Origin of the sequence: Bacillus sp. NTK071 (assembly GCF_017303315.1) — a bacterium.
Classification (GTDB): domain Bacteria; phylum Bacillota; class Bacilli; order Bacillales; family Guptibacillaceae; genus Guptibacillus.
In genome coordinates, this window is sequence record NZ_JAFKOI010000004.1 from 1 (window position 1) to 57,671 (window position 57,671).

A 57,671-nucleotide genomic window follows, 5' to 3' on the forward strand; every position below is an offset into this window, starting at 1 on the left:
TAATACCCACATTATCTTCCTTCCTTAGAATATTCTTCTAGGAAGGATAACGTTTAAAGGCGGAGTATCAAAAACAATTAGCTTAGCTTGACGGCTATGAAACCTGTCCCTCTGTCCCTCTAATTAGTCCTCCTTTTAATATTTAGGTATAACTCCTATATCCTCCAAAACCTCACCACTTAGCGGTGTTACTATTTGTTCAGCTCCACCATCCATTAATTTCTCACCTGTAGAGCTAGTTCTCCATGGGGACACAGGGACAGGTACTTAGTCCCAACAATGATCTAATAAACTAAAGGGCATAAAGCGAATCGTAGTAATTTTTCTTGCAAACAGAAGTAAAGTAGCTGGCAAGTTAGTAACACTTACAAACGTCATCGCTTTTTGACTTATGGGTGGGACAAGAAACCTGTCCCTCTGTCCCCAGTCAAATTGAAGCATAAAAACTTTATAACTCCCTTAATATTTTATCAGCTCTTAATCTATCAATAAAATCATCTAATGCTTCTTCCTCACCCGCATAAGTATCTTGTGAATTTGTAACCTTGCTAGCTCTTTCATCTGTTACATAAACAATCCATTTATTATTCTCATGCCTTAACACAACTTCGTTTTCTCTATTATCCCTTTCTTCATTCATATTATAACCTTGTAAATTCTCCTCATGTATAATTCTTATTGCCTCTTTTATATTCATGGTTTATCCTCCTATTTAATCTCCTTAAGCAAACCTAATCCTTCTAATTGTTGAACCGTAAGACCAAATTCATATTGAACGGCTCCTCCTTTTCCCCAACCTTCAACGGCTGCCGCATTTCCTTTATAAAATACAAGCCTGCTATAGTCACCTTTATAATATTTTCTTACAGTAGTTTCAATCTCAGTTTTTAACTTCATGTCTGTACATTTATCGACATACTCTTTGATTTTAGAAAAATCCCCTCTAACTTCATATTGATGATAATTTGATAAGTCTTCTACATATGGTAATGAACGTTCTGTATATGAATAAGATTCTCCATTAATTACAGGAGATGTATATCTTCCGTTAGCATTACCATATCTATCAATTACTTCTCGCATCTCTGGAGTAAACTGTTCTTTTATTGCAGTTCCATCAACATTTAGTGTATAACCTCCTTCAGCAGCTTTACTCCAGTTAATTGAGGCATCAGGATCTAATACTGATGAATTCTTTGGTATTTGAATACCTTCTGGCCATTTACCTTCTTTTAAAAATTTATTTGCTACATCTATGTTTACATTTTTCAATAAATAATTATATAACTCATCAGTATTGCATTTAGACTTTCTCCAAAGGTTAATAGCTTCTCCATCATCCTTACTACCCTTCCCAGCATCTACACGATCTACATCAGTCTTAATCCGCACGATTGAATCATCAACCACATGATTCCGACCACCACTCCTAGAAACCGATGCAACGCCACTCTCCGCTACATCCCCAACTTTCCCAACCACATTCCCCGCAACACCATTCGCCCCAACAGCCACCCTATTCGGATTCCCCGCAACCTGCATGCCGCCTCTAACGTCTTGAACAAATTCACCCATGCCGCGCTTCATTCCTTCAAAAGCGTTATGCTTTTTCACGATGGCCGCAACGTCTACTTTGCTACCTCCAGCGACCTTGCTTAGGTTAGAGTTCGGTATCTTTCCAGCAAGTTTGGCGAGGCTGGCTGATTTACCTGCCATGCCGACATACGGGATAAAGGCTGTGGAAGCATTCCCTGTAATATAGGCAATGCCTTCGTCTTCATAGGTATCGGAGAAGGATTGTGAGATCGATTCAACGACGCCCATCGGATCTTTAATCGCCTGCATGGCGGCGGCTCTATAGCCTTCGACTCGCTTATCCGCTGCTTCCTTTAGAAAATCGGGTTCAATAGAATCAGGAAGTTGATGGGAGGTGTAGACGATCCCGGCGTCACCGGCAACTGTAACGAGACCTTTTCCGATTTCATATAAACCGAGAACGAGTCCTTTTCCAAAGCCATAAATGTCAGAGGAAAGGTCTTCAACACCGTCCCAAACGCCTTCGAACACACCCGTGTAGGACATTTTCAGCTTTTGAGCTTTTCCATAATAGTCGTCATCTGTATTCTCAAAGGGCTTCACTTTTGTATTGTAAATGCCCCACAGGTCGTCCATTTTTTGTTGAAGGACGTTTTCAGACCGATTGATTTCGCGACGAATATGATTCAGGTTCGCTTCATTGCTTCGGCTTTTTTCGATTTCACTTTCGGTTGGTTCATCAAATAACGAGAAGGTATTGTAAGGGACTCGGCTTGCGACGCGTGCTGATTTTCCAACATTCCCTGAAATCCCACGTTCGATTTGCTGCAGGTTGAACCAGATGTCATTTCGATCGACTTGCATCATCGCTTGTCGCGCTAATGGCGTGATGTAGGCATTCGTGTCAGACACATAGGATTCGAATAAGGTTAGGAGATCCTGGATTTGTTCATGATAAGCTCGGATATAATCCTCTGATTCTTCGATCGTGAATACCCAGGCATCAATGCTTTCCCCCTGGTTTGGCTTCACGTATTCATTGATTTTAGCTAGGGACGACTCCATTGTATCGAGGGCATGTTTGTACTTATGTAGCTGTTCTATGATGCCATCCAGTATACCATAATTGATCTTGAGATCCCGCTTCATTCCGTGTTGCTCCTGATGGTCGTGCCGATCTTTTCATCCGTTTCTTTCATCTTTTCTACCAGCATGTCCCCTGCTTGATAAATCGCATCCAGATTGTTCAACAACTGCGTTTGGCTATCATTATGCATGTTATCTAGTAGCGCATCGACCTCTTCGATAAAATCAGAATTAAAGCTTTTTAATTCGTCTCTCGTAGAGTTATGGAAATTCTTTGTGTAACTTTTAAATTCTGAGATGTTGGAATCCAACGAATTTAATGCGGATCGCAGCTCAGCAAGGTTTAATTCAATCTTTTGACTCGCCAACGATGTAACCTCCTTTTATTTAAATTGAACGGATTGAATCATAGACAAAAGCTGATCGATTTCAGCGACCATGCCTTCGACGATTTCCCTCATCTCCTCGTGGGCAGAAGCATTTTCAAAATCCATTTGATTAAAGTTCTGTAGAATCTCGTGCCGGGCATCATTTAGATTATTGATAATGCCCCCATCCCAACCTGCGTACAACAAGTTGTGGCAGAAGTCATAATCATACAATGGCATGATCGCTCACCTGCCCTTGACTACTTTGATTCTGAATCTTCTTCATGTCCTCGTCCGAAAACTCGATAGACGTAATCCCTTTATCCACAATCAATTCTTCTTTCATGAGATATTCAAATGACGCTTCCATCTCATCTTGATAGCCCATATAGACAACCTTCTGAATCAATGGAGAGGTGAAATGAATCGTGTTCCCTTTGTTCAATTCGCCAAACGGATACACAACCCCGGCGTAAGGAAAGTAAGAACGATAGCTTTTCGCAAAAATAAATCGACTCGTAATCACCACTTTAATTGGTTCTGAAGCAGACTCACCCGGTTTAAAATAACGTGGATCCAATTCAACCACAGTACCTAGCGGCAATACCTCACGCATGAGATCAATAGCATAAGTCAGAAAGGAAACATAAGAAGCGTCGTCTAACGAAAAACTCTTATCCAAGTAAGAAATCGTGTGAAGGCCTTCTTCCTTACGATAAAAAAGATCGATATCCTGACTCGTTAACTCTAAGGAATCCAGTTGATGCCTATAGGCATCATGCAGATGGGTGAAAACAGACTCATCTTCCATAAACAATTTCGCAAATTCATGAATCTCTGATGCAAACACCGTTTCTCCAAAAAGCTGTTGTATTTTCTTCATCCCTAACTCTTTTAACTTCTTCTTCAACTCGTTATTCATTATTGGTTTTCCTCACTTTCAAGGCTACTCTGAATTCATATACCTATATGTCATCAGCATAAACCCCTTGCTACAATAGCTCTCCACTATCGTTTGTAAATCAACTAATCTACTATTACTTGAATATACTTTTCAAAATATAGGTAAAAACAGGCTGATAAGCACAGAAACGATTGTGCTTTTCTGAGTACTTCCTTCTATTAAACTTCATTATTTTCCAAACTTAGAATACCCTCTCCTTCACTCTTTTTCTATGTCTTTCGACGCATTCAACAAAGATAGTTCTTTTCTCATGAGAGAAAAGAACTATCCCGAAATCTTTATTGCTATTTTGAATCGCTGGGACGGTTCGAGACTGCTGAAAAAGCTCATATTTTTTCAGGAACACTTTTACACTGGTCTCGGAGAGTTCTGGTGATTCACTTCACTTCTCCCTACATCTAACGACAAGAAACAGACCAATTAAACGCTAGAAAGTCATGTTTAACAATTGGTGTCTTGTTGTAATTTATACAAGCGTTCTTAGCGTTTTTCATAGAATGAACGTTTAAGATAACCATCATGATTAGGAATAAAGCAACAATCATTGTGGCTATGTAAGTTCTTCTCTTTATTTTCACTTCGATCAACTCCACGCGTTCCTGTCATAGAATCAGGTCTTCCCTTTCTTCATAACTCCACCCAACTCATTTATGACTATCGCAACAAGTATCAATACCACGCCACACCACTGCAGTAGTGAAACCGATTCAGAGAGAACGATCATCGCTGACACAATCGCGACAGGTAACTCGATCGAGCTCAATACATTCGCAAGTCTGCCTGAAATAAGTGGTGCCCCTTTTGCAAAGAACAACGTTGGCATAACCCCACCAACAAGTGCGAGTCCAATCCCTAGTAACCATAAACGTCCGTCAGACGGATTTAGTGAAGGGATATCTCGGAAGAACACACTGGACACGAGAACAGTTGCCCCGGTCACCATCAATAAGCTTCGTATAAATGGATGTGAGCTAGTAGCAACTCTCCCACTGAAAAAGATGAACCCAGCATAGGAAACACCAGATAAAAATCCAAGAAGTAGTCCAATGGGATGTAAGTTAGTAACACCATCAACAATAATGTTAGAAGCAAGCACCACTCCTGTCAGGGTAACGAGCAATGCGAGAACGTTCACTAAAGTCGGTCGTGCCTTACTGAAAATCCACTCGTAGATCATGCCGATCCATACGAATTGGAAGAGTAGAATAATTGCGAGCGAAGCAGACAAATACTGCATCGCTCCGTAATAGAATATACTCGTTAACCCCATTGCAGCACCGGTGATCATGACTTTAATGAAATCAGGTTTTGAGAGGTTCTCTATCTTCAATCCTTTGAAGAAGCACATGGCCCCCAACAAAATAAGCGCAAGCACCATTTGCACAATGTTGATCTGGCCAAGGCTATAATCATAGCCAAATCCAGTTTTCACGAAGATCGGCGTCAGTCCAAAGCTCCCTGCACCAATCAATATGTATATGATTCCTTTTAGTTTCATTACAGTCCTCCTTGCCTACAAGCTTTCCCCATCATGTTACCATTCTTACACTTTCCCATGTATAGGATATTAAAAGAACGATTTAATAAAAGATGCCATTCCAACCGATTGAAGTACTTCTTTCTCTCGTTCTGTGTTAGGCAATCGACGGGACGGTTCTACTTATTCTATCTTACACACAAAAAAGGAGTGCTAATGAATTGAGTCATTAGCACTCCTTTTCCTTTATGAGATAGAGGGGGTCAGGTCCATACCTGACCCCCTTAGTTTTCTTCACGCGATGCCCAACCGGCAAAACGCTTATGAAGTGGTTTAAGCAGAAGATAATCCATCAGTAAAGCTAGGAAGCCAATCAGTAGAATTCCTAATATAACAGAAGACGTATTTCCGATCTGTCCGTTAAAGGCAATGAAATAACCGATACCGGAGTTGCCACCGATCATTTCCGCTGCGACGAGGGAGCGCCACGAAATAGCGAACCCAACATAGATCCCGCTAATGGCTGCTGGCGTAATTTCTGGTAGAAATACATAATAGCCAAGTCGCCAACTCTTCGCTCCTAGCGTTCGAGCCGCTCGAATATGCGATTCAGGTATTTGGTTCATCCCCTGGATGACGTTAATTAGAATCGGGAAAAACGATGCAATGATGATCACCGCGATCATCGGTGCATCCCCAAGCCCTAACAAAATGATCAGCAAGGGTGCCCATGCCATCGGAGGAGTAGCCTGGAAGAATGTAACGAGGGGAGTGAGAAACTCACGGAATCTTCGAGAAGCACCAGCTAGAATACCAATCAGAAACGCCATTGTTGCAGAAAGAACAAAGCCAATAACTAAGCGTTTTAAACTGACAAGTATATGGTTTGTCAGTTCTCCCTTTTCCCATTGATTGACGCCCTCATTCAACACATCGATTGGACCTGGAAAAACATAAGCTGGAAAGTTGACCGCAATAGCTGACCAAACGATCAATACAAATGGTACCGCTAGCCAGCTCATTTTCCATCTATTCACTTTTCGTAACTCCATCTACAAATGAAAGATCCATCAACTTCTTCACATCTACTTCTTTCTCTACATATCCCAGGTCATATGCAGCGTCCGCTAATTGTTGATAGTACTCAAAATCATTTCCATCGAATTGCCAATCATACGTCATTTTATCCTTCGCTTTAGCGATCACTTGTTCAGCTGGGACATCTTCCACGTCCGCAATGTTGAAAACATCCACTAATACTTGATTTGCCTTTTCTGGGTTATCGTTTAGGTCGGCTATTGTTGATTGATGCACATCCATAAAGGCCTGTACAGCTTCCGGTTTATTTTTCAGTGCCTCTTCTGACACGACAATCACAAGTGCTGGATCATTTTCTTCAGCGATTTGTTTCTTGCCTCTTAATAACGAATAAGTTAAGAAAGGTTCATTCAATACACCAGCTTGCGCTTGCCCTGAATCGACCGCTGGCTCTATATTTGTTTGTTTAAATTCCTGAATCGTCACGTCTTCAGGAGTGAGCCCCGCATCTGGCAAGATAAGCCCACGCGTAATGATATCTACGCCACTTCCGCTCTTCACGCCAGCTAGTACCTGACCCTTTAACTCTTCAACAGACGTAATACCTGAATCTTGGCTCGTCACAACGCCTACTTTTCCTTCACTTACTTTAGAGATCACTTTGACGGGAAGCCCTCGCGATGACCAGTTCACAAGCGCAGGGATACCAGCATACGCCACATCTAGATCACCTGAAGCAAGGGCTTGATATAATTCAGGGCCTGAGTTAAATCCATATGTTTCAGCTGTTAATTTCTCATTAAAAGCCCCATTCTTGTCTGCTACGATTCCAGGCGCATTGGCCAGAATCGATACATAGCCAATGTTTAATTGAGGCTTATCACCATCCTCACTAGATGGACTAGAGGAGTTTTCCGCATTACCACAAGCAGTTAAGACGAGCACAGCAACCATAAACAACCATACTTTTTTCATTCGTTTTCTCCTTTTCTAGGTGAGAGTCTTTCATCTTTCAAGAAATCATAAAGCTTTCTTTGATAGAAATTATAATCAGTGGAAGTTCGATCTCTCAGACGCTCTAATTCAATGCTCACAATGTCCTTCACTCTTCCATTCTTATCTAACAAAACAACCGTATCTGAAAGATAGATCGCCTCATCAATACTATGTGTCACCAATAAAGTGGTCGTATTCAATTTCGTGTGTAAGCTAAGAAGTTCATCTTGAAGAACATCCCGAGTTTGAGCATCTAATGCACTAAAGGGTTCATCCAACAGAAGCAGGTTCGGCTCCGTTACTAATGTTCGCGCGAGCGCCACTCGCTGCTTCATCCCTCCTGATAGAGAGGAAATCGGAAAAGAATGATAGTCTGATAGCCCTACCATTTCAATCATTTTCTTCACTTTCAAATCCCTTGTTTGTTTAGGTATTTTCTGCATTTTCAAACCAAACTCTACATTCTTGTACACCGACAGCCAGGGAAAGAGAGCTAGATCTTGAAACACAAATCCCTGATCCTTGGATGGTTTCCTCACCGGTTTTCCTTCAAATTCAATACGTCCTTCGTATGTAGAATGAAAACCCGCAATTAAATTTAATAGTGTTGATTTCCCGCACCCACTCGGTCCTAATAAGGATACAAATGAATTCTTCTTAATTGAGAAATCAATATCGTTAAGAATCGTTGCATTCTTCCCATAGTTGAACGATACCTTTTCAAGTTCAACGAGTGCCGACATCTTCTAACCTCCTCTCCTATAATGCTAAATACGCCCAGCCTTCCGTTTGTCTTCTCACAAGATGGGCAACACCAGAACCTGCTGAACCTACAGGACAGCTCAGTTCTTCCTGCGTCACATTGCGCTTCGACAACGTATTGCTACAAGCGATGAATTTAATTCCACTCTCTACTAACGCATCAAGTTGTTCTATTATCAATTCATCTTGTGTTAATAAAAGGTTCATTCCTTCACCAAAGACAACTACCTCACACTGAATCAAATCGTCATCAAGTTGATTCTTGAGATTCATGATATTTCGTATCACTCGTCTATTATCATCGGCGCCGCTCTTATTGATTTGAATAACAACATTTGCCATGTTCCTTGCCCCCTTAATACCACATTAATCTTAGTAGAATACTAGGATTATAATCCAAAATGACTTTTTATGAAAGTCATCTGAATTATTTGTACAAAATCGGAGGGGGGTCAGGTACGCACCTGACCCCCTCTATCCTTTTATTTGCCTTCCTATTGAAAGAATTGCTTGTTCTTCAATCAGATTCTCATCATCAGCTGCTTGAACATGACCAAATGATTGACCTCCAGAAAGCACGATCGCGATAGACAAAGCCGTAACAATCATAAATGAAGAAAAGTAGCTTGGAGGCATACACCTCTCCCAGCTACTTTTCTCCAATTCATTCTATGACATGTCCTATGTTTTATCCTATCTTGGTAATGTAAAGAATTCCTTACTTTCACTATAGTTTCCTGCCAGTCTTCCAAGAGGTGAAAGCTTCTCAAGATTCACTTTATAATCGCCTAAATAAACATCATCATTCATATGATAGTGCGTCATTTCTCCAAGTACAAGGGCATTGAAACCAAGCGGAATAATTTGATGAAGCTTACATTCCATATGAATCGACGCTTCCTTCACCCGCTTCGGTTGAACGGTCAGACTATCCACTGGAGTTAAGCCAGCATGTTCAAATTCATCCACATCAGAAGGAACGTCCTCCGCACTTTTTTGCATTTCGTTTCCAAGCGAACTGGACACCACATTAATCACAAACTCGTTTTGCGAGCGAATATTTACGAGTGTATCCTTCTCCGTACCAAGACGCTCTCCCGTTCCTGGTCCAATGGAGATCGCAAGAATGGCTGGTTTAATGGAGGCAACAGTAAAGAAACTAAAGGGAGCTAAGTTAAGTCCCCCGTCTTCTGCCATTGTAGATACCCAAGCAATCGGTCTTGGAACAACAGAACCGGTAAGTAGCTTGTAGATGTCTTTTGGGTGTAGATCGGAAGGGGTTAAATCCATTCGGCTCACTCCTTAGATTAATAATAGTCATCTACCTCTATCTGATTTGCGAGATTCTATCATGTAAACAATATGAGCTATACAACTAATCATGTCACTTTCCTGTTATACCATCCTACTGTTACGCAACAAACCGACACTTCGGAAAACTAGAGCACCCCATAAATTCTCCCCTTTTCCCCGTTCGCTTCACAAGACGCTCGCCACACTTCGGGCAAATGTTCGCATTCACCTTCATTTGATTGATCTCTCTCTTCCTCTGGATCCCTTCAATATGTGCCTGCTGCACTTCCTTGATGTTTTCTTGATCACGTCTCTCAAGAACCTTTAGCCTTACGCGAATTTCCTGCTGTGAAAACAACGGGAGAACATCACTCGGATACTGATCGACAACCCTCTTCAAGTCCGCTGGGTGAATCACATCACTATTCCGGAATGCTTCCTGGAACTTAAGCTCAGAACGATTTGTGAAAACAACGACCGAATAATACGGAATATCAGCAAATTTCTCTCCCAGAAACGATTTCAGTGACTCAATATGACCATAATTCTGATGAAGGGGATTTCTAAATTTCTGCTTATGGTTCTGAAAAGTTTGCGTCCAGTAAGGCGCCTTCTCACTACCATAGATCCATCCACCATAATTCTTCGTCTCCATCACAAAAATTCCTTTATTCGTAACCATCACATGATCAATCTGACTCCTTGATCCATCACTCTTCGGTATGTACAAATCATGAAGTGCTGAGATTTGATACTCTTCGTACTGCGCTAACTTCTCAATAGACCTTCGAACAATATCTTCCCCAACTTGCCCCTTAGAGGTAGTGAAATTCCAATTGCCCTTAAGGAGTAACTTGATGAAAAGATATGCAAAACCACCTATTACGAAAAGAGAAAATAATGATGCCATGATGCTTGCTCCTATCTCACCGATTGATAATTTACATATATTACTATCGGATTGATTGGGAGGGATGTTTAGGGATTAGAAGATATTTTCCTTTTTTTTCAATAAAAAAACAAGCTGTAATTGGTTTGCATTACAACTTGGGAAATGTGTAAAAAGAACGTGAATCGGCGGGACGGTTCTGTTGATTCCATCTCATAAATAAGAGGAGCATTAATTATCGTAATAATTAATGCTCCTCTTTGGAATATTGCATTATGAGACCCGTATACATAAGCACACCTTCTTCAAATTCGGTTTATACCCGAGCGATCGGTCTTGGAACAATGAAACCAGTCAGTAGCTTTATACCAATAATAGGACAAGCTAATAATCTCTTTAAAAGGCTGAGCCAGACTGAGTGTACGTAATCGTTACATTCTGTTCCTTCATTTTTTCTACTTGTTGGTCGAATGTAATAACGCCGTGCTTAATTTGATCTTTTAGGTCAGAAGTCATATGCATAGCGCGTTTTGTAAGTTTATCGGTAGTTTCTTCTACCGATTCTGCCCATTCCCCGTCCTGCTGTTCACCTACGATCACGTTTCGAATCAATGATTTAAACTTTTGATCTTGGTCTTCGATTTGTTCCACAATGCTCTGTAAGACATTCGTTTTATAAAGATGATCTTCATGCGGACGTATAGTTGTATTAAAATTAATTGATTTTCTATCGTCACTTGAAACCATTAGTACATCTCCTTTACACCAAACTATCGAGCAACGGTTTTAAACATTGTTGCAATCTTTTCGTCCTTATCGAAGAAGTCTTCTATTGATTTTCTAAAGCGATGGAGAAAGTCATGAGTGTCCTGTATATGCTGATGCAAATAGAAATAAGTCTCTGTAAAATCAACCTTCTGTAAAGGAGGGGTAGATTCATGTACCTCAATGCTAATGATTTTTGCGGAGTTTCGTGGGGCATATACCTTTTCATGCAACATCGTCATTTCACCCTGTGGATTGGTTTCGATTTGGCTGATTCGTTGTAATGTTCGTAGCCTTTCTATTCGATAGGCCTCAAATATTTCTTCTTCAATAGCTTCGTCCAGACGATTTAGCAAATGTGTTTTTTCTTCTACTAAGCTTTGTCCCTGCTCGTAAATCTTCAGAGCAGCAGATATGTTTACTTTGATAGCCTGACCATTACTATTCCCTGCAAGCACGAGTTCAATCGAATGTCCATTTGTGACATAAGAACGATTGTCACTTGATAGAGCTTTTAACATTTCCGCAATGCCATGACTTTCAACAATTGTATCACCTAGATCTCCAAACTCTTCACCTAGCTTGTTTGCACTATCGATAATTGCATTTACTTCGGTAACAAGGTTAAAGACATCATCTAAAGTCTCTCCAATATAAAATCCAGCGGCACCATAAGCAGGTACAATGGCATTATATTCTGGGCTCTTATGCATCAGATCAGTATAGATTCCCCTCACATTTTCTAATGAGGACTGTAGATTATCCAGCTCAGAAATAAGTAAGTCTCTTTTAGCAGGTGTAATGTAATTTGCTTTCAAAAGAGAGTCTCCAATACTTTTAGAATGAGTAGTTACAATTTTGACTCGTTCTAGAAGAGGGTCTATTTTTCTATCGACATCTTTAAGCATATCGAAAAAGGTACCAATCTCTGTTATATCCAATAGTGCTTTCTTATCGATTTTTCCGTTATTCAAGTATTTTGCATGAATACCTGTTAATTCTTCAATCGCTTTATCTCTTCCACTCTTATTAAATGTCTCCGCATAAACTATTGCTAGTTCTTGAAAACTCTCAAAAACATCGTCAGGAACATCTTTCAATAACTCACGAATGCCACCATATTCAGGATTTGTATCAATAAAATCTGTAGTTCCTACTTGTATAAATCCTCTGATACCACTTGCGCCAAACAGAGGATCATCAAAAGAAATATCGGAATGAATGTTTTCTCCTTTTTCTATATAGTAGTCTTTGGCAAACTCTTTTACTTTATCGGGAGGAAGGGAGTAAACTCCATTAGGGTTGCTCAACCCAATTTCAAACTCAATATCCACTGCTGTTTTAAATTTACTATCCCCAAAATATAGTTGATAAAAGCTGGGAGGCGCACCATTCACACTATACACCTCATCAAAGCCACCGTAGATTAATTGAGCAAGAGAATTATTGTTGTGTGCCAATGAGTGTGATAGACCAACAACAGTTGGTGGGTTTTCAAGAGAAAATTTCTTTTTTACTTCTTCTAAAAAATAAGCTGTAGTTGTAGCCTGAGTTATTGATTTACCAGCAAATATACCTGTAAAATTATATTCCCAATCAATATCATCGGTAGTACCTTGAGAAATTAGATATATTTCATTTAAGCCCTTATCGTTTGTAAGTGAAATAGCAGTTCCATTATATCCAGATTCATCATTAGCCAAAGTTTTAGAATCCCTAGAATTAAATACTTTTAATACACCTGGTAGAGGCTGACCCGTTTCTTCAACAAAGATACGTTCAATTTCATTAATTAACTCACTATTAGATAAATTTTCATATTCAATGTTAATTAACCTAAGTCGGAGAGTTTTTAATAAAAAAGTAATATCACTCACGATTCATCACCATCATCAGAATCTTTTTCTTTGAATTTAATACTCTTCAACCATTCAATAAATTCATCTTCCTTATCCTGGTCGTTGCATTCTTTTGTTGATTCTCGACATTGTATAGAATAGTTAATAAATATCCCGCCGGCTTCATTAGTATTTTGTATATACGCACTATATCCAAAAATACTATTATTAGTAAATCTAGCATAAAAGCTATCTCTACCATCTTGAGTTACTTTTTCAAAATCTAGTTTTTCATCCATCTTTCCTTCTAAAATGGATAAGCTTGTTTCTATATCTTCTTCTCTAGGATGACTAACATACTCAATGGTAATTCCGACTTCATAATCGTCACCTTCAATACCAATGATAAATTGTTCAGATCCATTTTTTCCATAGTAACCTTTTTCACCTATAAGACCTGACTTAGGAATGTACATTTCATAACGATCTATACCAGACACAAATGAGTAATAACCATCCTCTATCTCATCAGTAGATTTCAAAAAACTTCTTGTAAATTCATCCTGCATCGCTCTTGTATCAGGTAAATCTTCAGCAGAAACTTCTTCAGGATCCGTGATTGGTTTTTCACTCCCCATTTGACAACCTCCTATAAAGAGAATCGTGCATAAAAAAACAAGTTGGAATATAGATTTCACAAGGAAACCTCCGATTCTGTAAAGTCTTTTCTGACATCCCACGCATCAATAGAAAGGTAATAGCTTAAACTTACAAATCTATTCCTCATATTTCATCTTCTGTATTCTCTTCTTTAAGTTTGAAACTCTTTAACCATTTAAGGAATTCATCTTCTTTGCTTTTATCCTCACAGCTAACATCTGATTCTATACATTCGATATAATATGAAATAAGAATGCCACCAGTATCTTTTGTGTTTTGCACATATGCAATAAAACCAAAGTCTTCTTCTCTAATAAAATTACCGTAATAAAGATCGTTGATGCCCTGATTCACTTTTTTGAAGTCTATATTTTCAGTAATACTACCTAAGAGAGATAAATTAGTTTCTAAATTATCTTTTTTGAGATGGCTGATATATTCAATTGTGATCCCAATGTTATAAGATGAATGTTCTATGCCTATTGCTAACTGTTCAAATCCCTTATTTGTCGAGTAACCTCTTTCATCTATTATACTGGTAATTGGAAGATACATCTCATATCGATCAATACCGGACACAAATAAATAATAACCTTCCTCTACCTCTTCCGTAGACTTCAAAAAACTTCTAGTAAATTCATCCTGCATCGCTCTCGTATCAGGTAAATCTTCAGCAGACACTTTTTCGGGATCCGTGATTGGTTTTTCATTTCCCATTTGGCAACCTCCTATAAAGAGAATCGTGCATAAAAAAACAAGTTGGAATATAGATTTCACAAGGAAACCTCCGATTCTTTAAAGTCATTTTAAAATATGCATAATTTGTATCTACTTATATGATAGCTAAACAAAGTATACTAGTAAACGGCCGTAAAAGTGGTTTTCAATTTAAAAGTGATATCACTTATGATTCACCACCCATTGCACCTTTGCCTGAAAATTTAAAGCTCTTTAACCATCTGAGGAACTCATCCTTTTTTCCTTTATCCTCACAGGCATCATTTATATCTAGACATTGGATATAATATGAAATAAGAATTCCACCAGTATCTTTGGTGTTTTGCACATATGCTATATAACCATAATTACCTTCTCTATTAAACTTTCCGTAATAAAGATCGGTAGTTTATTCGTTTATTTTTTGAAAATCTATATTTTCAGCAATACTACCCAATAGAGCTACATTGGTCTCTAGTTTATCTTTTTTGAGATGGCCAATATATTCAGTAGTAACCCCCACATTATAAGTTGAATTCTCAACGCCTATCGAGAGTTGTTCATACCCCTTTTCTTTTGAGTAACCTTTTTCACCTATGAGACTTGACTTAGGAAGATACATTTCATAACGATCTATACCAGACACAAATGAGTAATAACCATCCTCTACCTATTCCGTAGATTTCAAGAAATTTCTAGTAAATTCATCCTACATCGCTCTTGTATCAGGTAAATATTCAGCAGATACTTCCTCAGGATTCGTGATTAATTTTTCATTCTCCATTTGACAACCTCCTATAAAGAGAATCAACATAATAAAACAAGTTGGATGATAGATTTCACATGGAAACCTCCAATTCTGTAAAGTCAATTTAATTATTCACTTTATGAATCTACTTATAAGATAGCTAAACTAAAAAGGCCAATAAATTGCTAATTGAATACGAATGAAAATAAATAGCTCTCGGGTTAACCGACCATTAGATTAAGAATGATTTTACAGAAAGAAATATAGAACGCACACAAATAATAGTAAAAGATGAGTGGCATTACCTATACCTACCCTTGCAATAGCAATATATTGGAAAGTTTTATAGTTCTCCCCTCCCTTTTTAACTATAATAGGAATGACAATATAATCCATCTAGATTGGAGAAAACCATGACTTATTCCTTAGAATCAATTGCACATCTTGACCACTCTAAAGCATATGCACAACTAAACAGTAAATTCAACAGCTTCAATCCGTTTAAGGTACTACGAATTGAACAATTTGAAATCCGCCACTCAAATGTTCTAGCTTGGTTATTAGATCCATCCGAAAATCATAACCTCGGAGACTTTTTTGTAAAAAAAGTCCTCTCTCGTATTTTTATTCGTGCTGAGAACGAAGAACGTCTTCAGGACCAAACAATAAACAATTTAAACTTTCATTTCGCTTCTTATGCTGACCTGGAAGTGTTTCGCGAGGTACGTACAACGACTGGTCGTTATATTGATTTAGTCGCTAAGTCAGATGATCAGAAAACAGTTTTAATTATCGAAAATAAGTTTCATGCTGGAGAATCTGCCGGACAGCTGGAAGATTATTTTCAATTCATTCGAAGTAAAGAAGAATATGAAGGCTACACAATTATCCCTATTTTCCTAACATTAAATAACGTAGCACCATCTCATGACGAATACTGGATTCTCGATTACAGTGATTTATTAGATATTCTGCAAATTTATCTTTCTCTAAACCAGGAGTCTATCGCTGACAGAGTCTATGATTTTATAACTTTTTACATATCAATCATCAAAGAAGAGCTTGTTGAAGATGAGAAAGATATTGCGTTAGCACTCAATGTTTATCAATCGAATCAGGAAGCCATCGATCTGCTATACGCTCCTCATCATGAAGAGCTTAGAAAACATCACCGATATAATGATTTATTCAAACAAGTTGATTCATTTGATGACAGTACGAAATCGTCACTACACCGTATCTATCAAAAACAAAAGCAAGCAATCGATTATGTCTATCGTATTGGCAGCAATGTTCTCCGTCAGGCTTTCTTATCCTTTGCGATTAAAGAAGAATTTCCAGAAGAAGTGTATCAAGCTGATTCTCGTTTACCTTATTTCATTCTTCCAGATTGGGTAGAGTTTACCGAAACAATCGGTGAGCCAACGATCCCATACTGGCTTGGTCATGGATTAGTTATCTGGTATGAGCGAACATGGGATGAGCGCTTGAAGCTAACAATTGAAGTTGGTCCAACTCTATATGAGAAGAGACTACCTTTCTTAAATGCCTTAGAACAGCAAGGGATTCGAATTAGACCTACTGCAAAAATAGAAGGAAAGAAGTTTACGAGGATTCATTCACAAACGGTGGAAATTGCAGATTGGGCTAGTAAAGAACAAGTGTTGCAAGGAATTGATGAGCTTTATCATAGTGATGAAACGAGGAAAATATTAAAATCAATTGCTTTAGCGGTTGAATCATTGCAGTTAGATATTCAAGAAACCACTGAAATAGGAAGAGAACCTAGCAATAAATCATCTTTCATCCCTAGCAAAGCGTTTGATCAATTTGTCGAACACCATAACGATCAAATCCTTAAGTATCGTTATACGAGGCGGCATTGTACATTTGTCCTTCACTCTTTCGAAAAGTTAGAAGACACGTATGGAAAACCACTTGAAAATTGGTGGCTCAATCATATGCTGATGTTCTGGTTTGAACGTTTGAACGATGACCGATTAAAACTCACGCTTGAGCTGGGGCCGCTAGAATCTGAAAAGAGGATTGCGTTCTTGGAACAACTTGAAGCAAAGGGCATTAATGTGGCCAGTCGTTCTAAGCTTCCTTCGGCAAAATATACAAGGTTATATTCGATTGCTAAGGTAGTTAATAATTGGAATGATATTAACGAAATATATAATCTAATGGACCATTTATATAACCATGAAAAGAATCAATTGGTAATGAGAATCCTCGATGAATTAGTAATCTAATGGAAAAAGGAACTCCATAGTATAAAGGAGTTCCTTTTTCCGCAATTCCATAAACAGTATTATATTAAAAAACTAATCTCTTCCCATATGTATATCTACTAAATGACTAACGTGCTTTTCTATTAACTTTATCTTTTCTTTAGTTTCTTTCTTCATATTTTTAAAACTTATTCTCTCTAATAAACTCCAAGTGTTTAATAACAAATTAAAGTCATGATTAAGTGCATCTTCTGGTTCAATAGACATAAAGTATTCTTAATCAAAGACCTTACCAGAATTTAAATTCGTTGACCTTAGAATTTCTCCATCAAATTCAACTCTATAATTCCCCGTGTCTAACATCGCATTCATTTTTCATCCTCCAAAACATGATTGAATCCTATCTCATCTGACTCAACATACTTCTTGTAATATTTCAAAGCATTACTATACATTCTGTTTCCTCTTAAGTCTTTATCTTGGAATTGAGGGATCGATAAATACATCTTACTTTTCTTATCGATAGTCACACAATTATTTATTTGATACAAACTACCAGATAATTCTCCCTGCTCCATTAATTCACGAGAAATTGTATTTATCGCTCCTGAATATTTATCAACAGTACTCTGAGCTAAATTAGTATGTTCAGCTAGCCATTTAGAAAAAGCTTCTTTTTTATTCATTTAGTCCCTCCGACATATTCATACTATATAGGTCATGCAATAGATCCTAAGAATATAAAAACCGCTCCGGCCCCTTAAAAACTTCTCTCACATGCCAGTTCAAAAAACGATCCTCTGGCAAATAATCCGGATGAATCGGACGGCGAATATCCCTTCCATGAAATTGCAGTAACCACTCCTGAAAACCGCTTGTCCCATGTGCCTGCTCAGCTACGAGAAACGTATTTTCCTCAGACAATGTAAAGACTCCTCGATCAAATAACTTATGATGCATCGAACAAAGCGCAATCCCGTTATTCTCAACATCTGGTCCACCCGCCTGATGCCATTTAATATGTGCCGCTTCCACGCCAACGAGTCTATCTCCTAATCTCACATTAAACCCGCAAACTGCACAACTATATTCATAGGCTTTCAGTATTCTGTCCCGGAAGTAAGGATCTCTTGAACGTTTGCCTTTGTACTCAAGATCAAGTCCGACATGAGCTAGAATATCCTCATGCAACGTTTCAGGAAAATGGTTCCGAAGCAGAATGTCTGCCACTTCACATAGAAGTTGATGGTTATCTTTTAATAAACCATAGACTTCATCCGTAAATCCGCCACTCACATGATGATCTAATAACAATCGATTGTTTGGATTCCTAGTGTCCAGCTCCAATGTTGACCGTAACTCCCATATCCCATCATGCTTCAACCGAACAAACGGCTCTTCCGGATGATAAGACTTTCGCTTTGGCCCAAACTCGATTAATAGACTCGTCAACTTCTCTTTCACTTCTTTATATGGTATGAATTGTGACTGATCGCTTTGCAGCCTTGCAAGTGTATAAAGCAATAGTAGTGGTTTATGAGGGGCACGCTGATTCCCTTTTTTCCAGGTGCTTAGTGTCTTCATCGTTTCTTTCAGAGTATGTTCATTCATTGGAAAACTCCTAGTTATGCAAGATAATTATGGATGAATCTACCATTATTTAATTATACCATTTTCTAGAACTCATTTTAGATGAATAGAAAATTATGGGAAGTTTTGGATAAGTTGCAATGCTATAATGAAGGTGGGGGGGTGAACAAGTTGGGAGATATTAAGTTATTCAAGTTAGGACCCGAATCGGTTACTGAATTGGAAGGTCAATCTGTGTCTGTGGAAAAATCACTACAAGAAATTATGGAACAACACTTAGAGACTTTTTTAGGCGTACGTTTTCTTGCTTCAGAGTACACGACAGGAAAGAAACATGCTGGAAGAATCGACACGCTAGGCATTGATGAAAACAATGCTCCCGTTATTATTGAATACAAACGCTCGATTAATGAGAACGTCATTAATCAGGGACTCTTTTACTTGGACTGGCTTCTCGATCACAAGGCGGAGTTTGAATTAATGGTAATGCGGAGATATGGAAACGCTTTAGCTGATACGATTGATTGGACCAGTCCACGTCTACTATGTATTGCAGGTGGCTTCACAAAATACGATGAACATGCCGTTCAACAAATTAATCGTAATATTGAACTATATCAATACAAACATTATAAAGATGGTTTTATCTTGTTAGACCTTGTCAATGCGACAACCGCTCAAACCACTGAGCTATCAACCTCAACAAACGGTACCAAACAAATTGCATATAAAACCGTCAGTAATTATCTTGAACAATCCAACACTGAACTACAAGATCGGTTCGAAGCGATTAAGTCTTATTTGATGGCTTTAGGCGATGACGTTCAAATGAAGACATTGAAATATTACATAGCATTTAAGCGAATAAAAAATTTCGTTTGTGTTGAAGTACATCCTCAAAACGGTAAGATCGTGCTCTTTCTGAAAATTGATCCGGATACAATTACATTAGAAGATCAATTTAGTAGAGATGTTCGCAACATCGGTCACTACGGCACCGGTGACCTGGAACTAACCATTTATACCGACGAAGATTTTGAGAAAGCAAAGCGATACATTCATATGAGCTATGATGTAAGCTAAACAAAACGCGCACTCTTCAGAAGAGTGCGCGTTTTGTTTAATCCACTTAATCCTCTACCTCAATCAAATAAACCCGTTCATCAAATCCTCCGCGCACTTCCCTTTTCTCCCTACGTACTTCCTCCAGTTCATCAAAAGAAGAATGATGAACCTCAACTAATGAATAGATCAGCTCCAGCATATCAGCTAGCTCTTCAACCGCATGACTATCTTCCATTGCTTCAAGATACTCCTGGAGTTCTTCTTTTAGCTTCAGCTGTAACTCTTCTTTGTACTCAGCTTCATCGAGAACCCTCGTATTAAACTTGTTGCCATTAGCACGAATTATTTCTGGGATGCGATCTCTTACTAGTTTGTTGTAGGTAGGCATTTCCCTTCTCTCCTTCGTATATCTACGTATGTACTACTTTCAGTGTCTTCTTACTTTTTCCTTCTCTGCTAGAATTTTTCCGAAATACTCTGTATACTCTGACTCTGCACTATATGAAATCATCAAATATTCAATTGCACGAGTCATCCCTATATACATAAGTGCCGCCTCTGGAATCATCGGGGACATTTCTAGTGATTCATCATCTAATTAATAAATGACCAGTCGGCTAAATACTGATGTATTTAGCCGACTGGTCTTTCTTATGCTCATATAAACGGACTGAAAGAATCATGAGAAACGTCCCCACGATTTAGATTCTCAGGCCAGGTGAATGGTTCCATGGGTACACAAGGACAGGTAGACTGCCCCCACCTATGAACCATTTAACCTGGAAGTATACAACAAACCGACTCTAAACGCAAATTCACCTTCCCATCATGTCAACCTATCCAGTAACCCCCCCACCATCACTTCTAACAACCCTTCCTGATACCCCGCCATTTTCTGTAACTCCATCTCTTCTATTACTTCTACCAACCCACAATCTACTATTCCCTTCAATTTTAACAGCCGCTCTCCTGTCAATTTAACAGAAGGCTTTGAATCTAAATAGGACTCTCTATCCATCCTCCATAACACCACTTTTCCTGGATACCGCTCCCTCAACCTCGCTGCAATGGCTACTCCTTCTGGATCAAAGTCTCCACCATAATGTAGTATACATCCATACTCTACTAAGATATCCATCAGCTTAAGTGCTGCTAGTTTGAACTGACCATGCGTACATAGTAGCGGTGCTTCTGGGACAGCATCTAGTAAACTTGAATAAACGCCAGAGTTCTCGACGATCCATACGTCTTTGCTGTTCGTGTTCTTCGGATAAGCGTTCTTGATTGCAAGTAACTCCCGTAGGGGCACGTTCATGACACTAGAGGTATCTGCAGCTGCCTGCCACATTGGATGGATCTGGTGTTTTGTCTCTGCGAGAATATTAGCTACCGTGACGTAGTTTGTAATATCATCGCGTAGGAGTTTGTATTCCTGAAGCAGTTCATTGACGCTTTCGGTATCATTGGGTGGTGAAGTGTGTCCGCCTTCTCTTTTTACATGAAGGATATAAATCCATAGTTTTCCTAGTTCAGTTGAAAGATCGAACGAGTGAGGGTTTCCTGTCACTCGCTGACTGAACATTGGCAGACGTTCGTAGTCATGTGGTAATCGTTCTATGGCTCTTGCTAATGTCGCTACAGTGCTTTTGAAAGATGGTTGCTCCAACAAGCGATAGATCCAGTGTGTATTCGCTGATCGTTCTTTAGTATGAGTAAACCAGAATTGAAGAGATGGAAATGTCACCTCTAAGTAATGAAGAAGATTTTCCTGTTGTTTCAGCTTTTGATCCTTCGCTTCTTTCTTTGATAGGAGCTCTTCTCCAAAGTAAGCTTCTAATAATGCGTGTAAGGTGACGCCTTCAAACTTTGTTTCTTGTAACTTCTTTTGAAAGGAAAGGAGGGTTACAGAATTCTTTTGCTTCACCTTATGGAGATCAGTGCCATAAAACTGAGCGATCGACTCGATCTCGCTGTCAGAAAAAGTTGTAAGCTTTATTGATCCTCCTACTCTTCCATATGATTCATATTTTGCTTTAAATAAAGAAAAGAGGCGGCGAAAGCCTGCATCGCCGCCAAAGTAGGCAAGAGCCTCTTTCATAAGTGTGCTTACCATTGTTGTTCATCCTTTATGTGAGTGTTACCTGTTTCTCATCTTCTTCCTCTAACACGATTTCCGGTTCTTTTAGGTTCAAACGGTTGCCGTCCCATTTGTAGCGAAGCACGGACACATAGTCAGCATTTTTCGGCCGAACGAGCTCGCAGACAGAAAGGCTTGAGATGGTGTCATAGTCTCCCCATAGTACTTGCGAGTTCATAATGTAATCAAAACCGAGCTGCTCGACGATTTCAAACATCTCACGAATATTGTTTTCGTCCACTCCTGCGAAGGCTTCATCAAGAGAGATGATGTATGGCGCGGTATCCTCCGCTTCACGGTAGCGCGAGTAGCACGCTGTAAAGAGTGGAATATACATCGCCATCGCCTTTTCACCACCGCTGAACGTAAAGAACTTGTTGTTTGTGAGCTCACGTTTCGGTTCGTTCGTTCGCTGATATGAAAGCACAAAGGAAAACCACTTTCGATAATCGAGCACTTCTTTTAGAACTTGTAGTAACGTATGTCCTTCTCCTTTTTCTTCAATCCATTGTTTCGCTTTTGCGATTTTAGAACGAAAGTGCGCCGTGATGCGTTCAAGATCCTGCTCTTTCAATAGCTTTGCGTCTTGCTTTAGGATATGAACAAGATCTTTTGTATCGAGCTCTTCTTCTGTTTCAGCCGTGCGTGGACGCCACTTGATCGAGAAGGTAAGCCCTGAAGAAGAATCACTGCTTTCCATAAGCTCGTCCATCTTCTCCGTCCAATTTTCAGCGCGGCGAATGCGGCTCCGCAGCTTATTTCCTACCGATTTGAAAAGAATTTCTTCATAAAGCTCTTTGTCCTGATCATCAAGGAATTTCTCCTGGTTAGCGAAATTCTCTTCAAGGTTACGTTCCACAAAATACGGACTAACCTGTTGTCCTAGTAGATCGAGCTCTATCACACGTCGTGTCGTTTTCTGCTTCCATTGCTCAATCATTGGACGCAACGCATCATCCGATACGTCTTCCATCCATGATGGGATTGGATGCTGCTCTTGATACTCACGCATACGGTATTCGGTCAGGTTTGTTTGCTGGTTATAGAATACATTTGAAAGACTTGATTCTACCTGGCTCTTCTCTTTATCTGTTAGCAAGGCTCCGTATTTCTTTTCAATTTCTTGGGCAATACTTTCAAACGCATCTTCAGTAAAATCACCGACAAATTTCCGCTCCAGCTCATCTTGAAAAGCTTCTCTCCACGCATGCTTGAGCTGCTCCCAGAATAGGAGTTTTTCTTTCTTTTCGGAAAGCTGCGTTTCCTGATTATCACGTGTCGTTTCTAGCCGAGGTAGTTTAGTATTGTTTTCATGTAATTCTCTTTGAATGTGCTCGAGCTGCTGCTGGACGTCACGAATTTGCTTTCGAATATCCTCAGCGCCAGCTTGTGCCAGCTGTTGCTCGATAACAGCAATATTTTTAGTACCTCTCTCAATACGATCTTTGAGAACATTCAGTTCACCATCAAGTGTGATGATATCTTCTTCAATCTCCTCTAACCGCTCGCTCATTTCATGATAGCGCCGATGACTGTTGCGATATTGTATATGAAGGCTCTTCAATGCCCAGAGATCCTTAACATAGCGCTTCATCAAATCTTTTGCTGTACGATAAGCCGCTCGATTGTTTTCAAGATTTAAGTCTCTCGTTTGCTCGGCAAGCGTGTGTTTAAGTGCTTGATACTCTTTGTCGATTTCTTTTACTTGATCTGAGAGCTTTTGAAGCTGTTTCTCGATCTGCTTAATCGAAAACCTGACTTTCTTTATATTCTGATAGCTCTCATCAAGATCCTTATCGTTCGGAAATTCATTTAATGCAGAGCTCGCTTCAGCAATATCTCCTTCCACATTCTCCTTCTCATTGTGAATGTGTTGTTTTTTTTCATTAAGAAGCATGAGTTCGCCGTTGAGCTCTTCAATGAGTGCCTCCCGGTAACGCCGGCGAGCATTTCGTCCGATGTACCTTACGCGTTCAACAGGAAGTGCGTGTCCAGAAAGTGTACCGATCTTGTAGCGACCATCTTCCTGAATCGAGATCACTTCACCCTCACCTTGATCTCCAATCACAATACTTCTCAATACATCGTCAATTTTTTCAGCCGAAATTGCACACTCATCATGCAAGTCAGGCTTTAAAAAATCTGCGAGCGTATGTGCCATCATAGTAGGATTTGCTTCAAGTATACGGTCATGTTTCGCAGCGACCCTTTGATTTACAATGAGTGCATCCAGGATACCCGTATCAAGTAAGGCAGCCTCAATGCGATTTTGAACGGTTTCGCTAACGTGCTCTTGAAATTCTACGACTGTATAAAAAGGTGCGAATCCTACATTCGCCCCAAGAAGCTGCTGTCGCGCTTCTTTTGTCTCTTCCTTCGTATCCGGTTCAGGATCTTTTTGGTTTTTCCATTCGTCCAGCGCTTGTTCCGCTTCTTCAATCTTAAGATCGACCGCTTTCTCCCTTGCATGTAACTCAGACAAATCATTTCTTAGCTTATTTTGATAAGCAACTACAAAGGGTGAAACCGTGTCTGTAACGGCGCTATAGGATATAGGTTCATAAAGAGAGTAAAGGTTCCTTGAAACAGTGCTCAACGCATCATTTGTCACCTGAAACTCAGGGTGTGCTTCCGTCCATTGATAGATACGCTTCAAGTGATTCTCCTTATCACCTTCAAAAATACCCAACCAGTCGGACTCCTGATGACGATGTTGTTCTAACTGAAATTGTTCATCAGCAATCTCTTTATTCTTCAATTGCATCTTTTCTCTAAGATCTTCAAACAATCGGAGCTTCTCTTCTAAATCGCTAAGCTTCTTCTCATGCTGCTCGGCTTCTTTACTCCATACGGTAAAATCAAAGTCATCCAACTGTTTTCTCTTATAATCTTGCTGATTCATAGCATCTTGAGAAAAAGAAGCTTCGTCAGCATCGTTTTCCATATTCATCAGCTGTTCATCGATTTCTTTTAATAAACGATTGGTATCCAACTCAACATCTTGCTTCTGTCGCAGTAACGTACGGCTTCTTTCTTCTTCGCGAGATCGCTTTGTTTCGTTCGCATGATAATCGTCATTCAGTACGTTTACTTTTGATTTCTCTTCCTTTAACTCCGCTTCAAGATTCCATACTTTATGAGAAGAGAGACGTTGTTTCTGCATCTCATATGTATTTTTATCCTGCGTTTGTACACGAATATTCTCTGTGACCTCTTCAATCGTTTTATGAAGCTCTTCTTGCTCATGAAGAAGGTTCTCATATTCCTTCGTCTCTTTATTCAACCGCCTGGAGCTTTTTCTATACTCTACTGCCTGATCTACAAGATAGCGTTGATTGTATGTATCGTACACACCGTTTAACTTTTTAAGAGAAACCATTTCTCTCTCTAGCTGCTCGATCTGTTGCTTCGTTTGATCCATTTGCTCGATCGTATCTGAAAGATGGCGTAAATCATCATCAGATAGAGGCGGAAGCGCTGCTTCAAGGATTTCGTAGATAACAGTCGGCCTGAATTCTTTTGAGAGCTTTGGACTCCTAAGCTGAATGAGTAGTTTGATTAACTCTTCATACGCTTCGATCGTTTCAAACCCAAAGATATGCTTGTTCACGAGTTTCATATAATCGCCCTGCGTTTGAACAACCTGTCCTCCTTCGCCTATGAGGTTTACAAGTTCGACGCGGGATAGAGGTACCTTACTCTTCTCTCCTGCTTGACGCTCATTTTTGTAAAGTGCGATGTCTACTCCTACACGGCGATTGTCCGTAATAGCAAATCCCCAGAACTTTAACGGCTTATGACGTTTTGCTTGAAGTCCGATCCCAGTAGTGACGTATTGATTCGTATCTTTTCGCTTGTATTCTATATAAAGGTACCCTGTCCGTTCGTCACGGTTCACAATTTCCTTTTCACCAAGCAAGTAGTCTTCCATTTTACGCGCTTTCGACCCGAATGGATCAAGGCGATCAGGTGATTTCTTCCCATCTAATAAAACGGGCAAGAAACTCTGCATCGTAACTGATTTCCCAGAACCGTTGCTTCCTCGTAAAAGAAGCTTGCCATCTGAGAAATCAAACACTTCATCATCGTAATACCAGAAATTCAGCAAACCAGCCCGGTTCATCTTCCATTGATTCACACCACTCATTGTTGTGCCTCCTTCACATATTCTGCAGGGTAATATCCAACCATTCGACCGAACCCAGATTGCAAGACGAGCATGCTAGATTCATGTTCGATGTAAGCAAGTTCCCACTCTACTAGAAGCTGCAGCAGTTCTTCTGTTAGTTGTTTTGCAGAACTGTCACGGTACTTCTTACTCCACCCATGACCGTCTTTATTTTTAATATCTGCCATAAGCAGCTCAAATTCAGAAAGGGTGAACCGTATCTCACCCATTTCATTTACAGGAAGCTCCTCCATCATGCTTCTGATGTGTGAAGCCACGTGAAGCGCAATATCCATAATCGTTTTCTGATCAGGAAAAAGCGTATACAGCTGCTTTCGCTCATCTAATACGAGCATGGCCGCATTCTTAAATACTTCAAGTCGAAAAGGTGTATGTTCCTCAAGATCATCACGTAATCGATTTCGATAGTTTCGAATATAAGCAAAATCTTGATCCTCTTCGCTCTCACGGTAGACGACCGGTGAGAACATCAGCTTTCGATATACGCGCTTTCTTCGTTCATCATTTTTATGCCGACGCCATTCACTCTCTAGAATCTCTTGCATCGTATCGTATTGAAACAAGTCATCCGGATACGAACGCATAAAGTAGCGTGCATATACGGTAACTTCATACAGCACTTCTTCCTCTTCATTCGATGTGAATTGTTCCAAATCACCATCTACGGTTTTCACAAGTCGTAGGGCAACAAGCTTTTTTAACGCACGCACCAGTGATTTCCGGTGCTGAAAGTTCGTCCAATCAAGCGGAAATTCTCCTGGATACAATTCCTGAATGTCTTCTGTTATGTCTGATAGAAGAAACTGATCATCGACAGAGCGACGTTCCGTAAATGCAAGAGCACAGCAGAAGATCGCATAATCCATAGGCTCCGTGAACTCCTGGATCCCCATCCAGCTTTTCGGATCAACCGGAATCTTCTCAAGCTTAATAAAGTGCTGGTGAACGATTAAATCAAATCCAAACTTATCTGATAAATACCGTTTCAACTGGTGTTCACGCTCACGGATAAGATGATAGGAGGACGGCTCTTCAGTCCGAAGCACCCAGAATTGTTCAAAAAGGATTCCAAGTGCCTGTTCAGTTTTTTCATCAAATTGAGTCTTTTCCATTATGATGTCACCTCTTCTTCAACGAACCGAAACGTCACATCAGGCATTTCAAGAACGCCATCATTCGAATGCAACGCTACGCATTCTCCCTCATGAACCGTTACTGCGACTTTGCGGCCGAACTCTGTTTTCACCGTTCGATCTTCACGTGCCAGCGCTTTCCCCAGCCATGACAGAAGAAGCTTTCGAACATGAGGCTCAACAATAGGAAGTTCTTTAATCCGAATCTCACTTTCTGAAATGTAATTTTCTATTACTTTCTTTTCTCGCTGTCTTTGTTCAAGATGAAGTCGCTTCATTCGTTCGATTTTTTCCTTGTTGTCTTCAATCGCCCCTGCACGTGTTTTCTCTCGATACTGTCGTATTCTGGGGTTAGTCCTATGTTCCATAGGCTTCTCATCCCAAATATCGAAGTAGATATCTTCGGTAGGCACGTGATCGATTTGCAGGTGTCGCGTATGAAACACACCGAATGCAACAGAGGATAGCTGATGAGCTTCTTCGATATCTTGCAGCCCATCAAACCATTTTGCAAGATGAAGATAGTCGTTTTTTCTACTCTTAAATTGCTGGTTACGCTCACCAAGCCTCTGAACTACTCGCGTTATCCGTCGAATCGCTTCATTCGTTCTACTTTGAAGCCGCTCAAACTCACTCTCACCATGCTTATTTCCAAGAAACCATGTTTTGAGGTTGATCCATTTTGCTTCTAGATCTTCGATAGGATCATAGCTTTGTTCCGTTTCAAAACGAAACGTCTGATCTTGGTGCTGAGTAACCTGCCGAAAGAAAGGACGCAAAAGCTGTGTATCCACATTCCGTAAGAGATCTTGAATCTGCAGTGCCGTCCGCTGTAACGCTATAATAAAATCTCGCAAATACGTCGTGAACTGGTCTTTATATGCCAAAAACGCATCAGTCTTCATCCGCTCCGCTACTTCTTCACTATGTATGTAAGCCATATAATCTGAGGTATTCTGCGTAATTTGTTTAAAATAGAAGATCGCATCATTCCATAACTGCGCGCATTCTTCGTTCGATTCCTTCTTATCCCCTGATATCGTTGCGTTAATGTTTGAAAGAACATGATAAAGACGCTCAAACTGACTGCGCTCAAGCGAACCACCAAAGCTTTCTCCCATATTCTCAAGGTTCATCAACATCCGTTCAAACTCTACCGTATATGGTGTGCATTGATAACGAAAACTCTTTTTCTTATACTCATCGATTGTCTTCGCTTTCCTTTGCTCCTGACTAGCAAGCAAGTTCCCCCACTTCACCAGTGAATCCAGATCCTGTTGCAGCGCTTCCATCGAGTAGCCCTCGAATTCTTCAAACCCCTGTAAATACTCTAGCACTTCTTCAGGAAACAAGAACTCTCGCATGCGCTCGTGTTGAATATAAAAGTATCGTAGAATAGGACGATAACTCCAGGCTTTATCAGCAGTTAAGTAAGTTGCCTCTTTTATCTTCTTTTGTAGACCTTGTTGCATGTTTACACCTCTTTTTGTTTACTCTTTCTTTATTTTAGAGTTTTGATCAGTAAGTAGATTAGCCCTACTTTATTACCAATTTATCCCTAATAAATATTATACTAGATTACAAGGACTAATTGCTGTTTAGTTTTAGGATAACAAAGAAGTTAAAGGAAAATAACAGTCCTTTTATTACCAGACAAGCGTTTCTACGCTCTCTATGAATGAATGTATGTATTTATTTATTTATCAAACAATTTAGTTGAATTTAGATTATAATAGGTTAAAAAAGGAAGTTGACGCCATGCTAAATAAGCTCCCTATAGATTTAAAATATGACATTGGATTTAAGCATCTGTTAGGGATTGATGAGAACAAAAAATTCTTAATTCGCTTTTTGAATGACGTTTTGCAACCTGACCGCGAAATTAAATCTATTTGAATAGGCATCGGTGAAAAACCCCGGAGATGTGATACCTAATCACACCGCTCTCCGAATCCATCACCGCTACAAAAGACCCAAAGAAGACCAAAGGGACAGGTACCTCGTCCCTACAATTATCTAATAACTCAAAAAGCATAGAACGAATCAAAGAACTTATACAATTAGAAGTAAAATAGTATTAAGGATAGTACAAATCTTAATAAATCAATATATCGGGATGGGACAAGACACCTGTCCCTCTGCCTCCTCAGAAATTAGCTTTTCCTCTCTTTGCTTATTCAACACTCCAAAACCAAGTTGAGCGTGTTAAATGACAATAAGCTATCAGCTCTCCATTCAATTGCACCTATAGAAGTTTGTCTCCTTACAACCTATCTTTTCACTGTGTGTACCCTACACCTCTTACTCTACTAACCTACAAAATTCAAAAATAATAGGACCTCCCGATTCCGAGACGCCCCTCACCTTACCTTTATACTGTCATGCAACATTTCATACATCATCTTCATCTTAATTAACTTCAACTCGTTTTCTTCAAACCGCTGCACTAACGCCTTATTTGCCTGACCATCAAAATTATGTTCAATCTGATTGAGAATCGCTTTGTGTCGCTCACTAAGTGAACCGACTGCGTAGCAATGTTTTAAATGAGTGTTTAATAGATTTGCTTCCGCTTCTAGATCATTTTTGATCTGCATTCTTAAGGCATCCTTTTGGCGCTGCCTTTCCCAGTAATCGTTCCACCAGTCAAAATTAAAGTCCACTTCTTCACCTTCCTCTCATTATGATTCGTATCGTAGCCACTGCGCGAGATATTGATCGGCTCGCATCAAATCTTGACTCATTCGTTCCATGTTATAAGCGATATCCGCTGTATCCTGATGCGTATCACCAAGTGAAGCCATTAAACTATCGAACATCTGGATATCAAATAACATCGGCACACCGTCTACTGGTGCTTTCGTAAACTCATGGAAGTAGCTCTCCACATCTGAAACATCTAATTTATCGAATTGCCCGCTTTTTACCGAATTGATGTATTTGCTTTTCATATCGCGCATCGTGTTCATGTACACATCAAGGAATTCGAGCAATGCCTGTTTCGTTGCTTCAATCTGCTCCTCGCTCTGCTTCATTTCTTGCACATAGCTTTCCATTAAGGCTTCTTGAATTTGAATATGGAAGTCTGAGACACCGCTGTTTTTAAGGGCAAGTGGGGATAGGTTTAGTTTGCTTTGTAATTTTTCGTCGAAGAGCACCTGTGGTACAAAGTAACCTTCATCGTTATACAAACTTGAATCTAAGTAATTTTTAATCCCGTGCATGGCTACACCAGGCATACCCGCTTGGTCTGGATCATTCATATAATAAACGGATCCAACCGATTTCTCATAATAGGTGCCTACCACGTCATCAGGATAGGTATAGCTGATGACATTATCTTTGTACTCCCCATTAATGGCATTTTGCTGTTGCTCAGGGGTTAATAGTGAATAAATATCTGCAGCAGCAAATGTGACGGCATTCGAATCATGATTGACCGCAAAATACTGCGCTAATCCCCCACCAAGTGAATGGCCGACAAAGGTGATGTTTTTGGCTCCATACTTTTTAACATAGTGATCCACTTTTTCTTCCGCTTCAGTAAATTGATTCTTATGTATATATGAAATGGTGCCAGCTTTTGAATCTAGTTCAGCTCGACCACTTGCTAGACTCGCATCCTGAGAAGGGGTTCCTAAATAGGCTGTTGTCCCATACCTCTTTTTGGTATAATTGGAATTGCCTAAAACGATGCCTTCTAGGTCTTCTTTGATATCTTTATTTGATTCAGAAGAATCTATAGCTTTAGTTTTAAAGACTATCTTATCACCTTCTATAGTTGCTCCCCCTCCAGCTAAACGAGCATCTTGAGATGGAGAGCCTACATATTTCTGCACTACTTTTTTTTCACTTATTTTAGGAAGTTGAGTACCACGAAAGCTTATTACGACCTGTTTAGTATCAGGATTTTGTAGTACATAACCTTTGAGACCTGTTGCAGGGTCCTTGATTGTATCTATTTTTATCCACTTTATTCTTTCACCATTAATATTAGTAATTTTCACACTAGTTACAATGTCTTCATATGTATTTCTAGATATTACTGCAGCTTCATTATCACTTAATTTTTTCATTTCTTCCTCCTTACTAAAAAAGAGATTATATTACATAAGAGGTGATAATATGAAAAAAACACATTTAATAACTATTGTATTCATTATACTTTTAGGAGGGTGCAATGTGAACTCAAACAATGAAACTTATGATCAAGAATTTATTACAAAAGCTGAAAAAAAAGCTGAGAGCTATTTAAGAAATAATTACAAAAATATTGATAAAATTAAATTCAGTGATGATCATAGTAATCCTATGGGTGGGTTAGTTATTAGAGGAACGATAAATGATAATTCCAATTTTTCAATGGATGTAGATGATTCTTTAAAAATCATCGCAATTAGTGAAGGAGAAAATTTCCCTGAAGAAAAAGACGAGTGTAAAGATAAAACCTGTGATTATTAACTCGAAAGCAATAGCAATTTTATAATTCTCTATCATTAATAGGGTCACTCTTCCTGTACATTGGTCATAAGGATAGTGGCCTTAATTGCTGCACTTTTATAGTAAGGAGAATCCTGGAATGAAACGACTTTTATTTTACCTATCGTTCATCGTTTTAATGAGCTGCAGTGTGAACTCTAACAGCGAAAACTACAGCGAAGAAACAATTGAAAAGGCGAAAGCCAGCGTAGAAAGTTACATTATAAATAATTATCAAAATGTCGAAAGCGTAGAGTTTAAAGAGTCTCCTTCTGCGCCAATGGGTAGACTTGTTCTTGAAGGCACCGTTAATAAAAAAGCGGCATTTACTATCGGAGTGAATGACCTGTGACTATGAAGTTAGTAAGTAACAAGTTTACTACTCTCTCAGCCTGTTGCCTTAGATCTTTTCTGTGCAAGCAGGTTTTCTTTTTGCAGTATGTGGGCTACTACCCTCTTCCCTTCTATACCGTTTATGCTGATCGAGAAAAGGCATAAAGCTATCTGATTAAAATTTATATACAGAATGATTCAACTCGAGGTGAGCTCATATAAAATTAATCCGCATTTACGCCATTGTATCGCTAATTATGCTCATTTTATTAGTTGGTTGTAGCGTGAATTCTAGTACGAAAGAATACAGCGACGAAACAGTGAGAGAAGCACAAGCAAACGTAATCAGCTACATAGAAAATAATTACGCTAACATTGAAACCCTTAAAGTAAATGAGCACTATAAAGCAGAGATGGGGATTATGACTGTGGATGGTAAAGCAAATGGTGAAGCTTTTTCTGTAAGCCTGGACACTAATCTTATGGTGGCTGGGGTTGCGATACTAAGTGAACAATTTCCGGAAAAGAAAGAAGAATGTCTGGAGAGGCTATGTGACTATTAAAATTGCCTTTCTAGATATTAGATTCAATACATAAGGAGGTATTCCAATTTCTAAAATGCGATTTTTATTATTTATAGGAATCATCGGGGACGGTTCTGCTGATTCACCTACTCTTTAATAAACAATTAAATCACTAGAAAGATCGACGTGAATCACATATACACATGACGTTGTAACTTTTATCACTAACCTTACTACACCAAAAAATGAGCTAGATAACTCACCACCGCATGTACAAACAAAAAGACCAGGCAACACATAGATAGATATGGCTACCTGGTCTTTCTTCAATCATATAGATAACCTTAATTAATAAAATCGTTTCCTCGATTCTACTTATTTCTTATCACAATGATTACATGAAATCACAAAAGCATTATTCAATAAAATTAGAATAGTGACTCTTAAAGACTGACCTTCTCCCCAACTACTTTCTCTAACACTTCAATAACAGCACCTCTTGATAATGTATCATGACAATATTGGTTGCTATAGTTTTTCAAACAACCATAACAGCTAGTTTCTAAACCACAGGTACAATCCAACAATATGAGTAAAGTCTTCTCTATAATTTCTTTAAGATTTTGAGTTACTTCTTTTGTATAGCCCGCACCACCAGGTACCGTATCAAAAATGATAATTGATGGATTTACTCTATTTTTATAGTAAATACAACCGTTAATATCATTACGATCCATTCCTAATATTGAGCTGATTGCATCAAGCATTCCGTACAATAATGAATTCCAAAACACATCTGACTTTTCAGGTTTAACAGGCATATTTTCAAACTTTAATTCCATTACATCACTCATAAACTCATGTCCTAGCTGAACGTGTTCAAATTGTCCACTGCAGTTAGTACCCCAAGGTGTTTTATGATGCCGGGTGGTTTGATTAGTATTATTGGAATCTGCTCCACAGATTTTGCAGATGCGATAGCCTCTTTGTTTACCTTCATTAACAACAGCTAATTTACCAAATGGTGAATATTTCCACACCGCATTAATTTTACCGAATTTCAAAGCCCCTTCTACTTCAAGATCGTTCTCAACATCCTGGATATCATATTCTGAAAAAAAGATTCGTGAACGAAACATTTTCGCTGGACGATGCTCACCTGGCTTTGTTTCTTTTCTAGATATGAACCCGAATATTGGACTAATAAATGTTTTAATCTTATTCTCAGTATGACAAGATTCACAATTTACAACTTCATTGACCAAAGATTTGTTATAACGAGAAATAGTTTGATAATGTCCGCAGCTCTTGCAATGAATGTATTGGTTTGATGGTAATTCGTAATTTGCAAGTCGCTTGAGTCCAACGCTTTTATATATTAAGCCGTTTGCTACTATCTTTGCCCCAGGTGCATACTCAGAAACTGCTATCGCAAGATCTCTAGATAAAGTGACTTGGTCAGCTGTTTTATCTCTAACTTGTAATTCGACAACGTCAACCGGAAATCCGTATTTTGGCAAAACATTATGAGAAGACAAGAAGCCTATGAGTGGCTTGTCTTTAATTGTTTTAATCATTTTTATCATATAGCTTGAATCTTTTTGTTGTTTATAATTTTCCTCGCGCATTTCATAAAGTTCTTTTAAATCCTTCTCGTAAATATCCTTAGTCTTCTGAAGGATACCCTTTTCTTTAGAGCTAAATGTTCGAACCCACCCCCAGTTATTCAAGTCATACACATTATAAAGCGTATCTGGAATAACACGTTTTAATGACTTCAAAACATGGGATGGTTTTTGTAATAGAAATTCCCTTACTTTCTCCGTTCCTTTTTCTTCTTCATTTGTCTCTGAATCTAATCGAAAAAAGTTTTCTAGTTTACCAAAGTATTCTGGGTAATCTTTAAAGAACGCAGAAAAAACCACTGAATGCATGTGTCGCTGGATAATCTTCACGTTCTCCATTTTGAATATCGGAGGTTTTATCTCTCCGGCAATAATTTCTTCAGGCTTTTTATAATAAGATAAATCATGTGATCTTCTTTGTGCATAAGTAAGTGAGTAGGCTACTGATGAACGCCGCCTCCCAGCACGACCTGCTCTTTGCACATAGTTTGCAGTTTCTGGTGGGACATTTCTCATAAAGACTGACTCTAAACCTCCAACATCCACTCCCATTTCAAAAGTAGTTGAACAACTCAGTACATTTACTTTTCCATCAATAAATTCTTGTTGGTATAAAGTGGCTTGCGTGGAACTAAGCTGTGCAGTATGTTCTTTTGTCGTCATTTTCATAGGAATGATACTTTTATACAACTCTTGATAATGATTTAATACATCTGCTGGTTTAGCTTCCTTTAGAATTCCTTCACATTTTAAGTTAGGACAAACACTTTCTACATTTCTAACTGTCCAGTTAGCACAATGAGAACATTGATACCATACTTGGTTATTATCATATTGAATTGTCCAATGCCTATGGGACATAGCAAATACAGTACCTGCATCTTTCACATTCGTTTTCTCGAAATACTCTGGCAATTTACCACTTGATATTAGTTGATCCCAGATGATTTTCAGTAGATTAGTTCCAAATTGTTTTGCTTCTTCCTCGCTCTTCCCTTTTTTCTTATATATCCTTACTAAATAATTTAACCGTCTGTTCATCTTACCCTCAGCAGGTAACCATGATGAAACTTTTGCTTTGGATACAGATTTATACCCCGTCATATAACCTCTTCTATTTCTAGGAGAGAATATTTGATCACTGGGGTCAACATTATCAGGATATGTTAAAGCATTTTGTATACGAAATGAGTCAAAAAGTGTTTCAAAAAGTGGCCAAACTTCGAAATCTTTAACTCCGAATTTTTGTGCTATTTTACTTAGCTGCCCCTTAAACTGTTCTGGTATAGGTACATGAAAAGAAATCAATCCTACACCCTCTAAAGAGTGTCTCTTATCAAAATGGAGAAGTTCTTTCATAATAAATGATTCAATTAGCCTATCTTTATCTATAGAGCTCATTCCTGTATCAAATAAATAAGCTTTTTCTGCTCTTTTTTTGATAAAAATCACGAGGTTGTTTAACCTTAAATCTGTACTATTAATTTCTTCAATGGACTCTAAGATGAGTCTTCTCCACATAATTTGCTTATATGTTCTTTCTAAATATGGTGCAAAAAATGCCGCATCCTGCCTTGAATCAGAAAAAATTAATAACTTTTGAGGATGATAGTTCATAGAGTCACTATCACTGTACGAGCTATGTCCAGAGTCTATAAAATCAAACAAATCATCTTCACTGGAAACTACTATCTCTTCCTTTTTAGTTATATTCGAGGAGGCAGATGTAACAACAAGCTCTTGATATAATGAGGTCGCAAGCACACTCGTAGCTGCATCTTGCCCAGTGACAAACAAACGTATTGGATTTTCACTTCTCTTTCCACAATTATGACATTTTGCTTGTTTGTTTTTTACTATCTTTTCCTTGGTCACTACTATGGGCTTTACATCTCCATACTGTTCGCAGCACTTTTTTCTATTAAGAGTTCCTTTCCGAGAAATAGTAGCACATCCAGGACATACTTCAAATAACTCAGTTTCACTAGTGTCTTCCCCCACTAATATTTCTTCATCTTCATCAACAACAGACTCTACACTCTCAGGACTATCAACGATCATATACGCATTAAACCTTAATTCTGGATCAGGATTCATCCCTTTTTGTTGAATTAACTTTTCATCCTCTTCTTCTCCAATTATGTGAACTTGGCCACAGCCATCACACACCCCAATTTCAAATACGGGATATTGTTTAGCACCATCAATAACATACTTTTGAGGATCTAGATAAATGGTTGGTTCAGGTAGGAAACTTACATAACCACCTTCTATTGCCCTTACAAAAACATGGTATCTAGCAGGTAATAATGGTAGGTCGGCTTCGTGACTTTTTGCTCTCACAGCTAAATCCACGAATACAGTTAACAATTCATTCGCTAATTGAGTTTCTAAGTACTCTCCTCTTGAAGAATAGAATGACTGAACTAAATCGTCAGTTAATAACCTTAACAACTTCGGTTTGTGATTAAGGTTTTCTCTTAACTTGCAAAGATTGTAGTCCCCTTTAAGAAGTTCATATAATATTTTATTTGGATCTGTGTATGAATGGGCTATTTCTTCAATTAAATCTGGGGGATACCCATACTCGATCAAATTTTCTAATTTATCAATAAAACTGTTTTCAATATTTTCTTTAATATATTTGTAAGCCTTCCAGTCTGGACTGCCCCAATAGTTAAATACATCCTCGTATTTTATTCTTACAGCTCCAATTAGATCTTGGTTATCTCTATTTAAGGGATCCCATCTAAACGGCTCATCAAATAGAGCTTCAGCAAATTTCAACACTTTTCTCTTTGAATCGTCTCCACTACCTAAAGTAGCACTAGTAGCTATGCACTGAAGCGAACCTCTAATTGGTCGTTCTTTCAATATTCTATCCTTCAACCTTCTAAGAAGCATACCTACCTCAATACCTTTAGCTCCGTTATATGAATGCGCTTCATCTAAAACAATATACTTCCATTCATTTGAGTACTGACCATCAAACAATGGGGTGTCGGATGGCCTCAATAACAAATATTCAAGCATGGCATAGTTAGTAATCAAAATATGTGGAGGAGAATCTCGCATTTCTTCCCTTGAAAGTAGCTCATTAGATAATGGTTCCTTTCCGTCATTTTGGTTGCGATAATATTCATTAGCCTCTAGTTTGCTTTCCTTCGTTTCTCCAGTAAATCTCCCAAAAGTAATTTCAGGATTATTCGCTAGTAATCCTCTTAACCTTTTCACTTGATCATTTGCTAAAGCATTCATAGGATAAATTAATAAAGCTCTTACACCTGGTCCAAGCTTCCCATCTTTTTTTTGTGAAAATAATTCATTTAAAATTGGAAGTAGAAAACTTTCAGTTTTACCACTCCCAGTTCCCGTTGCAACAACAAAATTTCTTCGTTCACCTGATTTTCGAATCGCTTTTTCTTGATGAATATATAAGGGACGATCCATTGGTAAATCTTCTTGAGACAAAGTTTTCATACCTGGAGAAAGAATTCCTTCAGCAACAAGATCTTCAATACTGTTGCCTGTTTGATATGGAGCAGTTATTTCCAAGTAAGGACCCTTTACAAATTTATCTTTTTCACTTAACAACTTAGAGAACTGTCTCGTAAAATTAGAATTATTCATATGAAATGCAGTCATCAAATATCGTTTATATGTTTTCTCAATATTTTCTGTACCGTTAATTGGATGAATACTCATTGAAGTATTTCTCCTTTAAGTTTATTTTGTAATTTCATCTCTATAAAAGTACAGTCAAATAGAAACCAACTAGGATGAAAACTGATTAAATCATTGGCAGCACTTCTAATTGTTCTTTTGTATGAAACTGGTATTGAATCTATGTTCCGCGCTAATAATCGACTCCCTAGCGCAGTAACAGCAACCAAAAACGGAAAGTTAATATCAATAGGGTTATCAGTATTCTCCCATCGTGTATTTAAAAGGTCTTTTATATCAGGAGTGATAATAGACCTGTTCATTAGCCAGTCATATAAATCTAAGAGTTGTAGACGATGCTTATTTAGAAATGCTTTAATTTTTTTGTGATATTCAAGATTACTATTCCTTTTTATCAGATATTGTATTAGTTCATGCTGAATTGAAAAATCCTTAATTAACACATCGATAAACGGAGTTAGTTGAGATACAATGTGGCAATCCTCAACTGTCTTTTTTATCATAGTAGAATACATCCCAAGAGTTTGACCAAAATCCCCTACCTGTAGTTTATTTCTATCATCCTTGCATATCACTTCACTTAAAATCCCACCTGGAAGTTCACCTATTTCTTCAATTGTCCATTCTTGAATACCGAATAAATTCCTTATTAATTTTATTTTGTTATCATCCAACATTATGGAATTCAATGATTCTAATATCTGTTTTTTCTGCAAATGAATAACTTCGTACCATGCAAAATGATTTTCTTTTAAGAGTTTCACATAGTTCTCTCCATATAAAAGAATCCCATTTAGTATCTCTTCTAGATCAGAATGCAGAATATCAATTTTCTTTCTATTATTCTTTCCATTAAGTAATTGTTCTGCCAATTTATTAACTTGAATGTTTAAAGAATCAGAATACGACCAACGAAAAGTATTAGTTGAGTCACTTTTTGGATATTTAACCTCTTCTAGAAAACTAAAAATATCATTATCTTCCCTATCCGTTGCCCATTCAAAGAGATAAGTTCCTTCAGCCATTCCAATCCATGGAACAGCGGTTTGATTGTTACTCTCTTCAATACTAAATTCTTGGTATCCTTTCCAAGGTTGTGATTCATTCCAAATTCGAATGATCCTATTTTCTACCGACATATTTTCATTCCAAGTTAATCGCATAGCATTATCAGATAAATTAATAATTACATTATTGATAGTCCAATACTTAGTCACACTTATCAATGAAATTGGAGTGGTTAAAAATGAATCAAATTCAAGCCATATTGTAAATTGACTAGAAGCATGTTGAACTATAGTATCTTTGAAGTGTTTTACTACTATTGGTATTTGCGAACCAATACGAACTTTCTTTATCTGCTTTTGTATTACCTTCCCCTTATTATTTCTCAAAGAAATTATTGCTGTTAGGTAATTTCTATCTGATTGGTGTTTTAAATACTCTGTATTTAGTAGTATCCGATAGTCATTATTCTCTAAGTCACACTCGCTAATCGAAAGTTTATCATTACTTTGAATCTCCGTTTCCTGGTTTCTGTAAATATTCCAAGTTATAAGTTTAGTGATTAAATCTACTTCAAACGATTCTGATGTAGTTATATTCGTCATTTGCATTTTTAATTTGGATACTTTCACTGGTACTTTTAATTTGTACTTATTATTATTCTCACCTGAATTCAATTGGTAGAATTCAGAATCACTTGGCCATAAACAGGTGATAATATACGAGCTATCTACATCTATTTCATATTCACGATAAATATATCCTGCCTTTGATGTTGGTAATTCAGGTCTAACAATGTCATTAACTATTAGAAATGATGGAAGTTTAATAAATGATAATTTTATATCATAACCTAAAGGACCAACTACCCTTAACTCATGTTTACCTGCTTGAATGCCGATCTCTATTTCACTTAGTTTTATTTCGAAATATTTCCCTACCAGTTTAATATGATTTTCAAGTTCCTCTAATGGTTTCTCTATCATACTATTACTTTGGCCATGATAAATTTTCAATTGCCACTTCTTTAGCTCATTGCGGATATTAGGATAAGTAGAGACCGGAATACACAGAGTTGGCACTTTAAAAAAAGAAGGTACTTCCCCCCCCCATATCGTTTCTTTTTCTTCTAAAAATTTTGGCTTATCTATTTTAGTGAACACTTCAAACTCAATGATCTCTTCATTATTCTCATATATAATCTTCTGATTTTGTTGGGGTGAAATTTCATATAATATATAATTACTCCACTCATCATATAAAGCGGTACTTGTTAGATCATGTAATTCTTCCGTTTCACTGGAAAGAAAAAAATCTTTTCTAATTAATATCCAATACAATCCACTGTGCAATAAAGTTCTGTTTAAGTTCTTTTTAGAAACCGCATCAAACAACATTGCTTCTCTAGTATCAAACTTCCATTGACGAAAAATTTTTCCATCTACTTCTAGTTCTAACCTGTAAGTTTCATCAGGGTTTATATTCAATTTATTTGTTTTAGGTATTAATTCATATTGTTTAGAATTTGATAATAAGACTATGTCACACGGAATCGTTTCAAAAAGATCATCTTTTTTTATAATTCTCCAACTACTAGATCGCTCAACCCATGTAATAGAAACCTTTTGAATAGGAATAGTCATGTATACTCCATCCAAATAAGGATCCAATTTCATGATTGGAGATAATATTTTCTCACTTTTGGTTATTTTCCCATCATAACCTTCAATAAGGGTTTCCTCTATTCCTTTGAGCACTCTTCTTGGTAATATTCCTTTGTATTTCTCTATAAAAGGCCTCTCATTTTCTTGTACAACCTGAATGCATCGATCAACAAAATCAACCGCTACTTTACCCCCGCTTAACAAATAATCACGTACGCCTTTATGTAGCATATAAGTACTATTTATTTGCTTTTGTTCAAAGTCTTTTAAATTAGTAATCGCTTCCTCTGCATCAAGTCCAAAATTAATTGCTGGTTGAATTAATCCTTGAACAAAACCGCTTATACTTCTATTTGGAACTCCAGCGTGACCTAAGATTGTACTTACATACTTTTGAGTACCCCTCTCATCAAAGACAGGAAGCCCTTTCATTTTTATATAGTACAGAAACCACTCCTTCCATCTCTGATCATCATTACAATTGGTTGCCTTCTTAAACCGTGCCCAATAGTTTCCATCATACTTATAAATGGCTATAAATACCGTTAACGACATACAACTGCAAGGATATTTTTTCCACAATATATTAATTAGATCTGCCTGTTTGCTCCTGTTCATTAATTTTTCAGAAATTAGATTTTCAAGCCTCTTATAAGCAAACTTTCCAATAGTAAGTTCATTTATGATGGACACTTTCTCGAACATTTTTGTTAGCACTACTTCAAATTCTTCTAACGTGCTGCAATTTACTAGTGATCTCATAAGCTCCCCCATTTCCCGGTACACAAATAAGGTATAACAATTATGGATTATTCCTTTTTCTGAATATTATAACATTTATACTTTAAAAACATCAGTATAGTATTACAAGATTACTTTTCAACCACCTTTTATTAAGGATCATTAAACCACTGCATTTATATCGCTTTTGACATTCCTCTTTGAGCCATTCTCTTTAATTGATGTCATTAAGAAAAGTGGTTTATTTTTCATAACAGCACCCTTCACATATTAGACTACTATCACAATTGCACTAGATAGTAAGTCCAGCATTAACTACTTTCTTTTTTGATTAGGTTATCTTTTTACAATTTCAAATAACTCGGAGTCTAAAGTAAACGTTAACGTTGAGGTAGTGTTAATCATATGAACATTAAGAATAACTGAGCTGACTATCAGTCAGTAACTGCCAACTCAGTTAAGGTAAATACTAATTATCTTCTATTTTCGTTGCTAGCTCCTTTTTAAGTGCTCATGGTTAACCAGCAATAGTTGATTGATTGGGTTTTGTATTTCTACGGATTTCTCTAAGAATTCTTATTAAATCCCTTGATTGTTGAAATATCCCTTTAATTAATGTTGCAGTGTTAAAACACGCTTCCACATCCAGTTGTTCCTCATCAGAATGTTCATTCCAATACCCTGCTGAAAGATTTACACTTTGAATACCATGGGATGCCCATATTCTCGTATCACTACTTCCTCCGATAGTGCATTTCCATTCTTCCAATTTCTCTGCCTCTGCAACTTTTTCAAAAAACTCACCAAAGCTTTTGTGACAGAAATCCATGTATCCTCCACATGAAGTCACAATATCTCCAGTACCTCTTCGGTCCACTACTATTGATGCATCAACTTCCCATAGAAAATACTCATCCACATGTTTAGCGCCTCTTAGACCAATCTCTTCTTCAACAGTAAACACAAACTTCACGGTGCCATTAAAGTTGGATTGAGATAAGGATTCCGCAACTTCTAACAAAACAGCAACCCCCGCTCTGTCGTCAGCTCCGAGAATTCCTTCACTGCTCGACCATATTGGTCCATCTTTTACGATAAAGCGATTTGGATCAAAGCCAAAGATAGTGTCTAAATGAGCGTTTAATAGTATAGTAGGACCATTACCAGTTCTATATGTTCTTTGAGCAAGGATATTTCCATACCCATCGATTGCTAGCTTATCAACGTGAGGAGTTAGACGTTCGATTACGAAAGCACGAATTCTTTCTTCATCTCCACTTTCACCATCTATAGACAGAAGCTCCTCTAACTGATGGTTGAAGAGTTGCTTTCTAATATATTCAAGACTTTCTTCAAGCCATTCTGGTTGAATGTGACTTAATTTTTCACCGAGGTTTAATAGTTCTCCTCGTTTGGTTCTTAGAAACAGAGTTGTATAGGAAATTCTCATTTCCTTTTCTTTTACACCTACTGCTTCAAATAGTTTTCCCACAGTCTCCATATTATCCTTGTTAAGAAATCCGATGATAGGTCCTCTTTCGAAATGTCCTTCACAACTACTCGTGGTATAGAGACCAAGACGATTCAATTGACGTATGATGCCACTTATAAGCGTATCTAACTCACGCACTTTTGGTTGTTCTACACCAGGCTGAAACGAAAGGCCTTCTCCTCTTCCACGATATTCAAAATCAACTACTTGAAGCCACTCTTCTTCAGTAACGGCATCATCCATCAAGACAAGAAGCTTTGTTTCAGTTGAATATTGATAGTCCACGGACAGCCCATTCAAACTTTCCAGCAAGAAAGATACGTTTTCCTCAGTTTCCGTTGTACAATCAAAGCTCTTATCGTTAACTTCTTTCACTATAAATCCCTGACGAATAAACAATTGATTCCATGTTTTCATATGTCATCTCTCCTTTTCTTTTCTTGAGATCAGTATACGAAAAGAAGGATGACACCCCTGTCATTCAGCGATGTATTCTTTTGCCATGCCGTCGTCTACCCTAAATAACACAGTGTATTCAATGGCATTATTGAAATAATAAGCTGGTTCACCACTCGAACTTGTTGTTTCAATGATAGGAGGTATATTGCATTCAATTAGTTTCCGCCTCAATCGTCTAATTCTTTGAACAAAGGCCACTCTTTCCATTACTTCAAGCTGTTCAAACACATCCATAAAAGCAGTCCGTGTTAGTGCTTTTTCTTCATTACTATTCATAAGGAAATGTCTCAGCATAATATTCTGATCTTCACTTAGTAAGACACTATTGTTATTAAATATGAGCTCATTGGTCCTATCATTAGAGTATAAGACCAAGCTATTTAATTCAGGGTTGTAAGCTAACTCTTCACATTCCTCTTTAGAACATGTACTTTGCTTTCCTCTTTCCATCTTATAAAATGCATGCTGGTGAAGATAATGATCGGTTTGTTCCACTAAAGCATATAACGAAGACATTTCTAGTCCTGGTAAGGCTTCTTGATTGGTATGTAAATTTAATTGTCTTAAAGACATATGAGTGTTGGCTGCAATATGAAGACTGCTGTTGGTTAAATAAAGGTGAGCATAATAGATTTGTTGATCCTCAAGTCTATATTCTAAATAACTATCCAAATTGCTTTTTAATGCAGTTTGAAAATAATTAATTGCTTTACTATAATCCTTCTTTTTATAAGCTAAAAATCCTAATCGATAGTTTGCAATAGGATTGTATTTGTCATATTTCAATGCTTTAATTAGCGACTTATGGGCAGCATTATCATCCTTTTGATAAACAGTCTTTAAATAAGTGCCATATTTAATTAACGTAGCCAAAAGCTTCTTTTTTACATATAACTCATAACTTTGATCGGATTTACTTCTAGCCTGTCTATGCATAGCTTCAAGAACTAAGATATATGAAGGATGTGAATTATAATCTGGCTCCTCTTGAATTTGTTTTATATAGTTTTGTTCTACCAATTCAAGTTCATCTAAACTTTTTTCCCATAAACGCCCCGGCATAAAGTATCCCTCCATTGATCATTCACAATATTTTCCTTTAGAAGATTATAATTCATTCCTATTCGCAAAGATATATAAATATATGTAGGTACATCTAAATAAATAAATCACAGTTAGAATATAAAAAAACCGGTACCTGCGAACATGTTGAAAGCAGGTATCGATTTGATTTTCTCTTCTTATTCTGTTATCTCATCTGCTAAAACACCAGGGATGCTTAACTCATAACCCGCTTGAGATGTATAGTCATGTGACCCATAGACTGTGCCATATATGGTAACAACGTCTTCTTCAACGAATTCCGTTAATCCATCGTATTCAATATAAATAATTTCATCAAAACTGTAGCCATAAGAATCTTTAGTAACTGCTAAGCGGATATTTGTGTAATCATCACTTTCGATGATTTGGACAATCTCTCCAGTATATTTAACATATTCACCAGTATATCGATCTGGATTTTTTTCGAGCTGCTTGAATTCGATTGGTTCAGCATTAGCTTTTTTTTCAGCTAACTCCTCTGCTGCCTTTTTCTCAGCTTCAGCCTCTTCTTTTTCTCGTGCTTCTTCTTCTTTCGCTTTCTCTTCTGCTTCTTTCTTCTCTTGAGCTATTTCTTCTTCTGTCTTAACTTCTTCTTCAACTTCAGCCTCTACTTCTGTAACAGGATCGCTACTTACTTCTTCTGTTGGAGAAACTGCTACACCTATGACAAACATTACAAACGAAAGAGCAGCGAATCCAAAATATTTCTTAGCTTTTCCATTTTTTCTGATTAATGAAACTACAGCCAAAACAATACAAACTAGTAATCCTAAAATCCCTATTATCCCTAAAAATTGACCCATTATAGTACCCCCTTAATTTTACCAAGGTTAATAGTACCATATATTTTAAATTAAATGGAAAATATTTATTTTAAATGGAAATATAACCACACAAAAAGTCCTAACTTTATTAAGTCAGGACTTTTTCTATGACTTTAGTATTACACCCCAAAGTAACAAGACAATTTTAACTTTCAAGATCACCCCGAAATTTGGAAAACAAGACTGACTTAGACGGTTCGACGGCTATGGGGACAGGTACATCGTCCCAACAATTACCTAGTAAGCTATATGTAATGGAACGAATCAAACGTTTCATTTGCAAATAAAAGCAAAATAGTTAGCAGGTTAGTAAATCTTAAAAATAAACGTGATCGCTTTTAGACTTTTAGATGGGACAACTAACCTCTCCCTCTGGCTTAAGCTACACCGATAGCAGACAAAAAAACAGCGCCCCGCATCGCAGGACACTGCTTTCTGTTCTTACCCGAATACCTTCGCCAATTCTTTTTTATCCTGATTAAGCCAGAAACGCATAAGGCGCTTAGCACCTTCTAAGTCATGAAGTTTAGCCTGGCCGCACTGCTTTTCGTTCGCTGCAGGAATGTCAGTGATTTCGATGGCATCTTTCAGTGTGTCTTCTATAAGATCGATGATTTCTTCAACTTTAGCTTCACCGCTAACTACCAGATAGTAGCCGGTCTGGCAGCCCATTGGAGAAATATCGATGATCTCAAAGTGATCATACTTTTCTGCATGCGTGCGGATATTGAACGCAAGCAGATGCTCAAGTGTGTGGATCACGTCCGGCTTCATCGCCTGTTTATTCGGCTGGCAGAAGCGAATATCAAATTTGTTAACAAGTCCATCTGTTCCTATTTGATGAACGCCACAATGTCTCACGTACGGCGCAACAACTGCGTTATGATCAAGCTCAAAGCTTTCTACTGATGGCATAGAACCACTCCTTTTATTACGTCTTATTCCATCATACACTCAATTCCGATAAAATTCATCAACTTTGTCTGAATTAGGACTTTCGATTTTGCTTCTTACAAATAACGCCGTTTGAAAATGCGCTAAACAATTATTCTCTTTCTTCAACGAATCCTAACTTTTCTCCAGAACAACAAGTGAAGAAACCAATGGTACCAATCCAACTGGACTCTGAGAAACAACCTTCCATCCCTCTTGGAGAAGTTGATTTAACTCATCTACGTTATTGTTTTTATCGGATTGATATCTCACAGTGATGGCCTTTTGCATCATACACCTCCCTGAACCCTCTGTTATACGTAATGTTCTAACAAACTCTTGTTGGAGTAATACCACATTGCGTTTTCAGCTTAACCTGCTTTTTAACGAATGAATTACTTCCTACTTATTTCACCATACTCATTTAGTTTCCTTCATTGTCTAATAGTTTAAATGGTTCACAAATGCTTCATTCTCAATATCCAAAAACTAGCTACCTCAAAGTTATCTATAAACAGTTTGTTATCTGATCCTTGTTCGATCCTCTAGCTCTTCAACAGTGCACCGTTACTAACATAAAAACAGGGCTACCACTTTATTGATGTGGTACCCCGCTATCCCAAAGACTTTTAGAGTAATGACTATAATTTCATAGTTAATTCCCAGGAAGTTTTACTTTCTAATATCCGTTTTTAGTTAGACTTGTTTATAACGCCGCCCTACTCGCATCCTCCCCTTCTTGCACAGCCTCTCCTACCTGAACCTTCTCAGAGAATGTCCGGCGCCACCCTGTAATGACAGAGAATATCAATACGACTAATAAGCCCCAGGTATATGGATTAAAGGCCGCCACTAATATGGAAGGTAGCGGTATGTTATACGCGAGTGCGGTTGCAGCTAATGTACTATGCCATACGATGACCGCTACGTGCCACGGTAAAATGAAGAAGATTGTATTTACAGCACAGTCCATTAGATTTGCTCTTCTTGATGGCGATAAACGGAACTTTTCTCCAAGTGGCTTTACGAAGCTAGGTCCGATTACCATTAATGCGGGTGCATTATTTGCGATTGGTATTGAAACGAGTAATGTTAAGAATATAATAGAAGCTTCTGCTTTTCTTACCGTTTTGGCTACTGATTTTTCGATTGATTTTAAGAGTTTTGACATTGCGCCGCTTTCAATCAGAACTTGTGTGATGGCAAGGACCAGCAGCACGAACATGATTGCGCCCGTTACGCCGAGTATCCCATCTTCAATTAAGCCGGTACTTTCTCCCCGCTCAGCCGGGATAAAAAATAAGTTAGTCAGTTGGATATTTCCTATGCTCATTCCAAGAATGACAGCCGTGATATTGCCGTATATTAAAGCCTCTATAATGTGTCTGTTCATCAAAGCTGCACCTACTACAATAAGTAAACTTACCATCATCAACAAACCGGATGGACTTGCATTCTGATTAATAGCCGCTAACGAACTAACCTCACCGCCTCCGCCAGCTACTAATAATACGATAATCGTAATGACTCCTGCAGCGATTATGAGTGGGAGACGACTTAGAACAACATCACGCATAACTGCCCCCTGGGTATAAGCGGAAACAATTGTCGTATCTGAAACTGGAGAGAGGTTATCACCACATGCCCCGCCAGCCAATATAGCTACTGCGAGCATCGCTGGATCAGCACCTAAAAAGATACCAGCTGGATACAAAACAGGGGTCAAGGCGATCACTGTACCTGTGCTCGTTCCTACCCCCGTTGCAAAAATTGCAGCAATAACAAAGGCAAGTGCAGTAAACACAGCTCCTTGTGCACCTAATTCTAGTCCGAGCCATATGAGTCCATCAACTAATCCTCCTGCCTGCATGAGTTTGCCGAAGACACCGGCAAATAGCCATGCCGTGATGATCATGACACCATTCTTGTTACCGATCCCTTTAACAATCGCTTCGCTATAAGCACCTTTGTTTTTAGCCAAGAACAGACCGATTATGATCGCAATCCAGCCTCCAGCCCAAAAGGCTTGAGTACCACCTCGCTCAAATACAGACAATACAATTAAAAAGATGAGAAAAACCAGTAAAGGTAAAAACCCTCCGAATGTACCTCCATACATTTCTAGCTTTTTACTATCCTGATTCATTATGTCCCTCCTCATAGTTTTGTTTCTTAACCTAAGAGTCTTTAAGCTTCAGATAAGGATTGGTATAGTCAATAAGCCTTTGATCGTTAATAGATAGGGAGATAGATGTACCCTTCACGAATAATGAAGGTGAGGTAGTGCTCTGTCGCAGCTTCAGATTTTTCGAACGTTAAACTGAATGAAATAGCAATACAAGCTAATTATGAGCTTCTTGAACTGAATTTTATCTTCCGTAAAGTAATATTGTTATGTAAGTCATGGGTTGAAAACGAGTAGCTTAGAAAAGATAAGACGGAGTTTCGTGTTAATGAGAGGCTTGTTTGAAAAGGTATTGTTTTCTTCCTTTGTACATTAAGGGCGTTTGTTGATCTTGATAGTTTTAAATTCAAATTGTTCGTTTATAAAGAAGCGATTGGAAGTTAATCTCTAATAAATTCTTCATTCTACTAGACATTGGTAGGGTACATCCTCTCGAGTTAATTTATTTTTGAACGTTGAGGAAGCCCTACCTTTTTCAAATCTCAATTATTTCATTGGAATAGCGATGTATAATCGTAAAGAGCTGGCGAACCACCTGTATGTATAAATAAGACTTTATCGCCCTTTTTGAAGTAACCTTGACGTGTCAGATCAATAAACCCAGCCATTGTTTTACCTGTGTACACTGGATCTAATAGGATTCCTTCCTCCTGTGCTAATAGCGTAATCGCTTCATTCATACTTTCAGTTGGCAGAGAATACCCGGGACCCACATAATCATCAAAAACGTTTACTGATTCTCTATCGATTTTATTTGAGACATTTAAATACTCTGTTGTTTTGTTAACTAATTTATAAACATTCTCTTCCTGTAAGTTCTTCTCCTTATTCACACTAATTCCAACAATTGGGATAGGGTTATTGTTCCCTTCCATACCTACTAGAAGACCTGCATGCGTTCCGGCGCTGCCGCTAGTGGTAACGATGTAATCAATATCTAGTGATTCTTCAAAGAGTTGCATCAAGATTTCTTGCGCACAGGCAACGTAACCAGTAGCACCAATCTCGTTTGAACCACCTCCAGGAATAATATAAGGAGTTTTCCCTTCTGCCAGAACTTGTTCTGCAACTTTTTCCATCTCTTCTGCCATATTTGTCCCGCCTGGTACTACCGTAACCCCTCCAACGCCAAGTAAATTAAAAAGAAAGTTATTCCCATTCGCTTTTGGATGATAACTATCACTTACTCGTTCTTCCAACACAAGCCGGCAATCTAACTTTTCCTTCTTTGCTGCTGATAAGGTTAATCTGCAGTGGTTGGACTGTACAGCGCCACAAGTGATCAACGTATCCGCATTATTTTTTAAGGCATCTGCAACGAGGAATTCTAATTTTCTTGTTTTGTTACCTCCTCCAGTTAATCCAAGAAGATCGTCTCGTTTCATAAAGACTTCAGGTCCGCCTAGATAGTCAGATAAGTTATTTAACCGTTCGATCGGTGTTGGTCCAAAATTATATTTTCTTCTAGGTATGCTAGCTAAATTCATGTGATGCCCTCCTACTAATTAGTTTTAATTGAATATTCATAATATTACCATTACTATAAAGATAAGTGAAATTAATATTTATTACGATGATGATAAGTAAATCTAATTATAAAATGGAGGGATTTAGTTGATATGGATCGCTTACTGACGATTTTTATTACTGTAGTTGAAGAAAAAAATCTGACTCGCGCTGGCGAAAAGCTGTTCATCACTCAATCAGCAATAAGTCAGAATTTGAAGATATTAGAGAAGAATTTCAATGCCCAGTTGCTACATAGAACAAATAAACAAATCAGTTTAACAAAAGCAGGGGAGATTCTTTACTCTCATGGTCGACAAATATTAAATCAATACTCACTAGCGGAAAGGTTAATTCACGAACTGCATGAAGGAATTAGTGGTCCAATAAATATAGGATCAGGCTTTACATACGGTGAATACCTCTTACCTGATCTCATTTCAAGATTTATAACCAACCACCCGAAAATAAGGCCTAAAATCACCATTAAAAACTCCATTCGAATCGCAAACCAAGTCAAAGAAAACAACCTGGATATTGGAATTATTGAAAGAGAAGTGACAGACGACCTTATTCAAACCAAACCGTTTGCAGAGGACGAAATGGTCATTATCGTACCAACTACTTTTATTCACGATGAAGCTGATAAAAGTCATCTTTCTAACAAAACGTGGATCATAAGAGAGGAAGGTTCAGGGACAAGACAAGTTACGGATAACATGTTTAACAAAACGGGGATTAATCCTAAGAGAATCTTAGAATTTGGTAGTACCCAATTAATAAAAGAAGCAGTAAAAAAAGGGCTAGGCGTGTCATACATATCGAAAATGGCTGTACAAAACGAATTAGAAAAGGAAATAATCAAATCAGTAAGTATAGATAATTACAAAGATACGAGAAAGTTTTACTATGTCACGAATAAATCGCAACCTTCAACTAAGATCTTGGACTTGTTTATTAACACGCTTGAATTCAAATCTTAATGAAGGATTTTACTATAGCTGCTATTGGGTGGTGCCTGGCACCACCCGGTTTATATCATACTTTGTCGAAACATTTTCCGAAAGTTGAGAAAAGAAAAGTGTGCAATGAGGAGGAAAAAAAGATGGCTACTATCGCCATAACCCGAAAATTTGTTCTCAATGAAGAAGAAGTAACTCAAATTCTCGCGACTCCACGAAAAGAAATTAGACAAACTAATGCTTTCAATGATTTGAATTTATCCAAAGATGAAAGAGTTACTCACGCAGCTAACATCTTGAAATCAAACAAATGGAGATAAGGAGGGACACAGGGACAGGTTCATCGTCCCAATAATTACAAAATATCCCAATAGCATAGAGCGAATCACAGAACTTTAAGTTAGGAGTAAAGTAGTATTAAGGTTAATACAAACCATAATGAACCAATATAATGGGCGGGACAACTAACCTGTCCCTCTCGCTCTCAAGCTCAATCTCTCCATAAAATTAATTACCCCGATATTAATTATAAGTTGTTAACTTCACTTTTTATGAATGTACCGAGATAACTTTAAAATCAAATTCATCTAAGTATGCCTTAACTCCCTCTACATCCATCTCATGTGCTACATGCATTTCATCTTGCAAACTCTTAGGCAGGAATGGCTTGTATTTTGACATAAAAAACTCTGATTCTCTAACATTTGTTAATAAGTCTGCTACACTCCAGTCTTCTTCACTAATTTCATTTAAAATAGTAAGGATCTGGCAGTCTATAGGAAGTTCTATCCTACCTAGTCCGTCTCTACTTAATACGTAGATCCCTTTACTTCGCAACATCCATACCAATGTATTTGTAATCGTCGTTCCGGTAAAAGTCTCAAATAACTGAGTATCTTTATCTCTCCAAATAACCCTATCACCTGAGGATAATTTATTATAACGATAACTTCTTCTCATATCTTGCAGCGTAGCATTTCCTTCTTCATCTAAATAATGAAGATCCTTCGTGGAACATAATAACTCCATTATCTTTGCAGCTATTTTTTTGTGTATTTTAACGCCACCACTTAGGTATTTTGGAGGTTTTCCATCAAAGGCTTTATTTACATAGATTTTATTCCTCTCAGAGTCTACCGTTTTAATTTTCCATAGCTTACCTGCTAATATGATATTGTCTGACTCATTAAGGAACATTAGTTTATCAATTGTACCGATTCGTTTTACATTTTCAATAACTTCATATTGCTCGTTCGTCATAAAAACTGAATAGAATTCTTTTCCTCTCAGGAGTCTCTCTCCTTCTATCCCTACTATCAACTCATTTGAACCTTTTATTTTTTCAAGGTGCTCATTCTGCAACATGAACTCCACGAGAAGGCGAACATTCTCTTCTAAGAGACTTTCAAACATTGCGTTTGATTTCACCATATTTATCAACTCTCTAAGCTGGATGCCATTAGTTTCTTTACAAATCGATATTATTTGGTGAAACAATATATCGTAGGGAATAGGATATCCTATCGCTGGTTCCACCCATTTATCACGGACCAACTCCATTACTGCCACCGACTGTATGAGACTATCAGATTTAGTAGAATACAACTGTAACATTTGATTTGAATCTTTCTTTCGACCTGAGCGCCCTAACCTTTGCTTTAGAGCAGAAACTGTGAACGTACTGTCAATTTGTATAACAATATCAATACTTCCAATATCTATTCCAAGTTCGAGTGAGCTTGTTGCTACTACGCTCTTAGGAAGGGTTGACTCAGACATCGTTTTCTCTACATGTTCACGTTCCTTCTTGTCTATTGAAGAATGATGAGGAAAATATGTCTCCCCCATCCCCTCACGAGTCGCTAAACGGTTTAACAACACTGTAGCCTCTTCTACCAGTCCTCTGCTATTACAGAAGATAAGCGCCTTTTGATTGCGTGTTAAATCCCTAATATCTTCAAAAAGATTTAAAGGGGTTTTATGTGACTCTTCACCATCAAAGTGCATCAGACTATAAAGAAGGTTTTTATCGCTCCCTATCGATTCAATAACAGTAACCTTTTCAGGATATTGGAAGTTAACCCAGTCTTTTACTAAAGAAAAATTATCAATCGTAGCAGACAAACCTATGATTCTTGGACGTTTATTCATGTACCGTTCCAATCTGGATAGAAGAGATCGAAGATGAACCCCTCTCTCATCATCTAAGAAAGAATGGATCTCATCAATAACTATGAAATCACATCCTTTAAAGATATTACGCAATTGCTCAGTGCGATTTAAGAACAAACTCTCAATCGATTCAGGTGTGATTTGAAGAATACCTGCGGGCTTTTGAACAAATTTTTTCTTTTTGGATTGAGAGATGTCCCCATGCCAACGGTGAATAGGTATGTTTGTTTCATCACATAATGACTCAATGCGCTCAAATTGATTGTTTATCAGTGCTTTTAATGGGGATATATACATTACTTTTAGTGTTTCTTCAGCTTCCTTCTCTATCATTGAAATAATGGGTAAAAAAGCAGCTTCTGTTTTACCAGAAGCTGTACCAGAAGATAAGATAATGTCGTGGTCTGTTTCTATTACAGCAGGTATGGCTTTATCTTGAACATGTGTGAAGGACTCCCATTTCATTCGCCAGATCTTTTTCTGTATAGTCTTAGATAAAAGATTGAAAGAACCCATCACTCATCCTCCAAACTCGCAAATCTAGAAGAAATTTTGCTTGCTGGTTGTACTTCTTCACTTGTTGGATTCCCGAATATCTCTTCTCTGTTGTAATCAGGGTGTTGATGGATAATACTGAGAGCCCCCAAGTAATTTCGAATAATATCTCCTACCGTCAAATTTTCTTCAGCACCAGGACGATTATATTCCGCCTTCAAGAAAGAAGCTATCTCATCTTTTGTTACATTAGGTTCATAACCATAGTGAGCTGCGTGGATCTCTGTCAATTTAGTCAGAAGTAGAAATGTGTCATTATGGTTTAGAGGAGTTAACTTAATAACAGGTTGGGATAAGTCTCGGTGTTCATTCGTTTCAAATTTATTACTTTCTAACCGTCTTTTTAGTGCACCGTAACTAAATAAGCCCTTCCTTTCATCTTCCAAGAACTCATGTGTTCCTCCAAAGGTAATATACAAACCTTCCACATTTCCTTGAAGAGCATCATTGTAAACCTTTAAAATAGTTTCGTAGTTTTTCTCTCTAGTCTGAGGATGTGTAATCTTATAAAGGTTTATTGCTTCATCAAAGTTAATTACAAGACCAGCATACCCTATTTGGGAAACGAACTTAGCCATTACTTTAATGTAGTCATAGTAGTTATTGTCTCCTATGATATCTCGCACTCCTAAGTCCTTCCGCGCTTCTGTTTTGGTTGCATATTCTCCTCTAAGCCACCTAAGAGCACTACGCTGAAGTTCAGAATTGTCTTCTATGAACCCTCTAAAATAGATTGTTAAGATCCTTGAGAAGTCGTACCCTCCTGTTAAATCATCCATTTTTGATACGATTGAGGTAATTTCCTTCTCAACATCTTTCACGAAACCAGGGTTATCGAATTCTACCGAACCGTATTCTTTCTCCTGAACCACACGTGTTTGCACACTACTAATCCATTTATCCAATATGGTACCAAGTGCACTTCCGTCAGGTTTTGTTGCTATAGCTAAGTTCTTCATCAACTCCGTATAAATAGCCACAGCTTTGCCTTCACTTCCATACAACCTTCGTTCAGGTGAAAAATCTGCTTTTGCCACAACAAAGTTCTCATTAAACGCGATTTGTTGAATTAATGCTTGAATGAAACTCTTTCCGCTCCCGAACGGACCGATAAAGAATTTCACAATAGAAGATCCTTTCTTCGTATTTTCAAGGTCTTGTAATATTTGGTCTGCTTCATCTGTTCTACCTACCATAATGTGATGTAGCCCCCTCGAAGGAACCACACCACCAGATAATGAATTTAACACAGCAGTTGAATCTCTTTTCTTAATTTTCAATGCTCACACCCCTTGCCAATTCAATAACTTCTTCATAATCTTCTATAATTACAACTTTGTCATCCTCTTCTTCTAATAACGTATCTTCAATATGTTCCATTGCGAGTTCATTTAGTTCTGAAAGGAAAACGCCTAACATCATACCGTGATCTTTTGCAAACTCTTTTGCTTTATCCGTCCGGATTTCACCCTCTACGAAAAGAGTTAGAAACTCTTTTTGCACTTGATTCAAAGCTTCTACCAATTCATCAAAATTCTCTTCTCCATCTGAAAAGAAATCTGTAAATGTCTTGGTTTCTTCTTCTTTCTTAGGATTCATCCCCGTATCGAACTCTTTACTCTTACGTTCTTCTTTAACATCCGGTTGGATGCCTTCTGCACTCGGAGAGTCTTCCGAATCACTTTCTTTCGCTTCAATCTTATCTTTTATCTGATTTAATTCCTTGTCTTTCTGATTGATTTCTTCCCAGTCAAATTCGAGGTCTTTTCTATCTTCCTTTTCCTTCGGCTTTGGAGACTTTTCTTCTTTAGGTGGCTCAGGGATTTTGCTACCCTTAATGCTATCGTCCTTTTTTTGAACGGTTTTGAAACGCGCATTTATCATCTTCTCTTTCATATCATCTGAAAGCATTTCTAAATCCACCTTAATCTGACGTTTTTCACCGGTTTCTATACGAACGACGTTTTCTGCCAGCCTGAATAAATTTGTTACCACATTTGAGAGAGCTTCTTTTTCATAAATAACATTTACATATACATGAGTATCGTCATACTTTCTCCCCATCACAGCGCTACGGTATAAATGGCGAACTTGTCGCTCATTACGTGTGCCAAACCATTCATCAAGGAGATTTTTACCTTCTTCTTGATAACTTTCCTGCAACAGGGGAATGCTTTGCTTAAACTTTTTATAGATCTTATTTTTATGAGAAGCGAAAAAAGTAGTTTCACGATAGTTTTTAATATAGGGCTTCCAGTAGGTGATAGAGATAGACGATAGCGAGTCGCCATTCCCCTGGATGAGATTATATAATTTAGGACGGTTTTGTTCTTCTTTTGTGGATTGAATCGCTAAATCTTTTTCTCCTAATTCTAATAACATATCCGCAATCCACATATCTAAATACTTTATTAATTTTGGTTGCCGTTCTCTATAGTTATCATTTAGACGTTCCAACATACTTACGTTGAACGCCGCATTCTGATTGAAAGTGTAATTTAATAGCTCATACACAAATATAAAGATATAGCTCAAATCAACATCCATGTAATTACCTTTTAACGCTTGCTCTCTCCAATAAAAGTACCATTTCAAACGACGTTTATCTAAACTTTCAAACGTGGGCCAGTAAGATTCAAACGGTATTTCTTTACACTCGTACCCTCGGGTTTGAGCATACTTTAACGAATCTTTTATAAACGAATAGTGCGAACCTGATATTGAGATCTCAAATGAAAATCCATCTCGATCATAACTTTTCTTACTTGGTTTCTTGGCTTCTTCAATGGACTCCTTTATCTCAGAAGTTGTTTTGAGGTGGCTATACTTCGGTAAGATAATTTCTTGTTCTGAATAAAATGTAAAGCTATCTTTTAAGAAAGAGGACACTTTGTTAGTCTTAGCACCTGATGCTTTTTCAGAGCTACCATTTTCTTTTTCAGATTTTGTTACTTTCGTTTTATTCTTCATCTCACCCCTGTACGCCTGTAATTTATTATCTATTTCACCCTTTATATTCGTTGTCTCTTTAGACTTATCCGACGCTTTCTTTGGAGTATGCACTTTTTCATCTCCATTAATCTCTCTAGTCCATCTCCCCACGAATATCATATCGATCCAACCTAGAAAAATAGGTATGAACGTCCATGACAACAATAAGTACACGACAGCTCGTATATATTTACGGTAGTAAAATAAATGAGCCCCCACTATACCGAGAAAAAACGCCAAACAATATCCTGTTAGGGCTGATTTCTTTTTTCCCAATTTACTTCCCCCTTTTAAAACCTATTACCTAAAGTATAACTGTTTTCAATTAGGAATTTAAGAAAAGAGAGTGAATCACTCCCATTTCTCTTCCATTCCCTCTACATATCTATGTATTTCCTATTTAAATAAAACCAAATTAATAATCCGCTTGCTAACACATATTAACGGAAGAGGGATTAGGTACTTGCCAGACCTATTGTAATGCACCTTAACTAGAATTTAACCCCTATTGACCTAATCCATTTTTTGTAAGAAAATTAATATAAAAATGGGGGGTATTACTGTTGAGATATGCGTTACATACGATTGACAATGAGTTAGAATGTATTTGGCAACTACAAAATGTTGTAAATGGCAGTTAAAAATGTATGCCACTTGCCACTCCACGTATTAAATTAAAGATTCCTTGTATCGAAAGCTCTCACCCGTAAATAAAAGTAGGTGGGAGTGATGAATCAGTCGGTCTATTACTGCTTCCGTTAATATTGGATCTCCGAATACATGATTCCACTGTCCAAACTGTAAGTTTGTTGTAATGATAATACTTTTGGTTTCATAACACATCGATATTACTTGAAAGAGTAGTTCTGCTCCTTCTTTATTCAACGGAATGTATCCCAATTCATCTAACACTAATAAATCAAGCTTTTTGATCTGCTTCATTACTTT

47 protein-coding genes and 1 pseudogene (1 of these 48 running past the window's edge) are annotated in these 57,671 nt (G+C 37.8%); 8 read left to right on the top strand and 40 right to left on the bottom strand.

Going from position 1 to position 57,671, the window contains the following annotated elements; translation table 11 throughout:
* Window positions 1-448: 448 nt before the first annotated feature.
* The 18 genes and pseudogenes from JI666_RS09025 to JI666_RS22070 form a co-directional block, all read right to left on the bottom strand.
* Complete coding sequence (locus JI666_RS09025) at window positions 449-697, bottom strand: Imm59 family immunity protein (RefSeq protein WP_206891004.1); 249 nt, start codon at window positions 695-697, stop codon at window positions 449-451.
* A gap of 11 nt (window positions 698-708) precedes the next feature.
* Entirely contained in the window at window positions 709-2,685 is a 1,977-nt protein-coding gene (locus tag JI666_RS09030) for a glycohydrolase toxin TNT-related protein (protein ID WP_206891006.1), read from the bottom strand.
* Window positions 2,682-2,990: a hypothetical protein gene (locus tag JI666_RS09035; RefSeq protein ID WP_206891008.1), complete on the bottom strand. Its 309-nt coding sequence runs from the start codon at window positions 2,988-2,990 to the stop codon at window positions 2,682-2,684. The genes JI666_RS09030 and JI666_RS09035 overlap by 4 nt, the downstream gene beginning before the upstream one ends.
* A gap of 15 nt (window positions 2,991-3,005) precedes the next feature.
* Window positions 3,006-3,230: a hypothetical protein gene (locus tag JI666_RS09040; protein WP_206891010.1), complete on the bottom strand. Its 225-nt coding sequence runs from the start codon at window positions 3,228-3,230 to the stop codon at window positions 3,006-3,008.
* Entirely contained in the window at window positions 3,217-3,912 is a 696-nt protein-coding gene (locus tag JI666_RS09045; protein WP_206891011.1) for a DUF4176 domain-containing protein, read from the bottom strand. Before JI666_RS09045 ends, JI666_RS09040 begins: the two co-directional genes overlap by 14 nt.
* 652 nt (window positions 3,913-4,564) lie before the next feature.
* Window positions 4,565-5,452, bottom strand: coding sequence for an EamA family transporter (locus JI666_RS09050; RefSeq protein WP_206891013.1), 888 nt, complete (start codon window positions 5,450-5,452; stop codon window positions 4,565-4,567).
* 263 nt (window positions 5,453-5,715) lie between these two features.
* The gene (locus JI666_RS09055; protein ID WP_206891015.1) at window positions 5,716-6,468 is read right to left on the bottom strand and encodes an ABC transporter permease; all 753 of its coding nucleotides are present in this window, start codon (window positions 6,466-6,468) and stop codon (window positions 5,716-5,718) included.
* The gene (locus JI666_RS09060) at window positions 6,461-7,444 is read right to left on the bottom strand and encodes an ABC transporter substrate-binding protein (protein WP_206891017.1); all 984 of its coding nucleotides are present in this window, start codon (window positions 7,442-7,444) and stop codon (window positions 6,461-6,463) included. The genes JI666_RS09055 and JI666_RS09060 overlap by 8 nt, the downstream gene beginning before the upstream one ends.
* Window positions 7,441-8,208, bottom strand: a complete 768-nt coding sequence (locus JI666_RS09065) for an ABC transporter ATP-binding protein (RefSeq protein ID WP_206891019.1) — start codon at window positions 8,206-8,208, stop codon at window positions 7,441-7,443. Before JI666_RS09065 ends, JI666_RS09060 begins: the two co-directional genes overlap by 4 nt.
* A gap of 16 nt (window positions 8,209-8,224) precedes the next feature.
* The gene (locus tag JI666_RS09070) at window positions 8,225-8,569 is read right to left on the bottom strand and encodes a DsrE family protein (protein ID WP_206891020.1); all 345 of its coding nucleotides are present in this window, start codon (window positions 8,567-8,569) and stop codon (window positions 8,225-8,227) included.
* Between the two features lie 132 nt (window positions 8,570-8,701).
* Window positions 8,702-8,863 (bottom strand): hypothetical protein, encoded by a 162-nt coding sequence (locus JI666_RS09075; RefSeq protein ID WP_206891021.1) that lies wholly within the window; start codon window positions 8,861-8,863, stop codon window positions 8,702-8,704.
* A 57-nt stretch (window positions 8,864-8,920) separates the two neighbouring features.
* On the bottom strand, window positions 8,921-9,517 hold the full coding sequence (locus JI666_RS09080; RefSeq protein WP_206891022.1) for a flavin reductase family protein: 597 nt from the start codon (window positions 9,515-9,517) through the stop codon (window positions 8,921-8,923).
* Between the two features lie 121 nt (window positions 9,518-9,638).
* Window positions 9,639-10,430 carry an NERD domain-containing protein gene (locus tag JI666_RS09085; protein WP_206891023.1) on the bottom strand — a complete coding sequence of 264 codons (792 nt, stop codon included), beginning with the start codon at window positions 10,428-10,430 and terminating at the stop codon, window positions 9,639-9,641.
* Between the two features lie 375 nt (window positions 10,431-10,805).
* Window positions 10,806-11,156 (bottom strand): hypothetical protein, encoded by a 351-nt coding sequence (locus JI666_RS09090; protein ID WP_206891024.1) that lies wholly within the window; start codon window positions 11,154-11,156, stop codon window positions 10,806-10,808.
* Window positions 11,157-11,179: 23 nt separating this feature from the next.
* A complete protein-coding gene (locus JI666_RS09095; protein ID WP_206891025.1) occupies window positions 11,180-13,051 on the bottom strand; it encodes a DUF6792 domain-containing protein in 1,872 nt (623 codons plus the stop codon).
* A complete protein-coding gene (locus tag JI666_RS09100; protein WP_206891027.1) occupies window positions 13,048-13,650 on the bottom strand; it encodes a YvcA-related protein in 603 nt (200 codons plus the stop codon). Before JI666_RS09100 ends, JI666_RS09095 begins: the two co-directional genes overlap by 4 nt.
* 145 nt (window positions 13,651-13,795) lie before the next feature.
* Entirely contained in the window at window positions 13,796-14,389 is a 594-nt protein-coding gene (locus JI666_RS09105; RefSeq protein ID WP_206891030.1) for a YvcA-related protein, read from the bottom strand.
* Window positions 14,390-14,576: 187 nt separating this feature from the next.
* A pseudogene (locus tag JI666_RS22070) lies at window positions 14,577-15,047 on the bottom strand (YvcA-related protein); the annotation flags it as partial.
* 503 nt (window positions 15,048-15,550) lie between these two features.
* Between JI666_RS22070 and JI666_RS09115 the strand changes: the two are divergent.
* The gene (locus JI666_RS09115; protein WP_206891033.1) at window positions 15,551-17,392 is read left to right on the top strand and encodes a PDDEXK-like family protein; all 1,842 of its coding nucleotides are present in this window, start codon (window positions 15,551-15,553) and stop codon (window positions 17,390-17,392) included.
* 347 nt (window positions 17,393-17,739) lie between these two features.
* On the opposite strand, the gene JI666_RS09120 is transcribed toward JI666_RS09115, so the two are convergent.
* Both JI666_RS09120 and JI666_RS09125 read right to left on the bottom strand, forming a co-directional pair.
* Window positions 17,740-18,057, bottom strand: a complete 318-nt coding sequence (locus JI666_RS09120) for a hypothetical protein (protein ID WP_206891036.1) — start codon at window positions 18,055-18,057, stop codon at window positions 17,740-17,742.
* 46 nt (window positions 18,058-18,103) lie between these two features.
* Complete coding sequence (locus JI666_RS09125; protein WP_206891038.1) at window positions 18,104-18,982, bottom strand: phosphorothioated DNA-binding restriction endonuclease; 879 nt, start codon at window positions 18,980-18,982, stop codon at window positions 18,104-18,106.
* A gap of 150 nt (window positions 18,983-19,132) precedes the next feature.
* On the opposite strand from JI666_RS09125, the gene JI666_RS09130 reads away from it, so the two are divergent.
* Window positions 19,133-20,044: a DUF5655 domain-containing protein gene (locus JI666_RS09130; protein ID WP_206891040.1), complete on the top strand. Its 912-nt coding sequence runs from the start codon at window positions 19,133-19,135 to the stop codon at window positions 20,042-20,044.
* A gap of 46 nt (window positions 20,045-20,090) precedes the next feature.
* Here the strand turns inward: JI666_RS09130 and JI666_RS09135 are convergent, their stop codons facing one another.
* From JI666_RS09135 to JI666_RS09155, 5 genes are all read right to left on the bottom strand, one after another.
* A complete protein-coding gene (locus JI666_RS09135) occupies window positions 20,091-20,414 on the bottom strand; it encodes a nucleoside triphosphate pyrophosphohydrolase (protein WP_206891043.1) in 324 nt (107 codons plus the stop codon).
* Window positions 20,415-20,852: 438 nt separating this feature from the next.
* Entirely contained in the window at window positions 20,853-22,139 is a 1,287-nt protein-coding gene (locus JI666_RS09140; RefSeq protein ID WP_206891045.1) for a TIGR02679 family protein, read from the bottom strand.
* Window positions 22,140-22,152: 13 nt separating this feature from the next.
* Complete coding sequence (locus JI666_RS09145; protein ID WP_206891047.1) at window positions 22,153-26,310, bottom strand: TIGR02680 family protein; 4,158 nt, start codon at window positions 26,308-26,310, stop codon at window positions 22,153-22,155.
* A complete protein-coding gene (locus tag JI666_RS09150; RefSeq protein ID WP_206891049.1) occupies window positions 26,307-27,464 on the bottom strand; it encodes a TIGR02678 family protein in 1,158 nt (385 codons plus the stop codon). The genes JI666_RS09145 and JI666_RS09150 overlap by 4 nt, the downstream gene beginning before the upstream one ends.
* A complete protein-coding gene (locus tag JI666_RS09155; protein WP_206891050.1) occupies window positions 27,464-28,957 on the bottom strand; it encodes a TIGR02677 family protein in 1,494 nt (497 codons plus the stop codon). The genes JI666_RS09150 and JI666_RS09155 overlap by 1 nt, the downstream gene beginning before the upstream one ends.
* Window positions 28,958-29,243: 286 nt before the next feature.
* On the opposite strand from JI666_RS09155, the gene JI666_RS21990 reads away from it, so the two are divergent.
* Window positions 29,244-29,381, top strand: coding sequence for a PD-(D/E)XK nuclease family transposase (locus JI666_RS21990; protein WP_414635136.1), 138 nt, complete (start codon window positions 29,244-29,246; stop codon window positions 29,379-29,381).
* Window positions 29,382-29,845: 464 nt separating this feature from the next.
* Here JI666_RS21990 and JI666_RS09160 read toward each other — a convergent pair whose 3' ends face one another.
* Together JI666_RS09160 and JI666_RS09165 are read right to left on the bottom strand one after the other, a co-directional pair.
* Window positions 29,846-30,148 (bottom strand): hypothetical protein, encoded by a 303-nt coding sequence (locus JI666_RS09160; RefSeq protein ID WP_206891053.1) that lies wholly within the window; start codon window positions 30,146-30,148, stop codon window positions 29,846-29,848.
* An 18-nt stretch (window positions 30,149-30,166) separates the two neighbouring features.
* Window positions 30,167-31,561, bottom strand: a complete 1,395-nt coding sequence (locus JI666_RS09165) for a YqiA/YcfP family alpha/beta fold hydrolase (protein WP_206891056.1) — start codon at window positions 31,559-31,561, stop codon at window positions 30,167-30,169.
* Between the two features lie 106 nt (window positions 31,562-31,667).
* On the opposite strand from JI666_RS09165, the gene JI666_RS09170 reads away from it, so the two are divergent.
* The 3 genes from JI666_RS09170 to JI666_RS09180 all read left to right on the top strand — a co-directional run bounded on the left by JI666_RS09170 (window position 31,668) and on the right by JI666_RS09180 (window position 32,860).
* Window positions 31,668-31,946, top strand: a complete 279-nt coding sequence (locus tag JI666_RS09170) for a DUF1433 domain-containing protein (protein ID WP_206891058.1) — start codon at window positions 31,668-31,670, stop codon at window positions 31,944-31,946.
* A 118-nt stretch (window positions 31,947-32,064) separates the two neighbouring features.
* The gene (locus tag JI666_RS09175; RefSeq protein ID WP_206891059.1) at window positions 32,065-32,316 is read left to right on the top strand and encodes a hypothetical protein; all 252 of its coding nucleotides are present in this window, start codon (window positions 32,065-32,067) and stop codon (window positions 32,314-32,316) included.
* Window positions 32,317-32,581: 265 nt separating this feature from the next.
* Window positions 32,582-32,860 carry a hypothetical protein gene (locus tag JI666_RS09180; RefSeq protein WP_206891061.1) on the top strand — a complete coding sequence of 93 codons (279 nt, stop codon included), beginning with the start codon at window positions 32,582-32,584 and terminating at the stop codon, window positions 32,858-32,860.
* 404 nt (window positions 32,861-33,264) lie between these two features.
* Here JI666_RS09180 and JI666_RS09185 read toward each other — a convergent pair whose 3' ends face one another.
* From JI666_RS09185 to cuyA, 9 genes are all read right to left on the bottom strand, one after another.
* Window positions 33,265-38,151: a DEAD/DEAH box helicase family protein gene (locus tag JI666_RS09185; RefSeq protein WP_206891066.1), complete on the bottom strand. Its 4,887-nt coding sequence runs from the start codon at window positions 38,149-38,151 to the stop codon at window positions 33,265-33,267.
* The gene (locus JI666_RS09190) at window positions 38,148-41,561 is read right to left on the bottom strand and encodes a hypothetical protein (RefSeq protein WP_206891067.1); all 3,414 of its coding nucleotides are present in this window, start codon (window positions 41,559-41,561) and stop codon (window positions 38,148-38,150) included. Before JI666_RS09190 ends, JI666_RS09185 begins: the two co-directional genes overlap by 4 nt.
* A 496-nt stretch (window positions 41,562-42,057) precedes the next feature.
* On the bottom strand, window positions 42,058-43,449 hold the full coding sequence (locus JI666_RS09195; RefSeq protein ID WP_206891068.1) for a M20/M25/M40 family metallo-hydrolase: 1,392 nt from the start codon (window positions 43,447-43,449) through the stop codon (window positions 42,058-42,060).
* A 60-nt stretch (window positions 43,450-43,509) separates the two neighbouring features.
* Window positions 43,510-44,553 carry a tetratricopeptide repeat protein gene (locus JI666_RS09200; protein ID WP_206891070.1) on the bottom strand — a complete coding sequence of 348 codons (1,044 nt, stop codon included), beginning with the start codon at window positions 44,551-44,553 and terminating at the stop codon, window positions 43,510-43,512.
* Between the two features lie 179 nt (window positions 44,554-44,732).
* On the bottom strand, window positions 44,733-45,398 hold the full coding sequence (locus JI666_RS09205; RefSeq protein WP_206891072.1) for a hypothetical protein: 666 nt from the start codon (window positions 45,396-45,398) through the stop codon (window positions 44,733-44,735).
* A gap of 462 nt (window positions 45,399-45,860) precedes the next feature.
* Entirely contained in the window at window positions 45,861-46,334 is a 474-nt protein-coding gene (locus JI666_RS09210; RefSeq protein ID WP_206891073.1) for an S-ribosylhomocysteine lyase, read from the bottom strand.
* A gap of 153 nt (window positions 46,335-46,487) precedes the next feature.
* On the bottom strand, window positions 46,488-46,643 hold the full coding sequence (locus JI666_RS09215) for a hypothetical protein (protein ID WP_206891075.1): 156 nt from the start codon (window positions 46,641-46,643) through the stop codon (window positions 46,488-46,490).
* Between the two features lie 415 nt (window positions 46,644-47,058).
* Complete coding sequence (locus JI666_RS09220; RefSeq protein ID WP_206891077.1) at window positions 47,059-48,498, bottom strand: Na+/H+ antiporter NhaC family protein; 1,440 nt, start codon at window positions 48,496-48,498, stop codon at window positions 47,059-47,061.
* Window positions 48,499-49,028: 530 nt separating this feature from the next.
* The gene (cuyA, locus tag JI666_RS09225) at window positions 49,029-50,024 is read right to left on the bottom strand and encodes a D-cysteate sulfo-lyase (protein WP_206891079.1); all 996 of its coding nucleotides are present in this window, start codon (window positions 50,022-50,024) and stop codon (window positions 49,029-49,031) included.
* Window positions 50,025-50,156: 132 nt separating this feature from the next.
* Here cuyA and JI666_RS09230 point away from each other — a divergent pair, with 132 nt between their 5' ends.
* On the top strand, window positions 50,157-51,026 hold the full coding sequence (locus JI666_RS09230; protein ID WP_206891081.1) for a LysR substrate-binding domain-containing protein: 870 nt from the start codon (window positions 50,157-50,159) through the stop codon (window positions 51,024-51,026).
* 122 nt (window positions 51,027-51,148) lie between these two features.
* Window positions 51,149-51,325 (top strand): hypothetical protein, encoded by a 177-nt coding sequence (locus tag JI666_RS09235; protein WP_206891083.1) that lies wholly within the window; start codon window positions 51,149-51,151, stop codon window positions 51,323-51,325.
* Between the two features lie 229 nt (window positions 51,326-51,554).
* Here JI666_RS09235 and JI666_RS09240 read toward each other — a convergent pair whose 3' ends face one another.
* The 4 genes from JI666_RS09240 to istB all read right to left on the bottom strand — a co-directional run.
* Window positions 51,555-53,693: a DEAD/DEAH box helicase gene (locus JI666_RS09240; RefSeq protein ID WP_206891085.1), complete on the bottom strand. Its 2,139-nt coding sequence runs from the start codon at window positions 53,691-53,693 to the stop codon at window positions 51,555-51,557.
* Entirely contained in the window at window positions 53,693-55,012 is a 1,320-nt protein-coding gene (locus JI666_RS09245; protein WP_206891093.1) for an ATP-binding protein, read from the bottom strand. The genes JI666_RS09240 and JI666_RS09245 overlap by 1 nt, the downstream gene beginning before the upstream one ends.
* Window positions 55,002-56,999, bottom strand: coding sequence for a TerB N-terminal domain-containing protein (locus JI666_RS09250; RefSeq protein ID WP_206891095.1), 1,998 nt, complete (start codon window positions 56,997-56,999; stop codon window positions 55,002-55,004). Before JI666_RS09250 ends, JI666_RS09245 begins: the two co-directional genes overlap by 11 nt.
* 393 nt (window positions 57,000-57,392) lie before the next feature.
* Window positions 57,393-57,671, bottom strand: partial view of an IS21-like element helper ATPase IstB gene (gene istB, locus JI666_RS09255; protein ID WP_206891096.1) — the 3' end only. Its footprint extends 435 nt past the window's final position; only the last 279 of its 714 coding nucleotides appear in the window; its start codon lies beyond the right edge, outside the window; the stop codon is at window positions 57,393-57,395.

Excerpts from the sequence above, each read along its gene's own strand:
- JI666_RS09025 (WP_206891004.1), bottom strand. The coding sequence starts at position 697 with ATGAATATAAAAGAGGCAATAAGAATTATACATGAGGAGAATTTACAA.
- JI666_RS09030 (WP_206891006.1), bottom strand. The coding sequence starts at position 2,685 with ATGAAGCGGGATCTCAAGATCAATTATGGTATACTGGATGGCATCATA.
- JI666_RS09040 (WP_206891010.1), bottom strand. The coding sequence starts at position 3,230 with ATGCCATTGTATGATTATGACTTCTGCCACAACTTGTTGTACGCAGGT.
- JI666_RS09045 (WP_206891011.1), bottom strand. The coding sequence starts at position 3,912 with ATGAATAACGAGTTGAAGAAGAAGTTAAAAGAGTTAGGGATGAAGAAA.
- JI666_RS09050 (WP_206891013.1), bottom strand. The coding sequence starts at position 5,452 with ATGAAACTAAAAGGAATCATATACATATTGATTGGTGCAGGGAGCTTT.
- JI666_RS09060 (WP_206891017.1), bottom strand. The coding sequence starts at position 7,444 with ATGAAAAAAGTATGGTTGTTTATGGTTGCTGTGCTCGTCTTAACTGCT.
- JI666_RS09065 (WP_206891019.1), bottom strand. The coding sequence starts at position 8,208 with ATGTCGGCACTCGTTGAACTTGAAAAGGTATCGTTCAACTATGGGAAG.
- JI666_RS09070 (WP_206891020.1), bottom strand. The coding sequence starts at position 8,569 with ATGGCAAATGTTGTTATTCAAATCAATAAGAGCGGCGCCGATGATAAT.
- JI666_RS09075 (WP_206891021.1), bottom strand. The coding sequence starts at position 8,863 with ATGCCTCCAAGCTACTTTTCTTCATTTATGATTGTTACGGCTTTGTCT.
- JI666_RS09080 (WP_206891022.1), bottom strand. The coding sequence starts at position 9,517 with ATGGATTTAACCCCTTCCGATCTACACCCAAAAGACATCTACAAGCTA.
- JI666_RS09085 (WP_206891023.1), bottom strand. The coding sequence starts at position 10,430 with ATGGCATCATTATTTTCTCTTTTCGTAATAGGTGGTTTTGCATATCTT.
- JI666_RS09090 (WP_206891024.1), bottom strand. The coding sequence starts at position 11,156 with ATGGTTTCAAGTGACGATAGAAAATCAATTAATTTTAATACAACTATA.
- JI666_RS09100 (WP_206891027.1), bottom strand. The coding sequence starts at position 13,650 with ATGGGGAGTGAAAAACCAATCACGGATCCTGAAGAAGTTTCTGCTGAA.
- JI666_RS09105 (WP_206891030.1), bottom strand. The coding sequence starts at position 14,389 with ATGGGAAATGAAAAACCAATCACGGATCCCGAAAAAGTGTCTGCTGAA.
- JI666_RS09115 (WP_206891033.1), top strand. The coding sequence starts at position 15,551 with ATGACTTATTCCTTAGAATCAATTGCACATCTTGACCACTCTAAAGCA.
- JI666_RS09120 (WP_206891036.1), bottom strand. The coding sequence starts at position 18,057 with ATGAATAAAAAAGAAGCTTTTTCTAAATGGCTAGCTGAACATACTAAT.
- JI666_RS09125 (WP_206891038.1), bottom strand. The coding sequence starts at position 18,982 with ATGAATGAACATACTCTGAAAGAAACGATGAAGACACTAAGCACCTGG.
- JI666_RS09135 (WP_206891043.1), bottom strand. The coding sequence starts at position 20,414 with ATGCCTACCTACAACAAACTAGTAAGAGATCGCATCCCAGAAATAATT.
- JI666_RS09140 (WP_206891045.1), bottom strand. The coding sequence starts at position 22,139 with ATGGTAAGCACACTTATGAAAGAGGCTCTTGCCTACTTTGGCGGCGAT.
- JI666_RS09145 (WP_206891047.1), bottom strand. The coding sequence starts at position 26,310 with ATGAGTGGTGTGAATCAATGGAAGATGAACCGGGCTGGTTTGCTGAAT.
- JI666_RS09150 (WP_206891049.1), bottom strand. The coding sequence starts at position 27,464 with ATGGAAAAGACTCAATTTGATGAAAAAACTGAACAGGCACTTGGAATC.
- JI666_RS09155 (WP_206891050.1), bottom strand. The coding sequence starts at position 28,957 with ATGCAACAAGGTCTACAAAAGAAGATAAAAGAGGCAACTTACTTAACT.
- JI666_RS21990 (WP_414635136.1), top strand. The coding sequence starts at position 29,244 with ATGCTAAATAAGCTCCCTATAGATTTAAAATATGACATTGGATTTAAG.
- JI666_RS09165 (WP_206891056.1), bottom strand. The coding sequence starts at position 31,561 with ATGAAAAAATTAAGTGATAATGAAGCTGCAGTAATATCTAGAAATACA.
- JI666_RS09175 (WP_206891059.1), top strand. The coding sequence starts at position 32,065 with ATGAAACGACTTTTATTTTACCTATCGTTCATCGTTTTAATGAGCTGC.
- JI666_RS09185 (WP_206891066.1), bottom strand. The coding sequence starts at position 38,151 with ATGAGTATTCATCCAATTAACGGTACAGAAAATATTGAGAAAACATAT.
- JI666_RS09190 (WP_206891067.1), bottom strand. The coding sequence starts at position 41,561 with ATGAGATCACTAGTAAATTGCAGCACGTTAGAAGAATTTGAAGTAGTG.
- JI666_RS09195 (WP_206891068.1), bottom strand. The coding sequence starts at position 43,449 with ATGAAAACATGGAATCAATTGTTTATTCGTCAGGGATTTATAGTGAAA.
- JI666_RS09200 (WP_206891070.1), bottom strand. The coding sequence starts at position 44,553 with ATGCCGGGGCGTTTATGGGAAAAAAGTTTAGATGAACTTGAATTGGTA.
- JI666_RS09205 (WP_206891072.1), bottom strand. The coding sequence starts at position 45,398 with ATGGGTCAATTTTTAGGGATAATAGGGATTTTAGGATTACTAGTTTGT.
- JI666_RS09210 (WP_206891073.1), bottom strand. The coding sequence starts at position 46,334 with ATGCCATCAGTAGAAAGCTTTGAGCTTGATCATAACGCAGTTGTTGCG.
- JI666_RS09215 (WP_206891075.1), bottom strand. The coding sequence starts at position 46,643 with ATGCAAAAGGCCATCACTGTGAGATATCAATCCGATAAAAACAATAAC.
- JI666_RS09220 (WP_206891077.1), bottom strand. The coding sequence starts at position 48,498 with ATGAATCAGGATAGTAAAAAGCTAGAAATGTATGGAGGTACATTCGGA.
- cuyA (WP_206891079.1), bottom strand. The coding sequence starts at position 50,024 with ATGAATTTAGCTAGCATACCTAGAAGAAAATATAATTTTGGACCAACA.
- JI666_RS09230 (WP_206891081.1), top strand. The coding sequence starts at position 50,157 with ATGGATCGCTTACTGACGATTTTTATTACTGTAGTTGAAGAAAAAAAT.
- JI666_RS09235 (WP_206891083.1), top strand. The coding sequence starts at position 51,149 with ATGGCTACTATCGCCATAACCCGAAAATTTGTTCTCAATGAAGAAGAA.
- JI666_RS09240 (WP_206891085.1), bottom strand. The coding sequence starts at position 53,693 with ATGGGTTCTTTCAATCTTTTATCTAAGACTATACAGAAAAAGATCTGG.